This window comes from Streptococcus hyointestinalis, from assembly GCF_011039275.1.
Lineage (GTDB): Bacteria > Bacillota > Bacilli > Lactobacillales > Streptococcaceae > Streptococcus > Streptococcus hyointestinalis_A.
Genome location: NZ_JAAKGB010000001.1, coordinates 2,003,450 through 2,056,351, shown reverse-complemented (window position 1 = coordinate 2,056,351; position 52,902 = coordinate 2,003,450). Strand labels below are relative to the sequence as shown.

76 protein-coding genes, 1 other RNA gene and 1 pseudogene (1 of these 78 running past the window's edge) are annotated in these 52,902 nt (G+C 42.1%); 68 read left to right on the top strand and 10 right to left on the bottom strand.

Annotated elements, in window-relative coordinates:
* From G5B60_RS10395 to rplQ, 50 genes are all read left to right on the top strand, one after another.
* Window positions 1-848: the 3' portion of an ATP-binding protein gene (locus G5B60_RS10395; protein WP_164683905.1), read on the top strand. Its footprint begins 10 nt before the window's first position; 848 of the gene's 858 nt are visible here — the last part of the coding sequence; its start codon lies beyond the left edge, outside the window; the stop codon is at window positions 846-848.
* 400 nt (window positions 849-1,248) lie between these two features.
* Window positions 1,249-1,449, top strand: coding sequence for a hypothetical protein (locus G5B60_RS10390; RefSeq protein ID WP_164683904.1), 201 nt, complete (start codon window positions 1,249-1,251; stop codon window positions 1,447-1,449).
* Window position 1,450: 1 nt separating this feature from the next.
* Window positions 1,451-1,594, top strand: coding sequence for a hypothetical protein (locus G5B60_RS10385; protein WP_164683903.1), 144 nt, complete (start codon window positions 1,451-1,453; stop codon window positions 1,592-1,594).
* A gap of 124 nt (window positions 1,595-1,718) precedes the next feature.
* Entirely contained in the window at window positions 1,719-1,925 is a 207-nt protein-coding gene (locus tag G5B60_RS10380) for a hypothetical protein (RefSeq protein WP_164683902.1), read from the top strand.
* 1 nt (window position 1,926) lies between these two features.
* Window positions 1,927-2,391, top strand: a complete 465-nt coding sequence (locus G5B60_RS10375) for a hypothetical protein (protein ID WP_164683901.1) — start codon at window positions 1,927-1,929, stop codon at window positions 2,389-2,391.
* Window positions 2,388-3,005, top strand: a complete 618-nt coding sequence (locus tag G5B60_RS10370) for a hypothetical protein (RefSeq protein WP_164683900.1) — start codon at window positions 2,388-2,390, stop codon at window positions 3,003-3,005. Before G5B60_RS10375 ends, G5B60_RS10370 begins: the two co-directional genes overlap by 4 nt.
* 629 nt (window positions 3,006-3,634) lie before the next feature.
* Window positions 3,635-3,712: a putative holin-like toxin gene (locus G5B60_RS11805; protein ID WP_421038995.1), complete on the top strand. Its 78-nt coding sequence runs from the start codon at window positions 3,635-3,637 to the stop codon at window positions 3,710-3,712.
* Window positions 3,713-4,722: 1,010 nt separating this feature from the next.
* Window positions 4,723-5,082: a ribonuclease P protein component gene (gene rnpA / locus G5B60_RS10365; RefSeq protein WP_164683899.1), complete on the top strand. Its 360-nt coding sequence runs from the start codon at window positions 4,723-4,725 to the stop codon at window positions 5,080-5,082.
* The gene (locus tag G5B60_RS10360; RefSeq protein WP_164683898.1) at window positions 5,066-5,881 is read left to right on the top strand and encodes a YidC/Oxa1 family membrane protein insertase; all 816 of its coding nucleotides are present in this window, start codon (window positions 5,066-5,068) and stop codon (window positions 5,879-5,881) included. Before rnpA ends, G5B60_RS10360 begins: the two co-directional genes overlap by 17 nt.
* Window positions 5,882-5,890: 9 nt before the next feature.
* Window positions 5,891-6,820, top strand: a complete 930-nt coding sequence (gene jag / locus G5B60_RS10355) for an RNA-binding cell elongation regulator Jag/EloR (RefSeq protein ID WP_164683897.1) — start codon at window positions 5,891-5,893, stop codon at window positions 6,818-6,820.
* Window positions 6,821-6,945: 125 nt separating this feature from the next.
* Window positions 6,946-7,080: a 50S ribosomal protein L34 gene (rpmH, locus tag G5B60_RS10350; RefSeq protein ID WP_000831903.1), complete on the top strand. Its 135-nt coding sequence runs from the start codon at window positions 6,946-6,948 to the stop codon at window positions 7,078-7,080.
* A 239-nt stretch (window positions 7,081-7,319) separates the two neighbouring features.
* Entirely contained in the window at window positions 7,320-7,442 is a 123-nt protein-coding gene (locus G5B60_RS10345; protein WP_115271280.1) for a teichoic acid D-Ala incorporation-associated protein DltX, read from the top strand.
* Between the two features lie 9 nt (window positions 7,443-7,451).
* Entirely contained in the window at window positions 7,452-8,990 is a 1,539-nt protein-coding gene (gene dltA, locus G5B60_RS10340; RefSeq protein WP_164683896.1) for a D-alanine--poly(phosphoribitol) ligase subunit DltA, read from the top strand.
* Window positions 8,987-10,240, top strand: a complete 1,254-nt coding sequence (gene dltB, locus G5B60_RS10335) for a D-alanyl-lipoteichoic acid biosynthesis protein DltB (RefSeq protein WP_164683895.1) — start codon at window positions 8,987-8,989, stop codon at window positions 10,238-10,240. Before dltA ends, dltB begins: the two co-directional genes overlap by 4 nt.
* 17 nt (window positions 10,241-10,257) lie before the next feature.
* Complete coding sequence (gene dltC / locus G5B60_RS10330; protein ID WP_115271274.1) at window positions 10,258-10,497, top strand: D-alanine--poly(phosphoribitol) ligase subunit DltC; 240 nt, start codon at window positions 10,258-10,260, stop codon at window positions 10,495-10,497.
* A complete protein-coding gene (gene dltD / locus G5B60_RS10325) occupies window positions 10,490-11,758 on the top strand; it encodes a D-alanyl-lipoteichoic acid biosynthesis protein DltD (RefSeq protein ID WP_164683894.1) in 1,269 nt (422 codons plus the stop codon). The genes dltC and dltD overlap by 8 nt, the downstream gene beginning before the upstream one ends.
* 81 nt (window positions 11,759-11,839) lie before the next feature.
* Complete coding sequence (locus G5B60_RS10320) at window positions 11,840-12,610, top strand: TatD family hydrolase (protein ID WP_164683893.1); 771 nt, start codon at window positions 11,840-11,842, stop codon at window positions 12,608-12,610.
* Window positions 12,603-13,169: a ribonuclease M5 gene (gene rnmV, locus G5B60_RS10315; protein ID WP_164683892.1), complete on the top strand. Its 567-nt coding sequence runs from the start codon at window positions 12,603-12,605 to the stop codon at window positions 13,167-13,169. The genes G5B60_RS10320 and rnmV overlap by 8 nt, the downstream gene beginning before the upstream one ends.
* Before the next feature lie 46 nt (window positions 13,170-13,215).
* The gene (locus G5B60_RS10310; protein WP_164683891.1) at window positions 13,216-13,863 is read left to right on the top strand and encodes a DarT ssDNA thymidine ADP-ribosyltransferase family protein; all 648 of its coding nucleotides are present in this window, start codon (window positions 13,216-13,218) and stop codon (window positions 13,861-13,863) included.
* 3 nt (window positions 13,864-13,866) lie between these two features.
* Complete coding sequence (locus tag G5B60_RS10305) at window positions 13,867-14,583, top strand: DarT1-associated NADAR antitoxin family protein (RefSeq protein WP_164683890.1); 717 nt, start codon at window positions 13,867-13,869, stop codon at window positions 14,581-14,583.
* A gap of 17 nt (window positions 14,584-14,600) precedes the next feature.
* Window positions 14,601-15,473, top strand: a complete 873-nt coding sequence (gene rsmA / locus G5B60_RS10300) for a 16S rRNA (adenine(1518)-N(6)/adenine(1519)-N(6))-dimethyltransferase RsmA (RefSeq protein WP_164683889.1) — start codon at window positions 14,601-14,603, stop codon at window positions 15,471-15,473.
* Between the two features lie 223 nt (window positions 15,474-15,696).
* Window positions 15,697-16,005 carry a 30S ribosomal protein S10 gene (rpsJ, locus tag G5B60_RS10295; RefSeq protein WP_002885653.1) on the top strand — a complete coding sequence of 103 codons (309 nt, stop codon included), beginning with the start codon at window positions 15,697-15,699 and terminating at the stop codon, window positions 16,003-16,005.
* 74 nt (window positions 16,006-16,079) lie between these two features.
* The gene (rplC, locus tag G5B60_RS10290) at window positions 16,080-16,706 is read left to right on the top strand and encodes a 50S ribosomal protein L3 (protein ID WP_115271260.1); all 627 of its coding nucleotides are present in this window, start codon (window positions 16,080-16,082) and stop codon (window positions 16,704-16,706) included.
* A gap of 23 nt (window positions 16,707-16,729) precedes the next feature.
* Window positions 16,730-17,353, top strand: coding sequence for a 50S ribosomal protein L4 (gene rplD / locus G5B60_RS10285; protein WP_164683888.1), 624 nt, complete (start codon window positions 16,730-16,732; stop codon window positions 17,351-17,353).
* Window positions 17,353-17,649 carry a 50S ribosomal protein L23 gene (locus G5B60_RS10280; protein ID WP_115271256.1) on the top strand — a complete coding sequence of 99 codons (297 nt, stop codon included), beginning with the start codon at window positions 17,353-17,355 and terminating at the stop codon, window positions 17,647-17,649. The genes rplD and G5B60_RS10280 overlap by 1 nt, the downstream gene beginning before the upstream one ends.
* Before the next feature lie 17 nt (window positions 17,650-17,666).
* Entirely contained in the window at window positions 17,667-18,500 is an 834-nt protein-coding gene (gene rplB, locus G5B60_RS10275; protein ID WP_115271254.1) for a 50S ribosomal protein L2, read from the top strand.
* 98 nt (window positions 18,501-18,598) lie between these two features.
* On the top strand, window positions 18,599-18,877 hold the full coding sequence (gene rpsS / locus G5B60_RS10270) for a 30S ribosomal protein S19 (RefSeq protein ID WP_000533765.1): 279 nt from the start codon (window positions 18,599-18,601) through the stop codon (window positions 18,875-18,877).
* 15 nt (window positions 18,878-18,892) lie between these two features.
* Window positions 18,893-19,237 carry a 50S ribosomal protein L22 gene (rplV, locus tag G5B60_RS10265; RefSeq protein ID WP_115271252.1) on the top strand — a complete coding sequence of 115 codons (345 nt, stop codon included), beginning with the start codon at window positions 18,893-18,895 and terminating at the stop codon, window positions 19,235-19,237.
* 12 nt (window positions 19,238-19,249) lie between these two features.
* On the top strand, window positions 19,250-19,903 hold the full coding sequence (rpsC, locus tag G5B60_RS10260; RefSeq protein ID WP_115271251.1) for a 30S ribosomal protein S3: 654 nt from the start codon (window positions 19,250-19,252) through the stop codon (window positions 19,901-19,903).
* Between the two features lie 3 nt (window positions 19,904-19,906).
* Window positions 19,907-20,320, top strand: a complete 414-nt coding sequence (gene rplP / locus G5B60_RS10255; RefSeq protein WP_115271249.1) for a 50S ribosomal protein L16 — start codon at window positions 19,907-19,909, stop codon at window positions 20,318-20,320.
* Window positions 20,321-20,329: 9 nt separating this feature from the next.
* Window positions 20,330-20,536 carry a 50S ribosomal protein L29 gene (gene rpmC, locus G5B60_RS10250; protein WP_115271247.1) on the top strand — a complete coding sequence of 69 codons (207 nt, stop codon included), beginning with the start codon at window positions 20,330-20,332 and terminating at the stop codon, window positions 20,534-20,536.
* Between the two features lie 26 nt (window positions 20,537-20,562).
* Entirely contained in the window at window positions 20,563-20,823 is a 261-nt protein-coding gene (gene rpsQ / locus G5B60_RS10245; RefSeq protein ID WP_115271245.1) for a 30S ribosomal protein S17, read from the top strand.
* Window positions 20,824-20,846: 23 nt separating this feature from the next.
* Window positions 20,847-21,215 (top strand): 50S ribosomal protein L14, encoded by a 369-nt coding sequence (gene rplN, locus G5B60_RS10240; protein ID WP_115271243.1) that lies wholly within the window; start codon window positions 20,847-20,849, stop codon window positions 21,213-21,215.
* 76 nt (window positions 21,216-21,291) lie between these two features.
* Window positions 21,292-21,597 (top strand): 50S ribosomal protein L24, encoded by a 306-nt coding sequence (gene rplX / locus G5B60_RS10235; RefSeq protein WP_164683887.1) that lies wholly within the window; start codon window positions 21,292-21,294, stop codon window positions 21,595-21,597.
* 23 nt (window positions 21,598-21,620) lie between these two features.
* The gene (gene rplE, locus G5B60_RS10230) at window positions 21,621-22,163 is read left to right on the top strand and encodes a 50S ribosomal protein L5 (RefSeq protein WP_164683886.1); all 543 of its coding nucleotides are present in this window, start codon (window positions 21,621-21,623) and stop codon (window positions 22,161-22,163) included.
* A gap of 17 nt (window positions 22,164-22,180) precedes the next feature.
* The gene (locus G5B60_RS10225) at window positions 22,181-22,366 is read left to right on the top strand and encodes a type Z 30S ribosomal protein S14 (RefSeq protein WP_001085699.1); all 186 of its coding nucleotides are present in this window, start codon (window positions 22,181-22,183) and stop codon (window positions 22,364-22,366) included.
* Between the two features lie 166 nt (window positions 22,367-22,532).
* Window positions 22,533-22,931, top strand: coding sequence for a 30S ribosomal protein S8 (gene rpsH / locus G5B60_RS10220; RefSeq protein ID WP_115271236.1), 399 nt, complete (start codon window positions 22,533-22,535; stop codon window positions 22,929-22,931).
* 145 nt (window positions 22,932-23,076) lie between these two features.
* Entirely contained in the window at window positions 23,077-23,613 is a 537-nt protein-coding gene (gene rplF / locus G5B60_RS10215) for a 50S ribosomal protein L6 (RefSeq protein WP_115271234.1), read from the top strand.
* 90 nt (window positions 23,614-23,703) lie between these two features.
* Window positions 23,704-24,060 (top strand): 50S ribosomal protein L18, encoded by a 357-nt coding sequence (gene rplR, locus G5B60_RS10210; RefSeq protein ID WP_164683885.1) that lies wholly within the window; start codon window positions 23,704-23,706, stop codon window positions 24,058-24,060.
* Between the two features lie 18 nt (window positions 24,061-24,078).
* Window positions 24,079-24,573, top strand: coding sequence for a 30S ribosomal protein S5 (gene rpsE / locus G5B60_RS10205; protein WP_115271230.1), 495 nt, complete (start codon window positions 24,079-24,081; stop codon window positions 24,571-24,573).
* 14 nt (window positions 24,574-24,587) lie between these two features.
* Window positions 24,588-24,767: a 50S ribosomal protein L30 gene (gene rpmD, locus G5B60_RS10200; protein WP_115271229.1), complete on the top strand. Its 180-nt coding sequence runs from the start codon at window positions 24,588-24,590 to the stop codon at window positions 24,765-24,767.
* Window positions 24,768-24,893: 126 nt separating this feature from the next.
* Complete coding sequence (gene rplO, locus G5B60_RS10195; RefSeq protein ID WP_115271227.1) at window positions 24,894-25,334, top strand: 50S ribosomal protein L15; 441 nt, start codon at window positions 24,894-24,896, stop codon at window positions 25,332-25,334.
* A gap of 16 nt (window positions 25,335-25,350) precedes the next feature.
* Window positions 25,351-26,658 carry a preprotein translocase subunit SecY gene (secY, locus tag G5B60_RS10190; RefSeq protein ID WP_164683884.1) on the top strand — a complete coding sequence of 436 codons (1,308 nt, stop codon included), beginning with the start codon at window positions 25,351-25,353 and terminating at the stop codon, window positions 26,656-26,658.
* Window positions 26,659-26,789: 131 nt separating this feature from the next.
* On the top strand, window positions 26,790-27,431 hold the full coding sequence (locus G5B60_RS10185; RefSeq protein ID WP_164683883.1) for an adenylate kinase: 642 nt from the start codon (window positions 26,790-26,792) through the stop codon (window positions 27,429-27,431).
* 118 nt (window positions 27,432-27,549) lie between these two features.
* Window positions 27,550-27,768 (top strand): translation initiation factor IF-1, encoded by a 219-nt coding sequence (infA, locus tag G5B60_RS10180; RefSeq protein WP_001040189.1) that lies wholly within the window; start codon window positions 27,550-27,552, stop codon window positions 27,766-27,768.
* Window positions 27,769-27,793: 25 nt separating this feature from the next.
* Window positions 27,794-27,910, top strand: coding sequence for a 50S ribosomal protein L36 (gene rpmJ, locus G5B60_RS10175; protein ID WP_002959355.1), 117 nt, complete (start codon window positions 27,794-27,796; stop codon window positions 27,908-27,910).
* Window positions 27,911-27,927: 17 nt separating this feature from the next.
* Window positions 27,928-28,293, top strand: coding sequence for a 30S ribosomal protein S13 (gene rpsM, locus G5B60_RS10170; protein ID WP_115271221.1), 366 nt, complete (start codon window positions 27,928-27,930; stop codon window positions 28,291-28,293).
* 17 nt (window positions 28,294-28,310) lie between these two features.
* Complete coding sequence (gene rpsK, locus G5B60_RS10165) at window positions 28,311-28,694, top strand: 30S ribosomal protein S11 (protein ID WP_115271219.1); 384 nt, start codon at window positions 28,311-28,313, stop codon at window positions 28,692-28,694.
* A gap of 48 nt (window positions 28,695-28,742) precedes the next feature.
* Complete coding sequence (locus G5B60_RS10160; RefSeq protein ID WP_115271164.1) at window positions 28,743-29,681, top strand: DNA-directed RNA polymerase subunit alpha; 939 nt, start codon at window positions 28,743-28,745, stop codon at window positions 29,679-29,681.
* A gap of 21 nt (window positions 29,682-29,702) precedes the next feature.
* Entirely contained in the window at window positions 29,703-30,089 is a 387-nt protein-coding gene (rplQ, locus tag G5B60_RS10155) for a 50S ribosomal protein L17 (RefSeq protein WP_164683882.1), read from the top strand.
* Window positions 30,090-30,304: 215 nt separating this feature from the next.
* Here the strand turns inward: rplQ and G5B60_RS10150 are convergent, their stop codons facing one another.
* Window positions 30,305-31,174 carry an RluA family pseudouridine synthase gene (locus G5B60_RS10150; protein ID WP_164683881.1) on the bottom strand — a complete coding sequence of 290 codons (870 nt, stop codon included), beginning with the start codon at window positions 31,172-31,174 and terminating at the stop codon, window positions 30,305-30,307.
* 209 nt (window positions 31,175-31,383) lie between these two features.
* On the opposite strand from G5B60_RS10150, the pseudogene pbp2a reads away from it, so the two are divergent.
* From pbp2a to G5B60_RS10105, 9 genes and pseudogenes are all read left to right on the top strand, one after another.
* A pseudogene (gene pbp2a / locus G5B60_RS10145) lies at window positions 31,384-33,537 on the top strand (penicillin-binding protein PBP2A); the annotation flags it as partial.
* Between the two features lie 48 nt (window positions 33,538-33,585).
* Window positions 33,586-33,738, top strand: a complete 153-nt coding sequence (rpmG, locus tag G5B60_RS10140; RefSeq protein ID WP_115271158.1) for a 50S ribosomal protein L33 — start codon at window positions 33,586-33,588, stop codon at window positions 33,736-33,738.
* A gap of 14 nt (window positions 33,739-33,752) precedes the next feature.
* A complete protein-coding gene (gene secE / locus G5B60_RS10135) occupies window positions 33,753-33,932 on the top strand; it encodes a preprotein translocase subunit SecE (protein WP_115271156.1) in 180 nt (59 codons plus the stop codon).
* Window positions 33,933-34,056: 124 nt separating this feature from the next.
* Window positions 34,057-34,596: a transcription termination/antitermination protein NusG gene (nusG, locus tag G5B60_RS10130; RefSeq protein WP_115271154.1), complete on the top strand. Its 540-nt coding sequence runs from the start codon at window positions 34,057-34,059 to the stop codon at window positions 34,594-34,596.
* 64 nt (window positions 34,597-34,660) lie between these two features.
* Window positions 34,661-36,304: an alpha-glucosidase gene (locus G5B60_RS10125; RefSeq protein ID WP_164683879.1), complete on the top strand. Its 1,644-nt coding sequence runs from the start codon at window positions 34,661-34,663 to the stop codon at window positions 36,302-36,304.
* A gap of 5 nt (window positions 36,305-36,309) precedes the next feature.
* Complete coding sequence (locus G5B60_RS10120; RefSeq protein WP_164683878.1) at window positions 36,310-36,531, top strand: hypothetical protein; 222 nt, start codon at window positions 36,310-36,312, stop codon at window positions 36,529-36,531.
* A complete protein-coding gene (locus G5B60_RS10115) occupies window positions 36,528-36,785 on the top strand; it encodes an alpha/beta hydrolase (protein ID WP_164683877.1) in 258 nt (85 codons plus the stop codon). The genes G5B60_RS10120 and G5B60_RS10115 overlap by 4 nt, the downstream gene beginning before the upstream one ends.
* 98 nt (window positions 36,786-36,883) lie before the next feature.
* Complete coding sequence (gene leuS, locus G5B60_RS10110; RefSeq protein ID WP_164683876.1) at window positions 36,884-39,385, top strand: leucine--tRNA ligase; 2,502 nt, start codon at window positions 36,884-36,886, stop codon at window positions 39,383-39,385.
* A 55-nt stretch (window positions 39,386-39,440) separates the two neighbouring features.
* Complete coding sequence (locus G5B60_RS10105) at window positions 39,441-39,827, top strand: PaaI family thioesterase (protein ID WP_164683875.1); 387 nt, start codon at window positions 39,441-39,443, stop codon at window positions 39,825-39,827.
* 21 nt (window positions 39,828-39,848) lie between these two features.
* On the opposite strand, the gene G5B60_RS10100 is transcribed toward G5B60_RS10105, so the two are convergent.
* On the bottom strand, window positions 39,849-40,589 hold the full coding sequence (locus tag G5B60_RS10100; RefSeq protein ID WP_164683874.1) for a DUF975 family protein: 741 nt from the start codon (window positions 40,587-40,589) through the stop codon (window positions 39,849-39,851).
* Between the two features lie 181 nt (window positions 40,590-40,770).
* Here G5B60_RS10100 and tgt point away from each other — a divergent pair, with 181 nt between their 5' ends.
* The 6 genes from tgt to G5B60_RS10070 all read left to right on the top strand — a co-directional run bounded on the left by tgt (window position 40,771) and on the right by G5B60_RS10070 (window position 45,587).
* Window positions 40,771-41,913: a tRNA guanosine(34) transglycosylase Tgt gene (gene tgt, locus G5B60_RS10095; protein WP_164683873.1), complete on the top strand. Its 1,143-nt coding sequence runs from the start codon at window positions 40,771-40,773 to the stop codon at window positions 41,911-41,913.
* Between the two features lie 96 nt (window positions 41,914-42,009).
* On the top strand, window positions 42,010-42,786 hold the full coding sequence (locus G5B60_RS10090) for an MBL fold metallo-hydrolase (protein WP_164683872.1): 777 nt from the start codon (window positions 42,010-42,012) through the stop codon (window positions 42,784-42,786).
* Complete coding sequence (gene tadA, locus G5B60_RS10085) at window positions 42,786-43,286, top strand: tRNA adenosine(34) deaminase TadA (RefSeq protein ID WP_164683871.1); 501 nt, start codon at window positions 42,786-42,788, stop codon at window positions 43,284-43,286. The genes G5B60_RS10090 and tadA overlap by 1 nt, the downstream gene beginning before the upstream one ends.
* 32 nt (window positions 43,287-43,318) lie before the next feature.
* Window positions 43,319-43,404: signal recognition particle sRNA small type (gene ffs / locus G5B60_RS10080), an RNA gene on the top strand.
* Between the two features lie 88 nt (window positions 43,405-43,492).
* On the top strand, window positions 43,493-44,110 hold the full coding sequence (locus tag G5B60_RS10075; protein ID WP_164683870.1) for a hypothetical protein: 618 nt from the start codon (window positions 43,493-43,495) through the stop codon (window positions 44,108-44,110).
* A 127-nt stretch (window positions 44,111-44,237) separates the two neighbouring features.
* Window positions 44,238-45,587 (top strand): glucose-6-phosphate isomerase, encoded by a 1,350-nt coding sequence (locus G5B60_RS10070; RefSeq protein WP_164684284.1) that lies wholly within the window; start codon window positions 44,238-44,240, stop codon window positions 45,585-45,587.
* 38 nt (window positions 45,588-45,625) lie between these two features.
* Here G5B60_RS10070 and G5B60_RS10065 read toward each other — a convergent pair whose 3' ends face one another.
* The gene (locus G5B60_RS10065; protein WP_164683869.1) at window positions 45,626-46,354 is read right to left on the bottom strand and encodes a CPBP family intramembrane glutamic endopeptidase; all 729 of its coding nucleotides are present in this window, start codon (window positions 46,352-46,354) and stop codon (window positions 45,626-45,628) included.
* A gap of 218 nt (window positions 46,355-46,572) precedes the next feature.
* Here G5B60_RS10065 and G5B60_RS10060 point away from each other — a divergent pair, with 218 nt between their 5' ends.
* The 3 genes from G5B60_RS10060 (at window position 46,573) to G5B60_RS10050 (ending at window position 47,969) form a co-directional block, all read left to right on the top strand.
* Window positions 46,573-47,157 (top strand): hypothetical protein, encoded by a 585-nt coding sequence (locus G5B60_RS10060; RefSeq protein ID WP_241154533.1) that lies wholly within the window; start codon window positions 46,573-46,575, stop codon window positions 47,155-47,157.
* A 14-nt stretch (window positions 47,158-47,171) separates the two neighbouring features.
* Window positions 47,172-47,636, top strand: coding sequence for a transcriptional regulator (locus G5B60_RS10055; protein ID WP_164683868.1), 465 nt, complete (start codon window positions 47,172-47,174; stop codon window positions 47,634-47,636).
* Window positions 47,637-47,768: 132 nt separating this feature from the next.
* Window positions 47,769-47,969, top strand: coding sequence for a CsbD family protein (locus G5B60_RS10050; protein WP_164683867.1), 201 nt, complete (start codon window positions 47,769-47,771; stop codon window positions 47,967-47,969).
* 254 nt (window positions 47,970-48,223) lie between these two features.
* On the opposite strand, the gene G5B60_RS10045 is transcribed toward G5B60_RS10050, so the two are convergent.
* The 7 genes from G5B60_RS10045 to G5B60_RS10020 form a co-directional block, all read right to left on the bottom strand.
* The gene (locus G5B60_RS10045) at window positions 48,224-49,384 is read right to left on the bottom strand and encodes a tyrosine-type recombinase/integrase (protein WP_164683866.1); all 1,161 of its coding nucleotides are present in this window, start codon (window positions 49,382-49,384) and stop codon (window positions 48,224-48,226) included.
* Window positions 49,385-49,700: 316 nt separating this feature from the next.
* Complete coding sequence (locus G5B60_RS10040; RefSeq protein ID WP_164683865.1) at window positions 49,701-50,438, bottom strand: DUF3800 domain-containing protein; 738 nt, start codon at window positions 50,436-50,438, stop codon at window positions 49,701-49,703.
* On the bottom strand, window positions 50,438-50,674 hold the full coding sequence (locus G5B60_RS10035; protein ID WP_074627567.1) for a double zinc ribbon domain-containing protein: 237 nt from the start codon (window positions 50,672-50,674) through the stop codon (window positions 50,438-50,440). Before G5B60_RS10035 ends, G5B60_RS10040 begins: the two co-directional genes overlap by 1 nt.
* A 65-nt stretch (window positions 50,675-50,739) precedes the next feature.
* Window positions 50,740-50,859 (bottom strand): colicin immunity protein, encoded by a 120-nt coding sequence (locus tag G5B60_RS10030; RefSeq protein ID WP_164683864.1) that lies wholly within the window; start codon window positions 50,857-50,859, stop codon window positions 50,740-50,742.
* A gap of 11 nt (window positions 50,860-50,870) precedes the next feature.
* Entirely contained in the window at window positions 50,871-51,074 is a 204-nt protein-coding gene (locus G5B60_RS11690; RefSeq protein ID WP_346773330.1) for a hypothetical protein, read from the bottom strand.
* A gap of 87 nt (window positions 51,075-51,161) precedes the next feature.
* Window positions 51,162-51,764, bottom strand: coding sequence for a hypothetical protein (locus tag G5B60_RS10025; RefSeq protein WP_164683863.1), 603 nt, complete (start codon window positions 51,762-51,764; stop codon window positions 51,162-51,164).
* Between the two features lie 60 nt (window positions 51,765-51,824).
* Entirely contained in the window at window positions 51,825-52,568 is a 744-nt protein-coding gene (locus G5B60_RS10020) for a helix-turn-helix domain-containing protein (RefSeq protein WP_164683862.1), read from the bottom strand.
* Between the last annotated feature and the right edge of the window lie 334 nt (window positions 52,569-52,902).

Below are 52,902 nucleotides of genomic sequence, written 5' to 3'. Positions count from 1 at the left end.
CTTTTGAGAATTTAGAACACTTGAAACAGCTAGATGAGCTTTGTCCGATACATGGGGTTAATCTTATCCAGATTGACAGAGAGCTAAAGATGGCAGGTGAGGACAAGCCAAGGAAGCCAGCCCCTTACTGTCCTATATGCGCCAAAGAGTTGATTAAACAAAAGGAGCGCAGTGTTGTTGAAAAAGGTTTTAATGCTAGGGTCTATCAAAAGACTTACAACGTACTCATGCGAGACAGTGTTATCCCAGAAAACTTGAAAGAAGCAACCTTTGAAAACTTTACAACTGAAACGACAGAAGAAAAGCAGATGTTAGACTTTGCCAAGGGGCAGGTACAGAAATATCTTAACGGTATGAACGGCAACACGCTGCTAACAGGCGGTACAGGCATAGGAAAAAGCCACCTTAGCGTTGCAATGGCTAAAGCCTTAAACGAAGGCTTTAAGGAAAAAGGCGAACCTAAAAGGGTGCTGTTTGTGAATTTAACAGAGATTATCAAACGTATCAAGGAGGGTTGGAACTATGGCGGCGGTGCAAGTCTAACAGAGTTTGAAGCTGTGAAATTACTCCAGTCAGTTGATTTTCTGATCATTGATGATTTGGGAGCTAAGAACGCAACTATCAAGCCAAAAAGTGACTGGGAGCAAGATTTTCTATTTGACGTCTTGAATAATCGCAAGAACACCATTATCAACACGAACTTGACAGGGCAGGAATTAAAGCAGGTCTACAATGAGCGGAATTATAGCCGTATCTTAACAGGGCTGGAGGGTAATTCTTTTAAAGCATTTGGTATCAAGGATAAACGGTACTCAATCAATAAACTAAAAGGAGACGGACTTCTATAGGGTTCTGGAGCATGCTTTACTGGAATTTGCTGAAGTGTACAATTACGGTGAATTGCTAACTTTTGACTAGAAAGAGGTACATGATGGTCGAATTATTGAAAACTATACTGCTTTGGATATTTGCTATTAGCGGAGGTGTTATCATTTGCTCATCGGCAGTACTATGGTGTCTGTCGCTCTGGGGAAAACACTTAAGTAAAATTGCTGCTAAAATGCCTAATAAGTAATAATCCAGCAAGTGCTCAACGTGAGAGCTCTAGCAGGTTTGACTCCTGCCTTGCTGTTTGGAGGGCGTGGAAAACTCTCTATAGCAAAAAAACGATGATAATAAACACAAATCGCTTGCTTATATACCTAAAAAAAGGTATAATGTCATTGTAAGGTTGATAAGGAAGACTAAATGATTAAAGAAGTTGAAAAAACCATACAGCAGTTATTTGAGAGCGATGTAACGACTTATCGTATCTCAAAGGAAACAGGGATTAGGATTTCTGTTATTGATGGCTATCGCAACAATACGAGCAAGTTAGAAAACATGACGTTGAAGATTGCTGGTAAGCTATGTGATTATGCTGAAAGATTAAATGACAAGGAGAAATGATATGGAAAATTTTATTTTTTGGGTAGTTATATTTCTTTTATTTGGTTTACCTTGGCTATTCGGTTCAAGTGATGAGCAGGTCAAGGCTAAACGTAATCGTATCATTGCGGATGAGTACAAAAAACGCTATAAAGATAAAAAATGAAGCAAAGTCCTAGTTTAAGCTAGGGCTTTTGTTTTGGGAGAAATATCAGAGGTCACAACAAGCATACAGCGCTATAATAAAGTTATACTTTGAAAGAAATAACACAGCTAAACAGGAGGTCAATATGGAACGATACAGCGGTCAACTTAGCCAACCGGCTACAGTGATTTACAAAGACCACAAGGGCAATGATGAAGCCCTAACCTTTGATAGTTTTGCCGATATTATCGCAGTTGTGAAGTCCTTGAGCGAACAGGGGCGCCCCTGCGAGATACACCAAGGCAACAATATCTACACAAACAGCGATTGGCTGACAGTCAAGGAGGATTAGCATGGCACAAGATAACGTTACGCTTGCTAATGACCCTAAACTAACAGGGAAGAAAGTTTTATTTGATTTCAGTGTTGATTTTTGGGGTGAAGTTGATGAACGCAAAACGATCGCCAAGGTTAGGGAGTTAGTAAAACGTGTACTGGTTTTGGAGTCTATCGCTAGGGGACGGCTTGACGATAAACGGCAGTCGATGAAGGTATTTTATGCTAGGCAGCTACTGAACGAAATCAAAGAAACGATTGAGCTAGCAGACGCCAAAGACGGCAGGTACAAGACAGTGCTGACCTACAATTTTTTTGAAAAGCACAAAGATGTGACCCTAAAAGACTTAAGTTTCAGCATGAAGCACAACATCAGCGAAAGCGACTATTACAGGGTCAGAGACCGTGCTTACTTACGTTTTGCCTATTGGTTTAACGCAGGAGAGTTATTAGTATTTAAGCAAGGAGAAACAGCAAAATGACAGAAGGTATCTTAAAAGAGATTGACAACCTACAGAAAGAACAGACCGCAGTAGCAAAACCTAAAGGAACGCTGCTGGACTTTTTCAAGGGTGAGTTTGACAATATCGAAGCCGTCGGAGCGATTGACGGTAAGAAGGTCTATACCGCAGATAACTATGTAGAGCTCACAAAAATGGAAGCAGAGCGCAAAAAGCAAGGGCTAGAGAAATCACAAGTTGGCTTGAATGCTGTCGTTGTCCCAGAGTTTGGGCGTGATGGTATGTTATTACGCACCCCGAGGGAACGCTACCAAGTTAACGAAGCTATCGCTTTTGCTAACGCCGTTGAGGTCAATAGTGACAATCACACTATCACGCTTGTCCGGGACTATCGAGCTATCCAAGAAAAGCCGTCTGGGCTACTTTATGCGACTGGAGTTGTTGGTTACGTTATCGGTAAAAAAGGCAAAAACTATGCTGTCTTAGATAAAATCATTGTCCCAGAAAAGGACTTTATCAGTGGTTATCACGCACAGCTGAAAGGTGATGACATTAAAATGATGTTTGAAGTTATCGACCAATATGAACAGAGTGGATCAGATACAGGATTAGACCTAGAAGCTCTCTTTGGCTAGTTGGTTTAGAGCAGATTTCTATGATGAGGAGTGGCAGTTAATCACTTCTTTTATTTCTATCCGTCCTTTTCGACCTCCATATCTGCCTATTTTTGTTATCCATAACATCCCTATCCGAACTTTCCGAACTCCGTAGTAACCTTATGCTGAATCCTTACTCTTCAGACTCCATAAGTGATATATACCCGAGATTTCCGACTCCATAAAAAGAAAAAAATAAGTAGCTTTCAAGGTAGATATATGGTATAGTAATAGATGTAACCAACATAGACTTAACTAGTTCTTGTTAGTTATCTTGTATTCATTTCGGACATGTTTTTCGGACATTTCACAAAAGGCTAGGAATTATCCTAGCCTTTTTGTTTTAGAATGCTGTCAGATTGATTTTAAGGGGGTGTTTTGAGCGTTTAATGTTTTTGGTGGGTAAATGTACCCCAAAATAAAAACAGCCCTTAAAACGCAAATATGAGCGCTCTAGGACGTGGGCAAAAAATCTATTGGCAGAGCTAGCAAGCTATGCTATACTAGACCAAGGTAACAAAGTAAAAGGCGGTTCGCCGTGTCTCTAGTTTGGAGGTGGTGCTTATGTATGTAAGACCAAAAATCCAACAGAAAGGAGATAACAGGCGGTGTCTGTTTATGAAACGTTGTCGCTGATGATCGCCTTTGGCGTATTAGTCGCAACAATCATGAGCAATAAAAAATGACATTAAAAAGACCGTCCTAACTTTTAGCAGAGCCAAGGACGGTTATTTTAATAACTAAAATTTTTGGCACGGCTAGCCGTCTTAGACGGCGTTACCGTAGGGGACTGTTAGCAGCAGTTCCCTTTTTCTATCTCCATTGTATCGCTATTTAGGTGTAGTGTCAATTACTTTCAATCAAAATTAAAGGACAGGACAGCATGCAATCTGACGGCTCACAGAGAGCCACAGGAACACGCACAGCGAGCTAAAAAGATAATCATGGGTATTTATACCACCGATACCGTTAAGCGCTGAAAACGGCGAATATAAGCATATTCTGACGGCTGAAAACAAGTGTAGTCAGGGCTACGGTTGTAACGGGTGTACTTATGGGTACGTCCGTTAGGTTTGTAGTTACAGCTACGCCCTCAAGGGGTCTTTGATTTGACGGTACCTTTTAAGGCAGTCGCAAAACACGACATCCCTTTGAATCAAATTTGGCGAGTTGATGAAGTCCTAGAATGGGATGACGGGATAAAACGTCCCAGCATGAGATGACGCCCCAAAATAGGGTGGCATGGGGTCACGTTTCATTACCCCATGCACTGATTTAGTGCGTGAGGTACCAAAACGGTACTCCAGCTTTTTTCCAAAATTGGGAGAAAGTCTAAGGTAACAAAACGCTACCTTAGAAGACAGCTGCAGGTATATTGTACTTGAACAGCCAATAACGTTTTGTTATTGAGTTTTTACTTCACAAAATAGTTAAGCAAAATATGGGATATATGGTATAATGGACATATTGGGAAGTTATCAGGTAATCAAAAAGCACCCCAGAGGGTGCTAGTTGCTTGCCTGCTGAACTCATAAAATTTAATTACCTTTTTGACTACCCTTTTAAATCACCGTACTTATGTTTACTTTGTCTAATTAGGGTGGTTTAAAAGGAAATGTATCCCTTAGTTAGTGGTGGTTTTGGATAGTGTTTATTAAGGAAACAATGAAAAGAAATAGAATATTTGGAGTGAACTGTGAAGAAAACTTATCGTGTAAAGAGTGATAAAGATTTTCAGAAGATATTTCACGAAGGCAAGAGTATTGCCAATCGAAAATTTGTCATTTATCATCTAAAGGTAGAGCAGAAGCACTTTCGTGTGGGATTGTCGGTGAGTAAAAAGTTAGGCAATGCGGTCGTACGCAATCGCATTAAGCGCTCTATTCGCCATATTTTGCAGGAGGTGAAGCCGCAGCTTACAACAGATGACTTTGTGGTGATTGCAAGGTCTGGTGTTGAGCAGTTGGATTATCATGAGATGAAGAAAAATCTCCTGCATGTCTTGAAGTTAGCAGCGATTTATCAGGAAGGTAGAGAAGGTGAAAAAAAACGTTAAACTATTAGGATTAGGAAGCTTAGCACTGTTAGTGCTTTCTGCTTGTGGACGTGGTGATGTTAGCAGTCACTCAAAAGGTGCTTGGGATCAGATTGTCTACGCCTTTGCTAAAGCAATCGAGTGGTTGTCTTTTGGTGGAAGCGTCGCTATTGGGATTATCTTATTTACCATTATTTTGCGGACTGCTTTGATGCCGCTCTTTAGCAAGCAAATGAAGTCCAGCCAAAAGATGCAAGAGTTGCAGCCAAAGCTAAGAGAGTTGCAACGTCAATACTCTGGACGTGACAGCGAGAGCCGTCTCAAGTTGGCAGAAGCGCAGCAGGCGCTTTACAAAGAAAATGGTGTCAGCCTTTACGCTAGCTTCATTCCTTTGCTGATTCAATTGCCGATTTTGTGGGCATTGTACCAAGCGCTGACACGTGTTGCCTTTTTGCGTGAGGGGACTTTTTTGTGGCTTGACCTTGCAAAGCCAGACCCTTACTTTATCCTACCTCTTTTAGCGGCTTTGTTTACATTCTTGTCCACTTGGCTAACCAATAAAGCAGCGCCAGAGAAAAATCCAATGATGAGCGTCATGACCTATGGCTTTCCAATTATGATTTTTATTTTTGGGGTGAACTTTGCCAGCGGTGTGGCTCTCTACTGGACAGTATCCAATGCCTTTCAAGTCTTTCAAATCATGTTGCTCAATAACCCTTTTAAAATTATTGAAGCACGTGAAGCAGCAGCTAGAGAGGAAAAAGAGCGTAAGGCACGTATCCGTCGTGCCCAGAAAAAAGCACATAAAAAGCGGAAATAAGGAGTTATTATGGTAGTATTTACAGGGCGAACGGTAGAAGAGGCTATCTCAAAAGGTCTTGATGAGCTGGGACTGACTCGCCTAAAAGTGCATATCCGTGTGATTTCACGTGAGAAAAAGGGATTTTTAGGTTTTGGAAAAAGACCTGCTCAAGTTGATATCGAAAGTTTAGAGCTTGAAAAGACTGCTAAAACGTCCTCAGTGACACGTCACAAGGTGACAAGTATTACAGAGCGTCTAAACCGTGACATGATGCAACAAAGTGAGTCTGTGACAATTGTAGACACCAGTAACGAACCCGCCTCTGCTAAAAGCGAGGCGGCTGCCAAAGAAGAGCTAGAACCTGAAGTTAAAGAGGTAAAAGAGGAGCTAACGGCTTCTAGCAAACCTCTGGAGGACGAGCCAGCTCCTTTGGCAGATGATAGTTTTGAGGCTTTTGTAGCGACAGCTTTTGACAATAACAAAGACGAAGCGCAAACTATAGACATCACAGAAGCAGCAACTCAGGTCAAAAACTATGTGGAGCGCATTATCTACGAGATGGACTTGGAAGCTAGCATTGAGACAACTACCAAGCGCCGTCAAATCAATTTGCAGATTGAAACACCAGAGCCTGGTCGTATTATCGGCTATCATGGCAAGGTTTTAAAATCGCTCCAGTTGTTAGCGCAGAATTATCTGTATGACCATTATTCAAAGGCTTTTTCGGTGTCGGTCAATGTCCATGATTATGTGGAACATCGCACAGAAACCCTGATTGACTTTAGTCAAAAGATTGCCAGCCGTGTGCTAGCCAGTGGTCAAGATTTTAGGATGGATCCGATGAGTAACAGCGAGCGCAAGATTGTCCACAAAGCCATTTCGCATATTGATGGCGTGGATAGCTACTCTGAAGGTAGCGATCCAAATCGCTACGTTGTGGTCACTGTGAAAAACTAATGAGCTTATCCTCAAAAAGCACTTGACAAGTAAACAACAGATGATGTAAAATAATATGGTATGTTTAGTAACTGATCAAATATAGCCGGCTAAACGAATACGAAATCTATGAGGAGGTACTAAAAGTGAAACGTACTTATCAACCAAGTAAGATCCGTCGTCAACGTAAACACGGATTCCGTCACCGTATGTCAACTAAGAACGGACGTCGTGTGCTTGCAAGCCGTCGTCGTAAAGGACGTAAAGTATTGTCAGCTTAATCAGACGATTTATAAGAGGAAAGCCAACAGGAACTCGAGACTGTTGGCTTTTTTTGCATTCCAAGTGATTATTTATGGAAGCTGTCGGTTTTTTCTTGTATTCTTGGTGTAATCATAGTACAATAATATGAGAAAATGTAGAGGTTTCCCTCTTGTTTTATTAGCGTTAAGAAAGAAAGCCCTTTAGTTTTCTATTTTTAAAATGTAAGGGCTTAATACAATTTGAGAGAAGGTACAGGATGAATAAGCATCTTCAATTTTTACTAAAAACGCTGTTTTTCTTTGTTATCTTTGTAATGTTACTCTACTTTTTTAGCTACCTTGGTCGTGGTCAGGGAAGTTTTATCTACAATGAATTCTAGGAGTTGTCTATGATACGAGATATGATTGAAACGATTGATGGGTTTGCCCTCAAGCAGCCTGATTTCCCTGTCTATGACATTTTGGGAAAGACTTATAGTTATGCGCAGCTAAAAAGTGACTCTGACAGTTTGGCTTCTTATATCGATAGTCTAGCTTTAGCAGCAAAGTCGCCGATTCTTGTCTTTGGTGGGCAGGAGTATGAGATGTTAGCAACTTTCGTTGGAGCGACAAAGTCTGGTCATGCTTACATCCCTGTTGACCAGCATTCGGCGCTTGACCGTGTTGAGGCGATTGTTGCCATTGCACAGCCTAGTCTTGTGATTAGTGTCGGGGACTTTCCGCTGGAGCTGTCAGATGTCGAGGTGATTGACCTAGCGCAATTGCACTCTATCTTTGAGAAGAAGAGCTCTTACAGCTTGACACACCCTGTCAAGGGAGATGATAATTACTATATTATCTTTACCTCTGGGACAACTGGTCAGCCTAAGGGCGTGCAAATCTCGCATGACAATCTTTTGAGCTTTACCAACTGGATGATTGGTCAGGAGACTTTCTCAGTTCCAGAACGTCCTCAAATGCTAGCGCAGCCGCCTTATTCCTTTGACTTGTCTGTCATGTACTGGGCGCCCACGCTTGCCATGGGTGGTACACTCTACGCTCTGCCAAAGGAAATCATCGGTGATTTCAAAAAGCTCTTTACAACCATTGCGAGCTTGCCTATCCAAGTCTGGACATCAACACCGTCATTTGCTGATATGGCATTGCTCTCAGATACTTTCTCTGAGGAGCATTTACCAAAACTCACGCATTTTTACTTTGATGGTGAGGAGTTGACGGTTAAGACCGCTAAGAAATTGCGTCAGCGTTTCCCACATGCCCGCATTGTCAATGCCTACGGTCCAACAGAAGCGACAGTTGCCTTGTCAGCAGTTGCTATCACAGACGATATGCTAGAAGACTACAAGCGTCTGCCGATTGGTTATCCGAAACCAGACTCGCCAACCTTTATCGTGGATGATGGGGGTGAGGTTGTCGCAAACGGACAGCAAGGTGAAATTATCGTCACAGGTCCAGCTGTATCAAAGGGCTATCTCAACAATCCCGAAAAGACAGCAGAAGCCTTCTTTACTTTCAAGGGGCAACCTGCTTACCATACGGGTGACTTGGGGCAAATGACCGACGAGGGGCTTTTGCTTTATGGTGGTCGCAAGGACTTTCAGATTAAGTTTAACGGCTACCGTATCGAGCTAGAAGACGTAGCACAAAACTTGCTAAAATCTTGCTATGTTGAGTCAGCCGTTGCCGTTCCTCGCTACAATAAAGATCACAAAGTGCAAAATCTTTTGGCTTACATCGTCTTAAAAGCAGGTGTCCGTGAGCAGTTTGAGCGTGACTTGGATGTTACCAAGGCGATAAAAGAGGAACTCAAAGAAATCATGATGGACTACATGATGCCATCCAAATTCCTCTATAAAGACGAGTTGCCGATGACACCAAATGGTAAGATTGACATTAAACGCTTGATAAGTGAGGTCAATCGTTCATGATGCAATTTTGGAATGCTCTTCCTCACATGGAGGTTTATGGTAATCCGCAGTATTTCTTTTATCTTCTACTAGCGGTGTTGCCGATTTTCATAGGACTCTTTTTTAAAAAGCGTTTTCCTATCTACGAGGCGCTATTTAGCTTTTCCTTTATCATCTTGATGTTGACAGGCAAGGGGCAGTTGCAACTCAAATCACTACTAGCCTATGTCATTTGGGAGACGATTCTGGTCTTTTCTTACAAGATTTACAGACGTAACCACAATAATAAATGGCTCTTTTACCTGTGGTGTCTCTTGTCTGTCTTGCCTCTTGCTTTTGTCAAGGTGGCGCCGATTATAGCAGCCAATCAGAGCTTGTTTGGTTTCCTGGGAATTTCCTATCTGACTTTCCGTGCGGTGGGGATGATTATTGAGATGCGTGACGGGGTGCTAACGGAGTTTACGCTTTGGCAGTTTTTACGCTTTTTGATGTTTCTGCCGACTTTCTCCAGTGGTCCGATTGATCGCTTTAAGCGTTTCAACGATGATTATGAGAATATCCCAGAGCGTGATGAGTTGCTTGATATGCTGGAGAAGTCTATCTGGTATCTCATGCTAGGTTTTCTCTATAAGTTTATCATTGCTTATTTCTTTGGGCAGGTGCTTTTACCACCACTCAAAGAGCTTGCTCTAGCGCACGGTGGGATTATCAACCTCCCGACCATAGGTGTCATGTATGCTTTTGGGCTTGACCTCTTCTTTGACTTTGCAGGCTATACCCTTTTTGCGCTAGCCGTGTCCAATCTCATGGGAATCAAGAGTCCGATAAACTTTAACAAACCCTTTATCTCACATGACCTCAAGGAATTTTGGAACCGTTGGCACATGAGTTTGTCTTTTTGGTTCCGTGACTTTGTGTTCATGCGCTTGGTAAAGGTCTTGGTCAAAAATAAAGTCTTTAAAAACCGTAATACCACATCCAGTGTCGCTTATTTGGTTAATATGCTTCTTATGGGCTTTTGGCACGGTGTGACTTGGTATTACATTGCTTACGGGCTGTTTCACGGTATCGGTCTTATTATCAACGATGCTTGGCTACGTAAGAAGAAAAAAATCAATAAAGAACGAAAAGCCGCAGGCAAGCCTAATCTTCCTGAAAATCGATTCACAAGAGCCTTGAGTATTGTCATCACGTTTAACGTCGTGATGGTGTCATTCTTACTATTTTCAGGCTTTTTAGACCAACTGTGGTTTCCAAAACATCCACAATAACATAAAGGAGTAAACAAATGGATATTAAATCAGAAGTTATTGACATTATTGACGAGCTTTTCATGGAAGATGTTTCTGACATGATGGATGAGGATTTGTTTGACGCTGGCGTGCTTGATAGCATGGGAACAGTTGAGTTGATTGTTGAGATTGAGAGTCGCTTTGACATCACCGTTCCAGTGTCTGAATTTGGACGTGACGACTGGAACACCGCCAACAAGATTGTCGCTGGGATAGCGGAGTTGCGCAATGCTTAGGCGTCTTTGGCAGATTTTAGGACCTGTCATTTGCGCTGCCCTTTTACTTGTAGCGCTACTTGCCATCTATCCTAATAAGCTAAAGCACTCTGCCGAGGAAGAAAAAAATGACGCTGTGGCGCTGACTCACATCAGCTTCAAGAGTCGAGCAAAAAAAATCCGAGCGCTGAGCGATAAAAGCCAGAACTTTGTGCCTTTTTTTGGCTCTAGTGAGTGGAATCGTATGGACAGTTTTCACCCGTCCATGCTGGCAGAAGCCTATAATCGCAGCTACACGCCATATTTGCTAGGGCAAAAAGGTGCGGCGTCTCTGACGCAATATTTTGGCATGCAACAGATTACCAGCCAAATGACTAATAAAAAAGCGGTCTACTTTATCTCACCTCAATGGTTTGTCAAAAACGGCGCTAATGCGTCCGCTTTTCAGAATTATTTTTCAAGCGACCAGATGATTAGTTTCTTGGAAAATCAAACGGGAACAGTCTACGACCAATACGCCGCTAAGCGCTTTTTGAAGCTCTATCCAAAAGGAACACTTCACCAGCTGGCTGAAAAGGTAGCAAAGGGTGAGTCTCTGTCGAGCTTTGATGAGGGAATTTTGAGCTTCAAGCGTTTTCTAGCGCTTAAAGAGGACGCTCTCTTTAGCCAGTTGTCGTTTTCAAATTCTTATGAGGACAAGATTGTCAAAAAAGCTAGCAAACTGCCACAGCCTTTCTCTTATCAAACCTTAGGGGAGCTTGCGACTAGCACAGCTAAAAAGGCAACAACCAACAATCCTTTTAACATTGATAACAACTTTTACACACAGCGTGTGAGTTTTCAGATTAAGCACCTCAAGGGAGCACAGAAAAAGATTTCTTATCTTAAATCTCCTGAGTACAACGACTTACAGCTGGTTTTGAGCCAGTTTGCTAAAAGCAAGACGCAGGTTATCTTTGTCATTCCACCGGTCAATAGCAAGTGGATTGCCTACACGGGGCTTAGTGAGGACATGTACCAAAAGGCTGTTGCCAAGATTAAGTATCAGCTAGAGAGTCAAGGTTTTACCAATATCGCTGACTTTTCAAAAGACGGTGATAAAGCCTACTTCATGCAGGATACTATTCACATGGGTTGGAACGGTTGGCTCGCTTTTGACAAAGCAGTTGCGCCATTTCTCGAAGAAAAGCAAGCCACACCACACTATCACCTAAACAACACCTTTTTATCAAAATCTTGGGCAAACTACACCGGTCAACCGCAAGATTTTACAAGTAAATAACTTAAAAACAGAAATCTTAGGATTTCTGTTTTTGCATATCGTCTTATGGTATAATAAAAGAGACAAACCGGAGGATAAATAATGCAGATTTTTGATACGCATACTCACCTCAACGTAGAAAACTTTGAGGGCAAAGAAAAAGAAGAAATAGATCTGGCACGTGAGCTTGGCGTGACCAAGATGAATATCGTGGGCTTTGATAAGCCGACCATTGAGCGTGCCTTGGAGTTGATAGAGACTTATGACAACCTCTATGCGACCATTGGCTGGCACCCGACTGAGGCTGGCACTTACACGGATGAGGTGGAGGCTTGGCTACTTGAAAAGCTCAAACACCCCAAGGTCGTTGCACTTGGTGAGATTGGGCTAGACTATCACTGGATGACAGCACCAAAGGAAGTGCAGGCAGATGTTTTTCGCCGTCAGATGAAGCTGGCGAAAAAACTTGACCTTCCCTTTGTTGTCCACACCAGAGACGCTTTAGAGGACACTTATGACCTCATCGAGGCAGAAGGCGTCGGACCTCGTGGGGGCATTATGCACTCTTACTCAGGCTCTTTGGAAATGGCAGAGCGTTTCATCGACCTTGGCATGGCTATTTCCTTTTCAGGCGTGGTGACTTTCAAAAAAGCCTTGGATGTACAGGAAGCTGCGACTCACCTGCCTTTGGATAAGATATTAGTAGAGACAGACGCACCCTACCTTGCCCCAGTGCCTAAGCGTGGTCGTGAAAATAAACCAGCCTACACCCGCTATGTCGTGGAGAAAATCGCAGAACTCCGTGGACTTCCAGTTGAAGAAGTCGCCCAAGCAACCTATGACAATGCAGTGAGGGTGTTTGGTCTTGACTAAGAAAAAAATCTACGAAGTTGTGGTCGTTGAGGGCAAGGACGACACGGCAAATCTCAAACGTTTTTATGAAGTTGACACCTATGAGACCAGGGGGTCTGCCATCTCAGATGAGGACTTAGCAAGGATTGATAGACTAAATAACCTTCGAGGTGTCATCGTCTTTACCGACCCAGACTACAATGGAGAGCGCATTCGTAAGCTCATCATGCAGGCAGTGCCCACCGCAAAGCATGCCTTTCTCAACCGTGGCGAGGCAGTGCCCAAGTCCAAGACCAAGGGGCGCTCGCTCGGTGTGGAGCACGCTAGCTACGAGGACTTGGAGAAAGCTCTGTCAAGCGTTATGGGCTACTATGATGGCGAGGAAACCTTTGACATTACGGCAAGTGACCTCATGCGCCTAGGATTGACCATGGGGACTGACAGCAGACAGCGCCGTGAGTATCTAGGCGAAGAACTTCGTATCGGCTACACCAACGGCAAGCAACTCCTCAAGCGTCTACGCCTATTTGGTGTGACCTTAGCGGAGGTGGAGGAAGTTATGAAAAAGTATGATCTGTAGCAATTTGCATAATTTATTGAATAGAAAAAAGGAAGTTGGGTTGTAAATGAATACATATAGTGAGATAATAAGGGAAAAGGGAATTGACCGTTTATGTCATTTTACTCATTGTAATAATTTAGGGAAAATTTTATCAGAGGGGATACTTTCTAGCAAATATCCTAATATTAATAGGAATGATTTAGATAGAGCGGATGGGTATTTGGATTATGTATGTACGTCAATTCAGTATCCGAATGTGTATTGTTTACGTGATATTATTAAAAGACAAAATTTGAAGATGGAAGATTTTGTTATATTGGAGGTAGACCCTAATATAATAAATGATACTACGAACTTTTGTTATGTTAACGCTGCTCAAGACAGTGGGCGGTATGTCAGTAAAGGTGTAGAGAGTTTTAAAATGATTTTTTCAGAGTATCTTGAATTTGGAAAAATAAAAAAACGTAATTCCAAGTGGGTAAAAAATGCTCCAACTAATCTGCAAGCAGAAGTGTTAATATTTGATAAAATTACAGTAGAAAAAATTAAAGGAATAATTTTTCATGAAAATTGTATCATAGAGAATATATTAAAAGATATTATTGTTCCGAGTCATATAAGGTTAAGAAAGTCAAAAGATCTCTTTGAAAAATGTGATTATTGGCTGAATCGTGGATGTTATCCTTATGATTTCTCATTGGATTGGAGCTAAAGTATGGCAAAGAGACCCGTTTTTTTTAGTAATAATGAAGGTTATAGGTCTGAGATGATAGAATTTGAATTTTTTTCAGGGTTCTCAGCTTCACAAAAACAAAAGTCAATAAGTTCTTTGCACGAGTGTACATTAGAAAAGTATCCAAAACTGAAAATTTTGGAAATTTCGTCTAGATCACCATCTAAAGTTGGTATAAAAGCTAGTGCTTTTAATTTAATGGTGCAGATGATATCAGGTAAAAAATATTCTGTAGAGCAGATTTTTCAAGGAAGTAAGGTATTCAATGAAAATGGATGTCAGATTGGTCTTTTAGAACGATATGATTCCAAAACGATGAAAAAAATTGTAAAAACCATTCATAGAAGTGATAAATTAATTGGGTTTAATAGTTTTGGGCAAAAATTTCCATTAGAACCTAAAACGTACTTCTATAACTGGTTGTATGTGAATGCTTTACACAAAAATTACGTGTTATCTAAAAAGATTATGAAGTATAATGCCTTTTCTGATATTGAGTTTAACCCTAAAAAATCAGTAAACTGTCAAGCTGAGGCATGTGCTATATATGTTTTTTTGAAAAGTAGCAACCATTTAGAGGAAGCTTTGTCAAATAAAGAAAAGTTTTTAAAAATAGTGTATCCCAATTTTTTATCTAAAATCAACGAAGAAGTATTTAGTAGCGATAATAATTTACAATTATCTCTTTTTGACTCCTAATATAGAAAGAACAAAACATGAAAATAGCAGACTACAGCGTGACCCGTGCGATTTTGGAGCGTCATGGGTTCACGTTTAAGAAATCTTTTGGTCAGAATTTCCTGACTGATACCAATATTTTGCAGAAAATTGTAGATACGGCAGAGCTTGACAAGAAGGTCAACGTCATCGAGATTGGACCGGGGATTGGCGCTCTGACGGAGTTTTTGGCAGAAAATGCTGCTGAGGTTATGGCTTTTGAGATTGACGATCGCTTGGTGCCCATCTTAGCCGATACCTTGCGTGACTTTGACAATGTCACCGTGGTCAATGAAGACATTTTAAAGGCAGACTTGCAGGCGCATATCCAGAACTTCAAAAATCCAGAGCTGCCAATTAAGGTTGTGGCTAACCTGCCTTACTATATCACGACGCCTATTCTCATGCACTTGATTGAGAGCAAGATTCCTTTTAGCGAGTTTGTCGTCATGATGCAAAAGGAAGTAGCAGACCGCATCTCCGCCCAGCCAAACACCAAGGCTTATGGCAGTCTATCCATCGCTGTTCAGTACTACATGACAGCCAAGGTCGCTTTCGTCGTGCCTCGTACGGTCTTTGTCCCTGCGCCAAATGTGGACTCAGCCATCCTCAAAATGGTGCGTAGAAGCGAGCCACTAGTCACTGCTAAGGATGAGGACTTTTTCTTCAAGGTGGCACGCCTTAGTTTTGTGCACCGCAGAAAAACTCTCTGGAACAACCTCACAGGCGCTTTTGGCAAATCTGAAGAGGTCAAGGAACGACTGACACGAGCTTTAGAGCAGGCTGACATCAAGCCTAGCGTGCGTGGTGAAGCCCTGTCTATTGCTGATTTTGCCAGACTGTCAGATGCTCTGCAGGATGAAGGTTTTTAATAATAGAGAGAGCGAAAGCTCTTTCTATTATTTTTTTGAGAAAAAAAGGCAAAAAGCCTTGCATTCCCTAGGGAAATTTGGTATTATTTTATGGTGCTGTAAAAATGAACAGCTTTAGCTATGATACAAGAGGTTGCGACACGCTCGGCTGCATTGCCACGCGGCACGTGTTGGTTTTCTTGAGGAGCTAGCCTATTATCGTAAATAGACGAGAGGAGAAAAGATGGCAAACAAAAAAATCCGTATCCGTTTGAAAGCGTACGAACACCGTACACTTGATACAGCGGCAGAAAAAATCGTTGAAACTGCAACACGCACAGGCGCTACAGTTGCTGGACCAGTTCCACTTCCAACTGAACGTAGCCTCTACACAATTATTCGTGCGACTCACAAATACAAAGATTCTCGCGAACAATTTGAAATGCGTACACACAAACGTCTTATCGACATCATCAACCCAACTCAAAAAACAGTTGATGCATTGATGAAACTTGATTTGCCAAGTGGTGTCAACGTTGAAATCAAACTTTAATTGATTTCAGAGCACAAAAAACGCTCGTTAAAAACTTTTTAAACAAAAAAATAAAGTAAAGGAATTATTTTCTCATGACAAAAGGAATCTTAGGGAAAAAAGTGGGAATGACTCAAATCTTCACTGAATCTGGTGAATTCATCCCTGTTACTGTCATTGAAGCAACTCCAAACGTTGTTCTTCAAGTGAAAACTGTTGAAACAGACGGTTACGAAGCTGTTCAAGTTGGTTTTGATGACAAACGTGAAGTATTGAGTAACAAACCTGCCAAAGGCCATGTTGCTAAAGCCAACACTGCTCCTAAGCGCTTCATTCGTGAATTCAAAAACATCGAAGGCGTAGAAGTAGGTGGCGAACTTACTGTTGAACAATTTGAAGCTGGAGATGTTGTTGACGTCACAGGAACAACTAAAGGTAAAGGTTTCCAAGGTGTTATCAAACGCCACGGTCAATCACGTGGTCCTATGGCTCACGGTTCTCGTTACCACCGTCGTCCAGGTTCTATGGGACCTGTTGCGCCAAACCGTGTGTTTAAAAACAAACACTTGGCAGGACGTATGGGTGGCAACCGTGTGACTATCCAAAATCTTGAAGTCGTACAAGTTGTTCCAGAAAAGAACGTTATCCTTATCAAAGGTAACGTACCAGGTGCTAAGAAATCTCTTATCACCATCAAATCTGCAGTTAAAGCTGCTAAATAAGAAGGAAGGAGAAAATAGTTAAAATGGCAAATGTAAAACTATTTGACCAAACTGGGAAAGAAGTTAGCACAGTTGAACTTAACGACGCTGTCTTCGGTATCGAACCAAACGAATCAGTAGTATTTGAAGTCGTTATCAGCCAACGCGCTAGCCTTCGCCAAGGTACTCATGCGGTTAAAAACCGTTCAGCAGTATCAGGTGGTGGTCGTAAACCATGGCGCCAAAAAGGAACTGGACGTGCTCGTCAAGGTTCTATCCGTGCACCTCAATGGCGTGGTGGTGGTGTTGTCTTTGGACCAACTCCACGTTCATATGCTTACAAACTTCCACAAAAAGTGCGTCGCTTAGCATTGAAATCTGTTTACTCAGCAAAAGTTGCTGAAGAAAAATTGGTTGCTGTAGAAGGACTTTCATTTGCAGCACCAAAAACAGCTGAATTTGCTTCTGTTCTTTCAGCATTGAACATTGATTCAAAAGTGCTTGTTATTCTTGAAGAAGGAAACAAATTTGCTGAATTGTCAGCACGTAACCTTCCAAACGTTAAAGTTGCAACTGCAGCAACAGCAAGTGTTCTTGATATCGTAAACGCAGACAAACTTCTTGTAACAAAAGAAGCAATCTCTACAATCGAGGAGGTTCTTGCATAATGAATTTGTACGACGTAATCAAAAAACCTGTTATCACTGAAGATTCAATGGCGAAGCTTGAAGCAGGAAAATACGTATTTGAAGTTGACACTCGTGCACACAAACTTTTGATCAAACAAGCTGTTGAAGCTGCGTTTGAAGGTGTTAAAGTTGCTAATGTCAACACAATCACAGTGAAACCTAAACAAAAACGTGTTGGACGTTACGTAGGTTACACAAGTAAAGTGAAAAAAGCTATCATCACATTGACAGCTGATTCACCAGCAATCGAAATCTTTGCTGCTGAAGCTGAATAATCAAAGGAGGAAATCACGTGGGTATTAAAGTTTATAAACCAACGACAAATGGCCGTCGTAATATGACTTCTTTGGACTTTGCTGAAATCACAACATCTACTCCTGAGAAATCATTGCTTGTTTCATTAAAGAAAACAGCAGGACGTAACAACAACGGTCGTATCACTGTTCGCCACCATGGTGGTGGACACAAACGCCACTACCGTTTGATTGACTTCAAACGTAACAAAGACGGCGTTGAAGCAGTTGTTAAAACAATCGAGTACGATCCAAACCGTACAGCTAACATCGCTCTTGTACACTACACTGACGGTGTGAAAGCTTACATCATCGCACCTAAAGGTCTTGAAGTTGGTCAACGTATCGTTTCGGGTCCAGACGCCGACATCAAAGTTGGTAACGCACTTCCACTTGCAAACATTCCAGTCGGTACTGTTATCCACAATATCGAATTGCAACCTGGTAAAGGTGCTGAGCTTATCCGTGCGGCTGGTGCTTCTGCACAAGTACTTGGTCAAGAAGGTAAATACGTTCTTGTTCGTCTTCAATCAGGTGAAGTTCGTATGATTCTTGGAACTTGCCGTGCTACTATCGGTACAGTTGGTAACGAACAACAATCACTTGTTAACATTGGTAAAGCAGGACGTAGCCGTTGGAAAGGTATCCGCCCAACAGTTCGTGGTTCTGTAATGAACCCTAACGATCACCCACACGGTGGTGGTGAAGGTAAAGCACCAGTTGGTCGTAAAGCACCATCTACACCATGGGGCAAACCAGCACTTGGTCTTAAAACACGTAACAAAAAAGCGAAATCAGACAAACTTATCGTTCGTCGTCGTAACGAAAAATAAGCTAAAAGTCGCTTAAGATAACATTTCATTCCGCCAGCTCGGTAGCGCCCTATGGGCGCAAGCCGTTGTGGTAACAATTTTAAAGGAGAACACACTAAATGGGACGCAGTCTTAAAAAAGGACCTTTCGTCGATGAGCATTTGATGAAAAAAGTTGAAGCTCAAGCTAATGACGAAAAGAAAAAAGTAATCAAAACTTGGTCACGTCGTTCTACGATCTTCCCAAGTTTCATCGGATATACAATCGCAGTTTATGATGGACGTAAACACGTTCCTGTTTACATCCAAGAAGACATGGTAGGTCACAAACTTGGTGAATTTGCACCAACACGTACTTACAAAGGTCACGCTGCAGACGATAAGAAAACACGTCGTTAATAGGAGGAGGACACAATGGCAGAAATTACTTCAGCTAAAGCAATGGCTCGTACAGTCCGTGTTTCACCTCGTAAAACACGTCTTGTACTTGATCTTATCCGTGGTAAAAACGTTGCGGACGCAATCGCAATCTTGAAATTCACTCCAAACAAAGCTGCACGCGTTGTTGAGCAAACTCTTAACTCTGCTATCGCTAACGCAGAAAACAACTTTGGTTTGGAAAAAGCTAATTTGGTGGTATCTGAAACATTTGCAAACGAAGGACCAACAATGAAACGTTTCCGTCCACGTGCGAAAGGTTCAGCTTCACCAATTAACAAACGCACAACTCACGTGACAGTAGTTGTCGCAGAAAAATAAGGAGGTAAAATCGTGGGTCAAAAAGTACATCCAATTGGAATGCGTGTCGGCATCATCCGTGATTGGGATGCAAAATGGTATGCTGAAAAAGAATACGCGGATTACCTTCATGAAGATTTAGCAATCCGCAACTTCATCAATAAAGAATTGGCAGACGCTTCTGTTTCAACTATCGAAATCGAACGTGCTGTTAACAAAGTTATCGTTTCTCTCCACACTGCTAAACCAGGTATGGTTATCGGTAAAGGTGGAAGTAACGTTGATGCACTTCGTGCAAAACTTAACAAATTGACTGGTAAACAAGTTCACATCAACATCATCGAAATCAAACAACCTGATCTTGATGCTCACCTTGTTGGTGAAAACATTGCTCGTCAATTGGAACAACGTGTTGCTTTCCGTCGTGCACAAAAACAAGCTATCCAACGTACAATGCGTGCTGGAGCAAAAGGAATCAAAACTCAAGTTTCTGGTCGTTTGAACGGTGCTGATATTGCCCGTAGCGAAGGTTACTCAGAAGGAACTGTTCCACTTCACACACTTCGTGCAGATATTGATTACGCTTGGGAAGAAGCTGACACAACTTACGGTAAACTTGGTGTTAAAGTTTGGATCTACCGTGGAGAAGTGCTTCCAGCTCGTAAAAACACTAAAGGAGGCAAATAACAGATGTTAGTACCTAAACGTGTTAAACACCGTCGCGAATTCCGTGGAAAAATGCGCGGTGAAGCTAAAGGTGGTAAAGAAGTAACATTTGGAGAATACGGTCTTCAAGCAACAACTAGCCACTGGATTACAAACCGCCAAATCGAAGCTGCCCGTATCGCTATGACGCGTTACATGAAACGTGGTGGTAAAGTTTGGATTAAAATCTTCCCACACAAATCATACACTGCTAAAGCTATCGGTGTACGTATGGGTTCTGGTAAAGGGGCACCTGAAGGTTGGGTAGCACCAGTTAAACGTGGTAAAGTGATGTTTGAAATCGCTGGTGTATCAGAAGAAGTTGCTCGCGAAGCTCTTCGTCTTGCAAGCCACAAATTGCCAGTTAAGACTAAATTCGTAAAACGTGAAGCAGAATAAGGAGAAGACATGAAACTTCAAGAAATTAAAGATTTTGTTAAAGAGCTTCGTGGCTTGTCTCAAGAAGAGCTTGCTCAAAAAGAAAACGAACTCAAAAAAGAATTGTTTGAACTTCGTTTCCAAGCTGCAGCAGGACAATTAGAACAAACTGCTCGCCTTGACGAAGTGAAAAAACAAATTGCTCGTGTTAAAACCGTGCAATCTGAAACTAAATAATAGATTGGGAAAGGAGAATTCTAATAATGGAACGTAATCAACGTAAAACCCTTGTTGGACGTGTTGTGTCTGATAAAATGGACAAAACTATCACAGTTATAGTTGAAACAAAACGTAACCACCCAGTCTATGGTAAACGTATCAACTATTCTAAAAAATACAAAGCACATGATGAAAACAACATCGCTAAAGAAGGCGATATCGTTCGTATCATGGAAACTCGTCCACTTTCAGCTACAAAACGTTTCCGTCTTGTAGAAGTTGTCGAAGAAGCTGTTATTATCTAATAAACTAAAAGGAGAAAATTCTAATGATTCAACAAGAAACTCGCTTAAAAGTTGCTGATAATAGCGGTGCTCGCGAAATCTTGACTATCAAAGTTCTTGGTGGTTCAGGACGTAAATTCGCTAACATCGGTGACGTTATCGTTGCTTCTGTTAAGCAAGCTATCCCTGGTGGAGCTGTTAAAAAAGGTGATGTTGTCAAAGCCGTTGTTGTTCGTACAAAATCAGGTGCACGCCGTCCAGACGGTTCATACATCAAATTTGACGACAACGCTGCTGTTATCATCCGTGATGACAAAACACCTCGTGGAACACGTATCTTTGGCCCTGTAGCACGTGAATTACGTGAAGGTGGCTACATGCGTATCGTTTCATTGGCACCAGAAGTACTTTAATCAAAAACAAACGTAGTCCCCTAGGTTTTCCTAGGGTGCCCATTAGGGCGTAAGAAATATAGAGGAGAAATACCAAATGTTTGTAAAAAAAGGCGACAAGGTTCGCGTAATTGCTGGTAAGGACAAAGGCGTTGAAGCAGTTGTTCTTAAAGCTCTTCCAAAAGTAAATAAAGTTGTTGTTGAAGGCGTAGCTATCGTCAAAAAACACCAAAAACCAAATAGCGAAAACCCTCAAGGTGCTATCGTGGAAAAAGAAGCACCAATCCATGTGTCAAACGTACAAGTGCTTGACAAAAATGGTGTAGCAGGTCGTGTTGGTTACAAAGTTGTTGACGGCAAAAAAGTTCGTTACAACAAAAAATCAGGCGAAGTGCTTGATTAATCACGAAGGAAAGGAGAAGCATAATGGCAAATCGCTTAAAAGAAAAATACACTAATGAAGTTGTTCCTGCATTGACAGAAAAATTCAACTACTCATCTGTAATGGCTGTGCCAAAAGTTGAGAAAATCGTTCTTAACATGGGTGTTGGTGACGCTGTAAACAATGCTAAAAACCTTGAAAAAGCTGCTGCTGAATTGGCACTTATTTCAGGTCAAAAACCACTTATCACTAAAGCTAAGAAATCAATCGCTGGCTTCCGTCTTCGTGAAGGTGTTGCGATCGGTGCAAAAGTCACTCTTCGTGGTGAACGTATGTACGAATTTTTGGATAAATTAGTGACTGTTTCACTTCCACGTGTTCGTGACTTCCACGGTGTTCCAACAAAATCATTTGATGGACGTGGTAACTACACACTTGGTGTGAAAGAGCAATTGATTTTCCCAGAAATCAACTTTGATGATGTTGACAAAGTACGCGGTCTTGACATCGTTATCGTAACAACAGCAAATACTGACGAAGAATCACGTGAATTGCTTAAAGGTCTTGGAATGCCTTTTGCAAAATAATCTAGGAGGTAAATAGATTGGCTAAAAAATCAATGATTGCTAAGAACAAACGCCCTGCGAAGTTCTCTACGCAAGCTTATACTCGTTGCGAACGTTGTGGTCGTCCACACTCAGTTTACCGCAAGTTTAAACTTTGCCGTGTTTGCTTCCGTGAATTAGCTTACAAAGGTCAAATTCCAGGCGTTACCAAAGCTTCTTGGTAAAATAAGCTGTGAGGATGGGCAGATAAAGCAAAGGTGAATTTGTCTTTTTGTCTGTGCTCAAACTCAATTTGAATAAATAATACTTCGTTAGAGACATCTAGTGAAGCATTGATGCATTAACTAGCAAGTGAGTTATCAAACTACTAGTAAGAGGAGAAAATAAAAAATGGTTATGACAGACCCAATTGCAGACTTTTTAACACGTATTCGTAATGCTAACCAAGCAAAACACGAAGTGCTTGAAGTGCCTGCATCAAACATCAAAAAAGGAATTGCAGAAATCCTTAAACGTGAAGGTTTTGTAAAAAACGTTGAAGTGATCGAAGATAACAAACAAGGTATCATCCGTGTCTTCCTTAAATATGGACAAAACGGTGAACGCGTTATCACAAACCTTAAACGTGTTTCAAAACCAGGTCTTCGTGTTTACACAAAACGTGAAGACATGCCAAAAGTTCTTAACGGACTTGGTATTGCGATCGTATCTACTTCAGAAGGTCTTTTGACAGATAAAGAAGCTCGTCAAAAGAACGTTGGTGGAGAAGTTATCGCTTACGTTTGGTAAAATCATAAAAAGGGGCAAAGCAAGTCGGAAATTTCTTTTTTGGCACTGTTTAGCCCATCTACCAACTGGTAGAAAATGATTTGAACAACCCCGTGAAAACTCGTCGCACAAGCGGCTTGATAATCTAACAGGAGAAAATAAAACTATGTCACGTATTGGTAATAAAGTAATCACATTGCCTGCTGGTGTTGAAATCACTAACAATGACAATGTTGTTACTGTAAAAGGTCCTAAAGGTGAACTTACTCGTGAGTTCAACAAAAACATTGAAATCAAAGTTGAAGGTAATGAAGTTTCTCTTCACCGTCCAAACGACTCTAAAGAAATGAAAACAATCCATGGTACAACTCGTGCAAACTTGAACAACATGGTTGTTGGTGTTTCTGAAGGGTTCAAAAAAGAACTTGAAATGCGCGGTGTCGGATATCGTGCTCAACTTCAAGGTAGCAAATTAGTTCTTTCAGTTGGTAAATCTCACCAAGACGAAGTTGTTGCTCCAGAAGGCATCACTTTTGAAGTTCCAACACCTACAACAATCAATGTATTAGGTATCAACAAAGAAGTTGTTGGACAAACAGCAGCTTACATCCGTAGCCTTCGTGCTCCAGAACCTTACAAAGGTAAAGGTATCCGCTACGTTGGTGAATACGTACGCCGCAAAGAAGGTAAAACTGGTAAATAATCTTGTTGATTGGTTAGTTTTTCTAGCCAATGACAGGTTTACTTATAAGCTGTCCTTGTGATAGTATCAATAAATTAAGAGGTGAAAATTGTGATTTCGAAACCAGATAAAAATAAAATCCGCCAAAAACGCCACAAACGCGTTCGCGGTAAACTCTCTGGAACTGCTGATCGCCCACGTTTGAACGTATTCCGTTCTAATACAGGCATCTACGCTCAAGTAATTGATGACGTAGCGGGTGTAACGCTCGCAAGTGCATCAACTCTTGACAAGAAAGTTTCAAAAGGAACTAAAACAGAACAAGCCGTTGTAGTCGGTAAACTTGTTGCTGAACGTGCAGTAGCTAAAGGTATTTCTGAAGTGGTGTTTGACCGCGGTGGATATCTCTATCACGGACGTGTAAAAGCTTTGGCTGACTCAGCTCGTGAAAACGGATTGAAATTCTAATAGGGAGGACACTAGATAATGGCATTTAAAGACAATGCAGTAGAAATTGAAGAACGCGTTGTTGCGATTAACCGTGTTACAAAAGTTGTTAAAGGTGGACGTCGTCTTCGTTTTGCAGCGCTTGTAGTTGTTGGTGATCGTAATGGTCGTGTTGGTTTCGGTACTGGTAAAGCTCAAGAAGTACCTGAAGCTATTCGTAAAGCAGTTGACGCTGCTAAGAAAAATATGATTGAAGTGCCAATGGTTGGGACAACAATTCCTCACGAAGTACGCTCTGAGTTTGGTGGCGCTCGTGTATTGTTGAAACCAGCTGCTGAAGGTTCTGGGGTAGCTGCTGGTGGTGCGGTTCGTGCCGTCATCGAATTGGCAGGTGTTGCAGACATTACTTCAAAATCATTAGGTTCAAACACTCCAATCAACATTGTTCGTGCAACTGTTGAAGGATTGAAACAATTGAAACGTGCTGAAGAAGTTGCTGCTCTTCGTGGCATCTCAGTTTCTGACTTGGCTTAAGAAAGGAGATTATCATGGCTCAAATTAAAATTACTTTGACTAAGTCTCCAATCGGACGCAAACCAGAACAACGTAAAACAGTTGTTGCCCTTGGACTTGGTAAATTGAACTCTTCAGTTGTTAAAGAAGATACTCCAGCTATCCGTGGTATGGTTAATGCAGTATCACACTTGGTAACTGTTGAAGAAGCATAATTAAAGATGTCTAATCGCACTAATGAAGTTGGTGCGATTTAAGACAATATAAAAAGCGAGTCATATGGATGGCTTAATCCTTTAACCATCCATAAGGCGTTAGCATGTATAATAAGGAGAAAAATAATGAAACTTCATGAATTGAAACCTGCTCAAGGTTCACGCAAAGTTCGTAATCGTGTTGGTCGCGGAACATCATCAGGTAACGGTAAAACATCTGGTCGCGGTCAAAAAGGTCAAAAAGCACGTAGCGGTGGTGGCGTACGCCCAGGATTTGAAGGTGGACAAACTCCTCTTTTCCGTCGTTTGCCAAAACGTGGATTTACTAACGTAAACGCTAAAGAATACGCACTTGTAAATCTTGATCAACTTAACGTCTTTGAAGATGGTACTGAAGTAACACCAGCTCTTCTTAAAGAAGCAGGTATCGTTCGTAACTTCAAATCAGGTGTTAAAGTTCTTGGGAATGGTGAATTAACTAAAAAATTAACTGTTAAAGCAGCTAAATTCTCAAAATCTGCGGAAGCAGCGATTACTGCTAAGGGTGGTTCAATCGAAGTCATTTAATGAGAGGTAACTCATTATGTTCTTTAAACTGCTTAAAGATGCATTTAAGGTTAAAAATGTTCGCAAGAAGATTTTGTTTACAATCTTTATCATCTTTGTTTTTAGACTTGGAACGACAATCACGGTTCCTAGTATCAATGCTAGAAACTTAGACCAACTGCGAGATTTACCATTTCTAAATATGCTTAATCTGGTCAGTGGTAATGCTTTGAAAAACTTCTCAGTTTTCTCAATGGGGGTTAGCCCTTACATTACCGCATCCATTATCGTTCAGCTCTTGCAAATGGATATCTATCCTAAGTTTGTCGAATGGGGCAAGCAAGGTGAAGTTGGTCGAAGAAAGCTAAACCAAGCGACACGCTATATTTCGGTGGTATTTGCATTTATCCAATCTATCGGAATTACCTATAGTTTTGATCGTTTGTCCTCAGTTGGGATTGTCAAATCACCAAGTCCAAGCACCTTTCTTTTGATTGGTGCGATAATGACAGCAGGTAGTGTCATTGTGACATGGCTGGGAGATCAAATTACTGATAAAGGTTTTGGGAATGGTGTTTCCATGATCATCTTTGCAGGGATCATCTCATCAATACCTGATTCACTCACATCTATCTACGAAGACTTCTTTGTCAATGTACGAAGTAGTCAGTTGACACAGTCTTACATCATCGTAGGTTTATTGGTTCTTGCAGTGTTGGCAATTATCTTCTTTACGACTTTTGTCCAACAGGCAGAATACAAAATTCCAATCCAATATACCAAATTGGCACAAGGTGCTCCGACAAGTTCTTACTTGCCACTGAAAGTTAATCCAGCCGGCGTTATTCCCGTTATCTTTGCTAGCTCGATTACAACAATCCCAAGTACCATTATTCCATTCTTTGAAAATGGTCGAGATATTCCTTGGTTAGTAAAACTTCAAGAAATCCTTAATTTCCAATCACCAACAGGTATGCTTATCTATGCCGTGCTGATTGTTCTGTTCTCATTCTTCTACACGTTTGTCCAAGTCAATCCTGAAAAGACAGCGGAAAACTTACAGAAAAATGGTTCCTATATTCCAAGTGTTCGTCCAGGACGTGAAACAGAGCAGTATATGTCATCACTTCTGAAGAAGCTAGCAACAGTTGGGTCAGTCTTTCTCGCTTTCATTTCTTTGACCCCAATTGCAGCACAGCAAATCTTTGAGCTATCGTCTGGTATCGCTCTTGGAGGAACAAGTCTTCTTATCTTGATTTCTACTGGTATTGAAAGTATGAAACAATTGGAAGGTTATCTTCTTAAGAGAAAGTATGCTGGCTTTATGAATACTGATGTTAACTAGCATTTCGCAAAGGATGTTAGCAAAATGAAATAGAGAGGTTAGGCAACTAACCCTTTCTATTTTGTTTTTAAATAAATTTAGCACTGCCTTAGAGTGTTGGATTTATTTAAAAACAAAATAAGGAGAAAGTCATGAATCTTTTAATCATGGGGCTACCAGGTGCTGGTAAAGGGACTCAGGCAGCAAAAATTGTTGAGGAATTTGGTGTGGCGCATATTTCGACAGGGGATATGTTCCGTGCAGCAATGGCAAACAAGACTGAAATGGGTGTGCTTGCAAAAAGCTATATCGACAAGGGCGAGCTTGTTCCTGATGAAGTGACAAATGGTATTGTCAAAGAGCGTCTTGCTGAGTCTGACATCGCTGAAAAAGGCTTCTTGCTGGATGGTTACCCACGTACTATTGAGCAAGCTTATGCGCTTGATGAAACACTTAAAGCGCTAGGTCTTAAACTGGATGGTGTCATCAATATCGAAGTGAATCCAGACAGCTTGGTTGAGCGTTTGAGTGGACGTATTATTCACAAGAAAACAGGCGAAACTTTCCACAAAGTCTTCAATCCACCAGTAGGGGACTACAATGAAGACGATTACTACCAACGTGAGGATGACAAACCTGAGACTGTAAAACGTCGCTTGGATGTTAATATTGCTCAAGGAGCACCGATTATTGAACACTATCGCAAAGCTGGTATCGTCTCAGACATTCAAGGTAATCAAGAAATCGATGCTGTTTTTGCAGATATTGAAAAAGCTATCGCAGCGATGAAATAATTTTATCTATAATACTTGATAAGTTAGGCAAGTCGTGATATACTAGACTAGTCTGACTTATAATTGTTACCTCTGTTTTCAGAGGCTATCTAATCGAAATTTTAGGGGGTACTTTTGCGTGGCAAAAGAAGATGTGATTGAAATTGAAGGCAAAGTCGTTGAAACGATGCCTAATGCTATGTTTACTGTCGAGTTGGAAAATGGACATCAGATTTTAGCAACCGTATCAGGAAAAATCCGTAAAAACTATATTCGTATTTTAGTAGGTGACCGAGTTACAGTTGAGATGAGTCCTTATGATCTTACTCGTGGTCGTATCACATACCGCTTTAAATAATCGAAATACTTGGAGGGATTAAAAAATGAAGGTAAGACCATCGGTTAAACCAATTTGCGAATACTGCAAAGTTATTCGTCGTAACGGTCGTGTTATGGTAATTTGTCCATCAAATCCAAAACACAAACAACGTCAAGGATAAAATAGAAAGGAGAAAAAATGGCTCGTATTGCTGGAGTTGATATTCCAAATGACAAACGTGTAGTAATTTCATTAACTTATGTTTATGGTATCGGACTTGCAACATCTAAAAAAATCTTGGCAGCAGCTGGTGTATCTGAAGACATCCGTGTGAAAGATTTGACATCTGACCAAGAAGACGCAATCCGTCGTGAAGTGGATGCCATCAAAGTTGAAGGTGACCTTCGTCGTGAAGTGAACTTGAACATCAAACGTTTGATGGAAATCGGTTCATATCGTGGAATTCGTCACCGTCGTGGGCTTCCTGTCCGTGGACAAAACACTAAAAACAATGCTCGCACTCGTAAAGGTAAAGCTGTTGCGATTGCAGGTAAGAAAAAATAAAATAGGAGGTAAAAAAATTGGCTAAACCAACACGTAAACGTCGTGTGAAAAAGAACATCGAATCTGGTGTTGCACATATTCACGCTACATTCAATAACACAATTGTTATGATTACAGATGTGCATGGTAACGCTCTTGCATGGTCATCAGCTGGTGCACTTGGTTTTAAAGGATCACGTAAATCTACACCATTTGCTGCCCAAATGGCTGCTGAAGCTGCCGCTAAATCAGCACAAGAACATGGTGTAAAAACAGTTGAAGTTACTGTAAAAGGTCCTGGTTCAGGTCGTGAATCTGCTATTCGTGCTCTTGCAGCAGCTGGTCTTGAAGTAACATCAATCCGTGATGTAACACCTGTACCACACAATGGTGCTCGTCCTCCAAAACGTCGTCGTGTATAATCGTAACAATAGTCGTACACAACTTTTCGTTTAAGAGGGAGCAACCAAATGATTGAGTTTGAAAAACCATTGATAACAAAAATTGATGAAAATAAAGATTACGGCAAATTTGTTATCGAACCACTTGAACGTGGTTACGGAACAACTTTGGGAAATTCTCTTCGTCGTGTTCTCTTGTCCTCACTTCCAGGTGCGGCAGTAACATCTATCAAAATTGATGGTGTTTTACACGAGTTTGATACTATCCCAGGTGTCCGTGAAGATGTCATGCAAATTATCCTTAATGTAAAAGGACTTGCTGTAAAGTCTTACGTCGAAGACGAAAAGATGATTGAACTTGATGTCGAAGGTCCAGCAGAAGTAACTGCAGGTGACATTTTGACAGATAGTGATATTGAAATTGTTAACCCTGATCATTATCTTTTTACAATTGCTGAGGGACATTCTCTTAAAGCGACAATGACTGTGGCTAAAAACCGTGGTTATGTGCCAGCTGAAGGCAATAAAAAAGACGATGCACCAGTGGGAACTTTGGCTGTTGATTCTATCTACACTCCAGTCAAAAAAGTTAATTATCAAGTTGAACCGGCTCGTGTCGGAAGCAATGATGGCTTTGATAAATTAACTGTTGAAATCATGACAAATGGCACAATCATTCCTGAAGATGCTCTCGGTCTTTCAGCACGTATCCTTATCGAACACTTGAATCTCTTTACTGACTTGACAGAAGTGGCTAAAACAACTGAAGTCATGAAAGAAGCAGAGCAAGTCAATGATGAAAAAGTGCTTGACCGTACAATCGAAGAGCTTGATTTGTCAGTTCGTTCTTACAACTGTCTCAAACGTGCTGGTATCAATACCGTGCTTGATTTGACAGAAAAGACTGAACCTGAGATGATGAAAGTCCGTAACCTTGGACGTAAGAGTCTTGAAGAAGTCAAAGTGAAATTGGCTGAACTAGGTCTCGGACTCAAAAACGATAAATAAAAATTAAAAGAGGAGGAACTCATGGCTTACCGTAAACTAGGACGTACTAGCTCACAACGTAAAGCAATGCTTCGTGATTTGACAACTGATCTTCTTATCAATGAATCAATCGTTACAACTGAAGCTCGTGCTAAAGAAATCCGTAAAACAGTTGAAAAGATGATTACTCTTGGTAAACGTGGTGATTTGCACGCTCGTCGTCAAGCTGCTGCTTTTGTTCGTAACGAAATCGCAAGCGAAAACTATGATGAAGCAACTGATAAGTACACTGCTACTACAGCACTTCAAAAATTGTTCGATGATATTGCACCTCGTTATGCTGAACGCAACGGTGGATACACTCGTATCCTTAAGACAGAACCACGTCGTGGTGATGCAGCACCAATGGCTATCATTGAATTAGTTTAAATCATCAATTTTGTTGAGTGTTATGATGATGGGTGTCACGTGTGATACCTTAGTCTAGCTCTGGTCTACCGCTAAAGGAGAACTCCTTTAGCGGGAACACTCATCATAATGATAGTAACAAGCAAGGCTTGTTTACGATAGGTCTTTAGCCTTAAAAACTTATCGTAAGCAAGTTTTTCTTGTTTTTATGTGGATATAAAAACACCCAGCTTTTACTAAGCTTGGGTGTTTAGTTTTTGCTCAAAACTATCTGATTTTGCTTGAAAAGAAAGTTGCTGTCCTGTCAGAGGGTGTGTCAGTGTGAGCTTATAGGCGTGTAGCATGAGACGTCCTTTGGGGTGAGGATGGTAAAGGGGATCTCCGATAATAGGATGCCCATGATAGGAGAGGTGTACACGTATCTGATGGGTGCGTCCTGTATCTAGTTGGCATTCTACAAGCTGGTTTTTGGGGTAGGTTTTGAGGCGCTTTAGGTGTGTGATGGCAGTTTGTCCGTGTTTGTTGTCAACAACGCGTTTTCTACGGTCGTGGCGGTGTCGTCCGATTTTATCCCTGTAGGTGATGGTTTTAGGCAGTGTTTTTCCATCCACAAGCGCCCAATAATAGCGCTTAATCGCCTTTTTTTCTAGCATACGATTGAGAATCGGGAGGATAAAAGGATTTTTGGCAAAGAGGACAAGTCCGCTGGTTTCCTTGTCAAGTCTATGGACGACATAGCAGGTCTGTCCGACATAAGCAGAGACGTGATTGAGAAGTGCTAGCTCGTTTGGCTGATTGGCATGGGTTTTCATGCCTTCGGGTTTATTGACAATGATGAGGTGCTCGTCCTCATATACAGGCTGGACCAGCTGTTTGTTACCAAATAAAATAGTCTTAGCGGGATAATCCTCGTCATCAAATATTAGGGTGACATCATCTCCATGTTCAACGCTGCTTTGCCAATTGATAGGCTGGTTATTGATGAGCACATGCTTTTTAATGCGCAGGAAATGGCGGATTTTTCTGGGTATAAGTAGCCTGTCCTCAAGCAATTCTTTGACAGAGAGTTTTGGGTAAGGGTTTTGAAAATGTACTTGAAATGTCATAGGCTTATTATACCATGTTGGCTGTGGAAATGAGGTTTTTCCGCTGGATTTTAAGTTTTTTTTGGTACAATGACTGTATGAAATTACTTGAATCTTTGAAGAAGACCTTGGATAAGGTCAAGCAATTATCGTTTCACAAAAAGGCTGACGAGGTAAAAGACGTCGAGCCTGAGGTGGAGGAGGCTCCAGTTGAGCGTCAGTCGGTCTACCAGCGCAGTCGTGCTCGCAAAGAGAGTGAAAAAAATCGCCCCAAGTGGGTTAAGACGCTCTCAAAGTTTGTGCCTTCTCCGGAAAATCCCATCCGGCGCTTTTGGCGGCGCTACAATATCGGAAAGATTTTGCTGATTACCTTGTCCATCGTAGTTTTAGCGACTGGCTCTTATCTCTTTTACCTGTCAAAGACAGCTAAGGTGTCGGATTTGCAAAATGCGCTCAAGGCGACCACGCAAATCTACGATAAAAATAGCGAGTACGCAGGCAGTCTTTCGGGGCAAAAGGGAACTTATGTGGAGCTAGATGCCATCTCTGATGATTTGGAAAATGCTGTTATCGCAACAGAGGACCGCACCTTTTACCAAAATAACGGGATAAATCTCTCACGTTTTCTACTTGCGGTTGTGACCCTGGGGAGGTTTGGTGGTGGCTCTACCATTACCCAGCAGCTGGCGAAAAATGCCTATCTGACCCAAGACCAGACCATTAAGCGTAAGGCTCGGGAGTTCTTTTTAGCGCTGGAGCTGACCAAAAAGTACAGCAAGAAAGAAATCTTGACCATGTATCTCAACAACTCCTACTTTGGTAATGGGGTGTGGGGCGTTGAGGACGCTAGTCAAAAGTATTTTGGGACAAGCGCAGCCAATCTGACGCTGGATGAAGCAGCGACGCTGGCTGGTATGCTTAAAGGACCTGAGGTTTACAATCCATACTATTCCATCAAAAATGCGACCAATCGGAGAAACACAGTCCTCTACGCCATGGTGGACGCTGGTAAAATCAGCGAAAGTCAGGCAAAAGAAGCGGTAGCAGTTGGCATGGGCAATCGCCTAAGTGATACCTATGTCAGCAAGTCAGATGACTACAAATACCCATCCTACTTTGATGCGGTTATCAACGAGGCTATCAGCACTTATGGACTGTCTGAGAAGGACATCGTCAACAACGGCTATAAAATCTATACCGAGCTTGACCAAAACTATCAGACTGGTATGCAGACGACCTATGCGGATACGAGCCTCTTTCCAGTGTCTTATTATGACAATACTTATGCAGAGTCTGCTAGTGTCGCTCTTGACCCTAAGACGGGTGGTGTGCGTGGTTTAGTGGGGCGTGTCAATAGTACCGAAAACGTCACCTTTAGAAGTTTCAACTATGCGACACAATCTGCTAGAAGCCCAGGCTCTACCATCAAGCCTTTGGTTGTTTATGCGCCTGCTGTGGCTGCTGGCTGGTCTATTGAGACAGAACTGCCTAACCAGTCGACAAACTTTAACGGCTATCAGCCGCACAACTATGGCAACTATGAGAGTGAGGATGTGCCGATGTATCAGGCGCTGGCAAACTCCTACAACATCCCAGCTGTCTACACGCTTAATAAGCTCGGTATCAATAAAGCTTTTACCTACGGTGAAAAGTTTGGCTTGAACATGGACAACACCAAAAAAGAATTGGGCGTTGCCCTTGGTGGGGGTGTCACGACCAATCCGCTTGAGATGGCGCAAGCCTACTCTGCCTTTGCTAATGGCGGTGTCATGCATAAGGCGCATTTGATTACACGTATCGAGACGGCAAGTGGAGAGGTTGTCAAGAAATTTACGGACAATGCTAAGCGTGTCATCAGCCAGTCTGTCGCCAATAAAATGACCAGCATGATGCTTGGGACATTTTCAAACGGAACGGCAGTCAATGCCAATGTCTACGGTTATACCTTGGCAGGTAAGACAGGGACAACAGAGACGGACTTTAACGCTGACCTTGCTAGTGACCAGTGGGTTATCGGCTACACGCCAGACGTTGTCATCAGTCAGTGGCTCGGCTTTAACAAAACCGATGAAAACCACTACCTGTCCGACTCTAGCTCAGGCACTGCCTCGACCATCTTTAGCACGCAGGCGTCTTATATCCTGCCTTACACCGAAGGGACTAAGTTTGATGTGAAAAATGCTTACGCTGAAAATGGTATTGCTGCGACTTATAGCAGTAGCGATACCAGCTCTGACAACAACAGCCAGTCTCAGTCTATCATCGACAGTATCAAAGAATCAGCTAGCAACGCTGCTGAATCTATCACAAAAGCCGTCGAAGACGCTAATCTAGGCGAGAAAGCTAAGAATCTCTGGGATAGTGTCGTTGATTTCTTCAGATAACTTGCAAGCTCTAGCATTTCATGATAAAATAGCACATACGGAGGCACTATGGTACAGAAAAAAGCAAGTCTAGCGTGTGTTGATTGCGGTAGCCGCAATTACTCTATTGCTGTCAGCAGCAATCCAAAACCCACACGACTAGAGGTTAATAAATTTTGTAAACATTGTAAACAGTACACCCTACACAAGGAAACACGCTAGTTAGGAGGAGAATTGTGAAGTTTATTACAGGGACATTTAGAGTCTTGCGTGATACGACTTGGCCAAATCGTAAGCAACGTTGGACAGACTTCATCGCCATCTTAGAATACACTGCCTTTTTCGCAGTTATCATCTATATCTTTGACAAGCTTTTACAGCTAGGCTTGATGAAGTTACTCGAGTTTTTCAGATAATGGATAGGAACTACAGTTTATCAGCTGTAGTTCTTTTTGTCATTGACAAGACGAGGGACTTTTACTATAATGAAAGAAAAGAACTGGAGCCGTCTAGGCTTTTTTATTAAGGAAAGGACACAGTATGCTAGATAGTTTTGATAAGGGCTGGTTTGTTTTGCAAACTTACTCAGGATATGAAAATAAAGTCAAAGAAAACCTCCTCCAACGTGCACAAACCTACAACATGATGGACAACATCTTGCGTGTGGAAATCCCAACGCAAACGGTCAATGTGGAAAAAAATGGTAAAGTCAAAGAAGTTGAGGAAAACCGTTTTCCAGGTTATGTCTTGGTTGAGATGGTCATGACCGATGAAGCTTGGTTTGTTGTGCGTAACACACCAAACGTTACAGGATTTGTCGGCTCACACGGGAACCGTTCCAAACCAACACCACTCTTGGAAGAAGAAATCCGCTCTATCCTCATCTCAATGGGTCAAACCGTTGATGTCTTTGACACCAATATCAAAGAGGGGGATGTGGTGCAAATCGTCGATGGAGCTTTCACTGGTCAAGAAGGACGTGTTGTTGAGATTGATGGCAACAAGGTCAAATTGATGATTAGTATGTTCGGCTCAGAAACACAAGCTGAAGTGGAACTCTACCAAATTGCAGAACTTTAATAAAAAGCCTGTTTAGGCTTTTTTGTCAAAGGGACGGTGTAAGCGCTTTAAGAAGGAGGAAAAGATGACAGCTGACTGGTACAAATACGCAACGGGTTATCAGATTTACCCACGCAGTTTCCTAGATACCAATGGGGATGGTATCGGGGATATTCAAGGAGTGATTGCAAAACTGCCTTATCTCAGAAAACTAGGGGTGGACTTTATCTGGCTCAATCCTGTCTTTAAATCGCCCAATAAGGACAACGGCTACGACATCTCAGACTATCAGGACATCAATCCAGAGTACGGGACGCTTGCGGATGTGCGTGAGTTAGTGGATAAGGCGCATGCGCTTGGCCTTAAGGTTCTCTTTGACCTTGTGGTCAATCACACGTCTGACAAGCACCCTTGGTTTTGTGCGTCACGCTCGTCTAAGGACAATCCCTACCGTGACTTTTACCATTGGGTGGAGGGCAAAAAGGACTGTCCGCCCAATAACTGGAAGTCCTTTAAGGGCGAGTCAGCTTGGACTTATGATGAAGCGACGCAGAGCTATTACCTGCATATCTTTGATAAGAGTCAGCCAGACCTCAACTGGAAAAATCCCAAGCTCAGACAGGCAATTTATGACATGATTCAGTTTTGGTTTGACCTTGGCATTGACGGTTTTCGCTTGGATGCCATTAGTCATCTGCAAAAGGCAGCCTATGACACACAAGTGACTGACTGGGAGGGAGATGGTCCTTGGGCACCTTTTATGAATGTCGAGGGAATCAAGACTTACATGACAGAGCTTAAGGCAATTTTTGATGCAAATGGTGCTCTGACGGTCGGTGAGGCAAGTGGTGTGCGCAGTCCAGAAGCTAGCAGCTGGACAGGCGATGGCGGTTATATGACCATGATTTTTGAGTGGGAGCATAATGCCAGAGACGCTGACAATCGTGGTAGTGTCCCTGACTTTATGGCTGTTCTCAATCGCTGGCAAAAGGACATGGATCCTGACGGTTGGTGCGGGCTTTATCTAGAAAATCATGACATTCCTCGTATCGTCCAGTCCTTTGGGGATGGGTCTGTGGCAGCTAGCAAAGCCTTTGCTGTGGCTTATTTTCTCCTGCGAGGGACACCCTTTATCTACCAAGGGCAGGAGATTGCCATGTCTGGGCTTCATTTCACGGAGCTTAGCCAGATGGATAGTGTAACGGTGCGTGATGTCAAGGCTTATGAGGACTATATAGAAAAGGGACTTACGCCACAGGAGGCGCTTGATAAGGTCAGCGCTTGGTCACGAGACCATGCTAGAAGCCCCATGCAGTGGGATGATAGCCCTCAAGCGGGCTTTAGCAAAGCTCAGCCTTGGCTGATACTAAGTAGTAACTACGCTGAGCGTAATGTTAAGAAAGCTCTGTCTGATAAAAACTCGACCTTCTATCTCTACCAGAAACTCATCGCGCTACGGCATGAGAGCAAGCTGATAGCAGAGGGGCATTATTATCCTGTTGATGAGGGAAATGCAGCCGTTTTTGCCTACCAGCGTGTACTAGGTAACGAGGAGCTGTTGGTACTGGTCAATCTAACCAAGCACACAGCCTCTGTGACATTGCCAGACAGCATTTTAGAAAATAACTGGCAAGAACTCGACCTTGGGCAAGACGTTTCTTGTGAAACATTGAAAAAAGAAATGGACTTGCCAGCTTATGCTTATCATGTCTTTGAAAAGAGACAGTAAAAAGGTTGCTTGATAGCGTGGCTGAGCGTTTGCAAGCAGCTAGTCAAGCACGAGCACACTATGCTAAAACCGGTCAGGTGGATTATATCGGTGAACTCCTCACTCATCAGACGCACTACACGCAGGAGGAGCTAGAAAAGATTCCTGCGGGCTTTATCGTGATGGAACTCAGTATTATAGCGATACGCACTATCATCCTAACTCCCAAAGCCGCTATACGGCTATGAGTTTGCTTGATTTGATGGCTTGGGACGCTGAAAATCAAGTGGACTTGATAGATCAGCCGCTCTTGATGGTGGCTGGGGATATTTCTGATACACGCTACATGACAGACGCTGTCTTTGAGAAAGCTACAGGCACGCTAGACAAAGAGCTGGTATTGATAAAAGGCGCTAATCATATCGAAACCTACTGGAAACCAGACTATGTCGCTCAAGAAAGCGCAGCTGTGAGTCAGTTTTTCTTGAAAAAGCTGTCTTAGTTTTCTAAAAACTTTCTCTATCTTATCCCTTACTCAGCTATTTCAAAAATCCCTAAAAAAGGGTATAATAGAGAGAACTACAAGATTTGGAGAAAGATATGACCTACTACAATCACAAAGATATCGAGCCCAAATGGCAGGCTTTTTGGGCGGACAATCACACCTTCAAAACGGGGACAGACAGCACAAAACCCAACTTCTATGCGCTAGATATGTTCCCTTATCCATCAGGTGCAGGGCTTCACGTAGGGCACCCAGAGGGCTACACAGCGACAGACATTCTCAGTCGTTACAAGCGTGCCCAGGGCTACAATGTCCTCCATCCTATGGGCTGGGACGCTTTTGGTCTACCTGCAGAGCAGTATGCTATGGATACGGGCAATGACCCAGCTGAATTTACTGCAGAAAATATCGCTAACTTCAAGCGCCAAATCAATGCTCTAGGCTTCTCCTACGATTGGGACCGTGAAATCAACACCACAGACCCAGACTACTACAAGTGGACACAGTGGATTTTCACCAAGCTCTACGAAAAAGGGCTTGCCTACGAGGCAGAAGTACCGGTCAACTGGGTTGAGGAGCTGGGAACAGCCATCGCCAACGAAGAAGTGCTGCCTGACGGTACCTCTGAGCGTGGTGGCTATCCAGTCGTGCGCAAGCCCATGCACCAATGGATGCTGAAAATCACAGCCTACGCTGAGCGTCTCCTCAATGACCTTGACGAGCTTGACTGGCCAGAGTCTATCAAGGATATGCAGCGCAACTGGATTGGCAAGTCAACAGGTGCGCATGTGGACTTCAAAGTCGCTGGCACCGACAAGACCTTCACCGTCTACACCACTCGCCCTGACACGCTCTTTGGTGCTACCTATGCCGTGCTTGCGCCTGAGCATGAGCTGGTAGACGCGATTACTAGTCCTGAGCAGGCTGAGGCAGTTGCGGACTACAAGCACCAAGCCAGCCTCAAGTCTGACCTTGCTCGTACAGATCTTGCTAAGGAAAAGACTGGCGTCTGGACTGGCGCTTATGCCATCAACCCTGTCAACGGTCGTGAAATTCCAATCTGGATTGCTGACTACGTGCTTTCTAGCTACGGCACAGGTGCCATTATGGCGGTACCTGCCCACGATACCCGTGACTGGGAGTTTGCTAAGACCTTTGGGCTTGAGATTATCCCAGTCTTGGCTGGTGGCGATGTGGAAAAAGAAGCCTACACCGAGGACGGACCACACATCAACTCAGAGTTTCTCGATGGTCTTGATAAGGAAGCAGCCATTGACAAGATGGTTGCCTTCCTTGAGGACAAGGGGTTTGGTCAAAAGCAGGTCAACTATCGCCTGCGTGACTGGCTCTTTAGCCGTCAACGCTACTGGGGTGAGCCAATTCCGATTATCCATTGGGAGGATGGCACATCAACAGCTGTGCCAGAGAGTGAATTGCCTTTGGTTCTGCCAAAGACAGACAACATCAAGCCGTCTGGTACAGGTGAAAGTCCCCTCGCCAACTTGACAGACTGGTTGACAGTTACTCGTGAGGACGGGGTCAAGGGACGCCGTGAGACCAACACCATGCCACAGTGGGCTGGCTCTAGCTGGTATTACCTGCGCTATATCGATCCGAAAAACAAGGAAAAGCTGGCTGATGAGGATCTGCTCAAGGCTTGGTTGCCAGTGGACATCTATATCGGTGGAGCGGAGCACGCCGTGCTTCACCTGCTCTACGCTCGCTTCTGGCATAAGTTCCTCTATGATATTGGTGTCGTGCCAACCAAGGAGCCTTTCCAAAAACTCTTTAACCAAGGGATGATTTTGGGCACTAGCTACCGTGATAGCCGTGGGGCGCTGGTTGCGACCGATAAGGTTGAGAAGCGTGATGGCAAGTATTTCCATATCGAGACTGGCGAAGAGCTGGAGCAAGCACCAGCTAAGATGTCTAAGTCGCTTAAAAATGTGGTCAATCCAGACGATGTGGTTGAGCAGTACGGGGCAGATACTTTGCGTGTTTACGAGATGTTTATGGGGCCGCTTGACGCTTCTATCGCTTGGAGCGAAGAAGGTCTAGAAGGTAGCCGCAAGTTCCTTGACCGTGTCTACCGCCTTATCACGACTAAGCCTATCACTACTGAAAATAAGGGCAATCTTGACAAGGTTTACAATGAAACCGTTAAGTCTGTCACTGAGCAAATCGAGCAGCTCAAGTTCAACACGGCAATTGCTCAGCTTATGGTCTTTGTCAATAGTGCCAATAAAGAAGATGCCCTCTACGCTGACTACGCTAAAGGCTTCGTGCAGCTGCTTGCACCATTTGCACCGCACTTGTCTGAAGAGCTCTGGCAAGTCTTGACCGAATCAGGCGAGTCTATCTCTTATGTGGCTTGGCCAACTTGGGATGAAAGCAAGCTCATCGAAGACGAGATTGAAATCGTCGTCCAAATCAAGGGCAAAGTCCGTGCCAAACTCATGGTCGCAAAAGACCTTTCGCGTGAAGACCTGCAAAAAGTGGCGCTTGAAAACGACAAAATCCAAGCCGAAATCGCTGGGAAAGAGATTATCAAGGTCATTGCTGTACCAAATAAACTAGTTAATATCGTGGTGAAATAATAAAAAGTTGGCTTTGCCAACTTTTTTACATTAAGAAAATTAAGGAGGTCTTGTGATGACAGATTATTTACATGAGATACGTGTTTTTGAAAATTATGAGTTGCTTGCGTTTGAAGCGGGGCATGTTGTAGTGATGACCAAGGTGGTGCCGCATTCGCTCAATTACTACGGGCATGCTCACGGTGGCTATCTCTTTACCCTGTGTGACCAAGTCAGTGGTCTAGTAGCAAGGTCGCTAGGTTACAATGCTGTCACTATGCAATCCAGTATCAACTACCTAAAAGCAGGTCAGCTGGAGGATTGTTTGACCATTGAAGGACGTTGTCTGCACGATGGCAAGTCTACTAAGATTGTTGAGACGACCATCACCAATCAAGCTGGCGAACTCATCGTCAAAGCGACTTTTACCATGTTTGTCACAGGTGAGGATAAGAACACATAAAAACCACTGCGAGCAGTGGTTTTAAGCTTTTTTCAATTGTTGATAAAAGATAACTTCGCTTGCGTTGGTGTAGGGGAGGACGTAGATGTAGGCGAGACCAAAGGTCATCAAAATCAGCAGATACCAAAGGATAAAGCTCAGATCCAGCAGAAATAATCGCCACTTGTATCCTTTCATAAGAGCAATGCTGTCCTTGATAATGGCAAGCGTGCCAGGGTAGTTGTCAGGGTCACGGTTAATCCTATCAAAAGCGATGTAAGCTGTCATGCGATAGGCAAAGTAGTAGCGAACGACAGCGATAACACCATACACGCTAAAAATCCAACCTAAGCAAGTGAAAGCCAGAGGATAGTAGCTGGTCGTATCAATCGTGACCAAGTAGTTCCCAAGAATAATGAGACTAATCCCTAAAAGCGCCACCCCTAAGAGAAGCATTAAAAAGATACCTTGCACGATGTAAAGCAGTAGCAAACGCCAGACGTAATGCTTTGAAAAAGCGAGCTGATTGTCTGAAAACTGCACGGACTGTTTTTGATTTCTTGCGACTAACAGCATGGTAAAGTTCGCTGATAAAGTGAAAAACAAGGTCAAAAGGCTAATCAACAGGCTAGTAAGATTAAAGCCAACGCCTGTCTCACTTGGTGTAAAGCCTAGCAGTAGCGAAGCATAGACCAGCATGATAGCGATAGCATACAGAGCGTAGCTGCCCTTGGTGCCTGCAATCAGGCGTCTTGCGGTAGTTTTGATGTCAGAAATGCGCATAATTCTCCTTTACACTATGTCGTCGTTAGCTCTATTATACCATATTCTATGGTTAGGCGAATGCCTCATGACAAGCTTCTCTTTTTTTGGTACAATCAATAAGGTTATCCTAGCTTAGGCGTGTCTTGCCTTACGCTAGAGTCATCGGCACCAGCCGAAATGAAGAATACGGAGAATAACAGTGACAGAACATCCAATCAAATACCGCTTAATCAAGAAGGAAAAACATACAGGAGCTCGTCTGGGAGAGATTATCACGCCGCACGGCACATTTCCAACGCCTATGTTTATGCCAGTCGGCACACAAGCCACCGTCAAGACCCAATCGCCTGAAGAACTCAAGGAAATGGGTAGCGGTATTATTTTATCCAATACCTACCACCTCTGGTTGCGCCCTGGGGATGAGTTGATTGCCCGTGCAGGGGGGCTTCATAAGTTTATGAACTGGGACCAAGCTATTCTCACCGACAGCGGTGGTTTTCAAGTCTATTCCTTGGCTGAAAACCGCAATATCACCGAAGAAGGGGTGACCTTTAAAAACCACCTCAACGGTGCCAAGATGTTTTTATCTCCTGAGAAAGCTATCTCTATCCAAAACAACCTCGGCTCTGACATCATGATGAGTTTTGATGAGTGTCCGCAGTTCTACCAGCCTTATGACTATGTCAAAAAATCTATTGAGCGCACCAGCCGTTGGGCAGAGCGTGGGCTTAAAGCGCACCGTCGTCCGCATGACCAAGGGCTCTTTGGTATCGTGCAAGGCGCTGGCTTTGAAGATCTACGTCGCCAGTCAGCGCAAGACCTTGTCTCTATGGATTTTCCTGGCTACTCTATCGGAGGGCTCGCTGTTGGGGAGTCTCACGAGGAGATGAATGCTGTGCTTGACTTTACCGTGCCGATGTTGCCACAAGATAAGCCTCGCTATCTCATGGGCGTTGGAGCGCCAGATAGTCTGATTGACGGTGTCATTCGTGGGATTGACATGTTTGACTGTGTGCTACCGACTCGTATCGCACGAAACGGAACTTGTATGACCAGCATGGGGCGTCTCGTGGTTAAAAATGCTCAGTACGCTGAGGACTTTACCCCACTTGACCCTAACTGTGATTGCTACACCTGTACCAACTACACCAGAGCCTACATTCGCCATCTCATCAAGGCAGATGAGACCTTTGGCCTTCGCCTAACCAGCTACCACAATCTCTACTTCCTTGTCAATCTCATGAAACAAGTCCGACAAGCTATCATGGACGACAATCTCTTAGAGTTTCGTGAGGACTTTGTGGAGCGCTACGGCTACAATCACTCTAAACGCAATTTCTAATAGAGCTAACATTTTTAGTCTAGGAGCAGCTCTATCCAAGGCAGTTTTGCTGTAATTTGATATAATTGAAGTATCTAAACAAAAGAAGGTGTTCGTATGAAATTAACAACAATCGGCTGCTGGGGAGGCTATCCTTATAAAGACGCTGGCACAACCAGCTACCTCATCACCGCTGACAATGGTTTTCAACTGCTTATGGACGTGGGGAGCCGTGCGGTCAATGAGTTAGAAAAAGAAATCAGCCCGCTGGATGTGGATGCTGTCATTATCAGCCACTACCATCCAGACCACATCGCAGACTTGGGCGTGCTCTTTCACTACCGCCAGCTCTACCCAAAACATCTCTGGAGTCCAAAGGTGCTTCCAGTCTATGGACATGACGAGGACAGCTATGAGTTTTCAAAATTGACTTTGCCTGATGTGGCAAAGGGGATTGCTTACCATACGGCGGGTGTTGAGCAGATTGGTCCTTTTGATGTTACCTTTATCAAAACGGTGCACCCTGTTGTCTGCTATGCTATGCGTATCGTAGAGCGTGAGACAGGACAAACCCTTGTCTTTACAGGCGATACAGGCTATTTTGACAAGTTAGCGCCTTTTACAAAGGGAGCGGACTTGTTCTTAGCAGATGTCTATCTCTTTGAGGGAAATGAAAATCACCCTGCTCACCTAACCTCAAAAGAAGCAGGTGAGATTGCCAGCAAAGCCAAGGTCAAAAAACTGGTGCTTACGCACGTCCCACAATTTCCAGGAAAAGGTATCCCAGAGGAGAACTATCTAGAAGTGCTACGTGAGCAGGCTGAACACTACAGTAAGGGTATTCCAGTTGACCTTGCTAGCCCACATAAATCATGGGATCTAGGAGCGCTCTAATGGCGACATTTTCAGAGCAAGAAAAATCCTACTACATGGAGCAGGCGCTACTTGAAGCGCAAAAGTCGCTGGCTAAAAACGAGATTCCCATTGGCTGTGTTATCGTCAAGGATGGCGAGATTATCGGACGAGGGCACAATGCACGTGAGGAAAAGCAGCAGGCTATCCTCCATGCAGAGGTCATGGCAATCAATCAAGCCAACAGCTTTGAGGGTAATTGGCGCTTGCTGGATACGACGCTTTTTGTGACCATTGAGCCTTGTGTCATGTGTAGCGGAGCGATTGGGCTTGCTCGCATTCCACAGGTCATCTATGGCGCTAAAAATGCTAAGTTTGGTGGCGCTGAGAGTCTTTATCAGATTTTGACAGATGAGCGGCTCAACCACCGTGTAGAGGTCGAAAGTGGTGTCTTAGAAAAAGAGTGCGCAGAGTTGTTGCAGACCTTTTTCAAGCATAAAAGAGCCCTGCAAAAAGCAGCAAAAGCAGAAAATAAGATCTAGATTTGCACTATTTTTCATTTCATGCTATAATATTTATGGAGCAACGGTCTTGCGTGAAGTGGGTCAGGGGAGGAATCCAGCAGCCCTAAGCGATGTAGAGCGTGTGCTCTTTTTTTGTGCGCCAAATAAAGCGTTTTAGTAAACACCTCTAGCCAAATTGTCTAAAATAGGCTATAATAGTAAAAACGCTTTCTAAAGGAGATGGGATGCGCAAATTCTTACAAACACTGCTCTATGAGCTCTCCTTTTATGTGGAGATTTTGGTTTCGATTATTTTAGTTTTGGTCTTGCTGCTCCTTACAGGGCGCTTGGTGCTGGAGGTATCCAGTATCTACACCAGCAGCGCTAGCATTGAGGACTATCTGCAAAGTTTTATCAATCAAGCCATGAGTATCGCTATCGGTGTTGAGTTGATTAAAATGCTCAGTAAGCACACATCAGGCACTATTATTGAGGTACTGCTTTTTGCGGTGGCTCGTCAGATTGTGGTGTCGCACAGCTCCACACTTGACATGCTGCTTGGTGTGATTGCCATAGCAGCGCTCTTTGCCACACGCAAGTACCTCTTTTCAGACTTTGACGACTCCAACAACATTATTGTGCGAGGTAGTCAAAAGGTCAAGATTGCCAATATCATCGCTCGTGTCAATCTCAAGGGACGTGATGGCGAGTTGCTGCGTGACTTTGTTGCACGGCACTTAAAAGCAGAGGACAAGACTATATCTATTGGCGCTTCGGTTTATTTTAACGATGTCGCCCTGCGTGTGGATAGTGTCAAAAATGGTGTGATTACCCGTGTGGAAATCATCAAATCCCTCCACTAAAAAGTGTTTTATCTAAGCTTTATGGTAGCGGTTTATTTTCTTTTGAAAAAGCACAGCAAAACCATTGAAAAAAAAGCTGAAAAAGAGTAAGATAAAAGGTGAATTGTTTTTTAATAAGGAGAATATGATGTCACATATTTCATTTGATTATTCTAAAGTATTGGACAAGTTTGTCGCACCTCACGAGGTCGAGTATTTCCAACCACAAGTTAGCATTGCAGACAGCATGCTTCGTAACGGTACTGGACCTGGTGCAGATTTCCTAGGCTGGCTTGACCTTCCTGAAAACTACGATAAAGAAGAATTTGACCGTATCCTAAAAGCTGCTGAAAAGATTAAATCAGACAGCGAAGTCTTGGTGGTTATCGGTATTGGTGGTTCTTACCTTGGAGCAAAAGCAGCCATTGATTTCTTGAACAATCACTTTGCTAACCTTCAAACTGCCGAAGAACGCAAAGCACCACAAATCCTTTATGCTGGAAACTCTATCTCTTCAACTTACCTAGCAGACCTTGTTGAGTACGTACAGGACAAAGAGTTCTCTGTTAACGTTATCTCAAAATCAGGGACAACAACAGAACCAGCCATCGCCTTTCGTGTTTTCAAAGAGCTTTTGGTGAACAAATACGGTCAAGAAGAAGCAAACAAACGTATCTACGCTACAACTGACCGTGTCAAAGGTGCTGTCAAGGTTGAAGCTGACGCTAACAACTGGGAAACATTTGTCGTTCCAGATAACGTTGGTGGACGTTTCTCAGTGCTTACAGCTGTAGGACTTCTTCCAATCGCAGCCTCAGGTGCTGACTTGAACCAATTGATGGCTGGAGCAAACGCTGCTCGTAAAGATTTGTCATCAGACAAGATTTCAGAAAACATCGCTTACCAATACGCTGCTGTTCGTAACGCTCTTTACCGCAAAGGCTACACAACTGAAATCTTTGCTAACTATGAGCCATCTCTTCAATACTTTGCAGAATGGTGGAAACAACTAGCTGGTGAGTCAGAAGGTAAAGACCAAAAAGGGATTTACCCAACATCAGCAAACTTCTCAACTGACCTTCACTCACTTGGTCAATTCATCCAAGAAGGGACACGCAACCTCTTTGAAACAGTTGTTCGTGTTGACAAACCACGCAAAAACGTGATTATCCCTGAACTTGACGAGGATCTTGACGGACTTGGTTACCTTCAAGGAAAAGACGTTGACTTTGTTAACAAAAAAGCAACAGACGGTGTGCTTCTTGCCCATACTGACGGTGGTGTGCCAAACACATTCATCACTATCCCAGAACAAGATGAGTTTACTCTAGGTTACCTTATCTACTTCTTTGAGCTTGCCATTGCTGTTTCAGGTTACCTTAACAGCGTCAACCCATTTGACCAACCAGGTGTTGAAGCTTACAAGAGAAATATGTTTGCCCTTCTTGGTAAACCAGGATTTGAAGACCTTAGCGCTGAACTTAACGCTCGTCTCTAATCATAAAAAAGCTCTCCTTCGAGAGCTTTTTTTGTGTCTTACCCCCAATTGACCAGAAGGTAAATCAAGCTGGAGCCAAACATGTCGGCAAGAGCATGTACCAAGAAGAATGGCAGGAGATTTTTGACCAGATATTTGTAGACGAAGTAGTAGAAAAGTCCGACCACTACACCAATGATGAGAGCTGAGGTCATGCCTTGGTAGGTGTGAAATGAGATACGGATGATAGTGGAGTAGACGAGAACCAGCCACTTATGCTCGTCCTTGACGCTCGTTAGTAGCCCAAGGAAGAAGAACTCTTCGTAAAAGCCGTTTAAGAGGCTATAGAGGATGAGCATGGGTGAGAGGGCCAAGATCTTAGTGACAACAGCCCCAAAGCTCCAATCAATAGCGCCTAAAATTTTAGGGTCAAAGTAGTTGTAGTAGCCTGTGACGCTGTAAAACACGTCTGAAATCAAGCCCATAGCTGCAAAGACAAGGGGCACCCACAAGAGCACAGACCAAGACAGACGGATAGGCAGACTCTTGAAGTCAAAATGACGAAACTTGAGGTAGACAAAGGTCAAGACGAGCATACAGCTTTGAAAGATAAAGTTTGGTAGATAATCAACCGCCGCTCCGACAGAGCCCGAGTCGCCAGTCTTGATAAAACCGAGTAAGATAGCGTTGGATTTGAAAATAAACCAACCAAATAAAATAAGAGTGACCACTAAAATATCATACCATTTGAGGTATCTGTGTGTGTCAGCTGTTTGCGTGTTTGCCATAGGATAATCTCCTTTCCTTTCAGTCGATAAACAGGCTGATATTATATACCGTTAAGCGCTTACAAATTCATTCTACCACTTTCTGCTAGCCATGACAATATGAAATCCATTAAAAAAGTTTCCTAGGTGTCATTTTTTTGAAAAAACTTTTTGAAACCGCTTGACAATATATATATATATAATTATTTTAAGGAAAATTTAAGGTTTGGAGAATCTTTATGGCAAAAAATGGAAAATCATCGAAAAACCCAATCTACAAACGCATTTGGTTTTGGCTCTTGGTCATTGCACTACTTGCCTATGTAGGCAAATTAGGAGGTAATTCGTCTAAGACGCAAGAAGAAACAAAAGTGACAGCCACTTCTTCGAGTTCTTCAAGTAGTACGGAGGAGTCATCTACGTCTAGCAGTACATCCAGCACTTCTAGTAGTGCCTCAACTGCTGAAAGTACGACAGCAGAGAGTAGTGCTACTGTGGTGAGTAGTTTTAATCCAGTGGATACTTCGGATGCTACAATCGAGAGTATCGCAACCTATGATGACTATCTCACAATGTATCAGTTAATCGTCAATGAGTATTTGAGCAATTACGAAGCAGCTATGGCACAATATGGTCTCACAGATGCTACGACATTCCAGTCAATGAGAGATGGCGTTGAAGAAGGCATTGCGCAACAAAAACAAGCCTACGGTGCTATGAGAAAATCGCCTATCGTTGGGAAGTCGGATTTAGTTCAATTTTTAAAAGATTATAGAGATGAGTTAAGTGCGTACGTAGCACAAATGAGTTCAGCATTGCAATAAGGAAGTGGTGAAAAATGACATCGAGAACAAAAGGCTGTTTAGGAACGATAATCCTTGGCTTACTCGCTATAGTGGTTTTACGATTTGTTTTTGGAAAGATGTTTGACCTCGTATTTCTACCACTTTTAATGATAAGTCCACTCTTTATACTTATCATACTTATCATGGCATCCGATGCAATTAGTGAAAGCATCAAAGCAGGCAAGTGGCTTGGTTTGGGTGCGATTGCAGGAAATGTCCTAAATAATAAGATTAATGCAGACGCCGCTGTTAAATCAGGTAAAACGTTTAAAAAACGTCAGGTAAAAACTAAGAGTTCACTAGTTAATGGTATCGCTGAGTTTATATCCCCATCAACTGAAAACAGTGATGATAGTGAAGTAAGCGAAGCTGACCATCAGGAATTGAGTGAAGAGGATTATAAGGAATTTCAAGAGTTCCAAGAATATTTGAAATGGAAAAAATCAAATAACAAATAATATACAAGTCTCTATGAACGCATGCTAAAAGTTAGTGTTCATAGAGACTCTTTTTTGCTCCAAAACACATAACATTTGACAACGCTTTCAAAAAGTGAGATGATAGAGCATATCACAAAAGGAGGCATTCCTATGTCAGAAGAAAAATTAAAAGCCAAACTGGACCAAGCCGCTGGTAGCTTAAAAGAAAAAGTGGGCAAGGTCACAGGTGACAAGAAGTTAGAAGCCGAAGGCTTTGTTGACAAGACAGTTGCTAAAGGTAAAGAGCTGGCAGGTGACGCCAAAGAAACAGTAGAAGGTGTTGTTGACAGCATTAAGGACAAGCTGAAATAAAAAGAGGACTCTAGTTACACAACTAGAGTTCTTTTATTGAGGTTGCTATTTTGCCTAGAATACGCTTTTATGAGAATTAAGACTACAATATTTGGAAAATTCTGTTATAAACGCTAATATAAATTTTCAAGGGATTTGAAAGGTATAAAAAGGCTTTAAATCAAGGTTTTTAGGGTTTTGCTTTTTAGAGCGAACTTGTGAATAGGTGTGGATTTTGGGAACTAGTCGGGGAAATTAGTGGGGATTTTTTGCTGTTAATTGATGGCTTGCATGATAGTTTGTGTAACGCTGCTAGCCACCTCATCTTTGATGTGAGTGTACTTTTCAGTCATGTAATGAGTAGAGTGCCCCAGAGCGGCAGCCATGTGTGCAATTGGTACACCAGCAATAACCCCTTGTGTAGCAAAGAAGTGTCTCATCATGTGCGGCGATACTTTGCTGCCTAGCTGCTCGTTAACTTTATCAAAGAGATATTGCAAGTGTCCCACTGGAACAGGCTCACCGAAACGTTTGTGTGTTTCATAAGCGACACGGAAAAGAAAATCCTCTTTTGATAAAATCTGGTTGCACTGTTTGCCAATCTGATAAGATTGCTTGATAGCGTAGTCAATAAAAGATGATGTTTGGTCATCTGCTATTAGAGTACGTCTTGATGACTGTGTTTTGAGGGCTTTGCCGTTTTTACGTCTTAGTGTACGGCTTTCTGTGATCGTGATGGTGTATAGCCCATCGGTGCGCTTAATGAAATCAGAAAACTTAAGCCCAGCAACCTCGCTACGGCGTAAACCTAAATAAGTCATTCTGATCATGGCATATTGATAATTAGATAATATATAGCGTGCTTTTTCATCCCATGCTTTAAACTCGTCTAAAGACAAGCGCTTATTTTTAGCGGGTTTACTACTTTTACCAATGTAGATGCCATCGATAGGATTGTCATCAAGGTATTTATTTGTGACAGCATCGTTAAACATGGCGTTGAAAATACCATGAGCTTGCTTAACGGTATGGAAAGTAAAACGTTTTAAAAGATCGTTAATGTACATTTCATACTCATGACGTGAGACATCTTTCATTTTGACTTTACCATATCGCTCTTTAAAGCGGTGAGTATAAGTCTTGTCTTTATTAGAGATGGTGTCTGGTGCCCATCTACCTGTCTTGATGCGACTTTCACTGTACATCTTCCAGTAAGTATCTACTGTTAGGTTTTTGTCAATCACATATTCATTGTTTTTAGCTTTTTGCTCAATATCAGAGAGTACAGAGCGTGCTTGAGAAAGTGTCTTTAGTCCGCTTTTGGTAATCTCTTTTTTCTTGCCCTGAATAATAATAGTCTTTCTAATATAGTAGAATTTGCCTTTTGTGTTAGTGTAAGTGAAAATATTTGGGTATTTTGTTTTGATGTATTTCATTGTCTTTCTCCTTTTAAAAGTGACTTCTGGACAAGGTCTTTTAAGGGAGAATGGTTTACATCACCTCCTTTCATGGTAAAATAGAGTATAGAAAAACAGAGGTACAGGAGTACCTTGGTTTCTATTTAGTGGATAAGTCTCACACTCAAACTTGGCGACGGGGAGTGTAAGGGTTTTTATTGACATAGCAACAGTTAATATTGTATAATTAGCCTAACGGAAGAACAGTGGTCTAGGTCCGAATAGCCTGGGTGATAAGAGTGAAATGTCTTATCAACTTGCAGTTGAAATTACTGCTACCCTGTTCGTTTTTTTTTTATTCTTTCCAGTCTGTGCAAATTTGATAACTATAGTCAACGTACTTTTGATTGCTATCTCTCGGAAATCGAGGGATAAGCATTCTAGAGTATGTTTTTTTATTTTTTTCTACGCCACGCCATAAAGCTCCTGCGACTGTATCAGCAATTTGGACACCAATAGTAAATTCGGAGTCAACAAAATTGATAGAAGGAGAAAAGTGACGTGAGTCAAAGCCTATAAAATCGATTGACTTACTTTCTAAAGCTGATTTATATGCAACGTAAACTTTTTTGTTGTTAGCTGCATCAACTCTATCAATGAAAACTGTTACCGATTCATTGATATTTTCATATTTTAAAAAACTATTAACAGATGATAGAATATGCAAAAAACAAATTTTATAGATTTGATCTTTATTTTCTAAAATTCCTCTTTGTTGCAAAGATGGTTTATGCACTTGAGCACCAAAACAATAACAATTTGATTCAACTATAGTTTTATGAACTTCATCTAAAAAATCATTTCTATTTTTAGATTCTTTGAGTGACCTTGCTTTGATAGTAGATTTTAATTCTAAATATGGGTCTTTTAAGTAATCTGATTTTATATTTTGAATTTTATCTTCAATATCACTTAAATCTTCAGCCTTTATTAGAACAGCTCCCATAACAAAAAATTCTGAGTTTCCCTCTTTGTTCTTTTCGCCACGATGTAAATCCTTTGTCCCGGATTCATCAATGTATAGAAGATACATCAGAATGGTAAGTCCTCATCTTTAATATCTAGTGATGAGGATGCTAAACCATATGTTTTAAAAAGGGTTTCGGAGCCACAAAGAGGGCAAAATGCAGCTTCGTCAGGTAATTGGTTGTTATTTTCCCAATTGGGACAACGTACATTAGTACAAACATTTTTTAATGGTGCACCGCATTTTATGCAATAATTATTTTCATCATTATTATTATGTTTGCATCTCAAACATTTTTTCATGTATTCTCTCCTTTTATTCATTTATTTAGTAAGTTTTCTAATTTAGTGATGAAAAATATAAGTTTTTATCTTGTTTTATTCTCCTCAACCCACTTTTCGATTTTTTCTAACTGTTCATCAGTCAATGGATTGTTATCGATATGTTCAAGTAGTTCTTGGATAAGCTCTTTTAAATCCCTTTTCATAACTTTACCCTTTATTTACTTTTAAAGGTTCTACCGCAGTTATTACAGTGCCAATTGTTTTTTCCATCCTTGCCGACAAGTCCAAGCAGCACAAGTGGCCAAGCAATTAAAAAGCCAATGCATCCTACGCAACCGTTGAAATTTTTTCTGTCCTGATTCATAAACTGAATATTAGTGCTTCTGCAATATGGACAGCGCTTAGCAAACATTCCCATTTTCTTTTTCCTCCTGTATATCAGCTTTTACTGTGTTTCAGTGATTGCACATATTGTTATTTAGTTAATAGTATCCTAAAAGTAGAACTATTTGAGCCCTGAACTAACCTTGTAGTTTGCTATATAAGTTCCATGCTTTTTTATAAACTGGATAGATACACTTGCTTTGTGTGAGCTGTCCTTTAAATACCAGTCACAATATTCTGTGGAGACATCTTTTTTACTTTGAGAATCGTACTCTCTTCCATCAGAAGTTTTATCTGGGTCACCCACATTGGTTACAATTTCATCGTAAGTTGTAACGCCATCAACAATGCTATCAAAATAAGTAGCAGTCCATTTGAAATTTGTACCTGCTGTATTTGCTTTGGTAGGTTTTTTCGAGGATGATTTACTATGAGATTGTTTGACAGTATGATTAATCTTTTGTGTGTGGTTGATTGTTTTAGCACGAACAAAATCTGTATATAAGCCGACAATAACAATCTCGAGTGAGAGTAGCATGCCAATAAGGGCAAAAAATTTAGTATTTTTTCGGTTAACAAATACACCAATAGCCCCTAAAATCAGCCCTACAATTGCAAGGAGGAACGTCCAATGACTTAAAAAGGGTATCCATAACTCCAGTAAGGCAACTCCACCTAAGATAATAGCGAAAATACCCCAACCTTTTTTTTCATTATCTTTCATAATAAGGTAAGCTCCATTTTCAATTTTTATTGTGTTTCAGTGGTTGCACATATTGGTTTTCTAAGTTTCCATTGGCATAAAATTGCCAACAATTTTGCCGATGATACGGGGGTCTTCGTCGTAGGGGGCAAATTTGTCAGCATACTTTTTATTGAGAGAAACGAGGCGTAAGCCGTCTTTTTCCTTGTAAACTTTTTTGATGTAACTTTGTCCGTCCCAGTCAACGGCGTAGATGGCGCCGTCATAGTCAAATCCTGTGCCTTTGATGAGGGCGACAGAGCCGTTAAGATAGTCGGGTTCCATAGAGTCACCGTAGACCCAAGAGGCTAGGTCGTGGTCTATCTCTTCGTCAAAGTAGACGGTATCGTAGTTTCTATCCTCAAAGTAAGCTGTTCCGATACCAGCAGATAGCTTTTCATAGACGTGATACTCAAAGAGTTCTTCCTCAACGCTTGCGGTCATCTCCTCCACAAGCTCCCTAGAAGTGTCTACGAGCTTGTTTTTGCGTATATCGTCTAGCTGGATATAATTATCTGTTAACTGTTCCAAAAGCTCGTCACGGTCATTCTGTGCGGTTTCTGGAGCTTCTTTAGTAGAAATTGGTGGGAAGAAGTCATCAATAGAGACGTTAAAGACGTCACATAGAGTAAATAAGATGTCTTGATTAGCTTTTCTCTCTCCTTTTTCATAACGGCTAATGGTTTGCTTTGTAGTTCCTAAAATTTTAGCTAAATCATTTTGGGTCATTTTCGCTGATTTGCGAAGATACTTTATCTTTTCACCAATATAGTTTTTTAGTTCCATGATGATTTTGCCTTTCATTAGTTATCTAACTTTATATATATTATAAAATAAAAATCAAAAAAAGTCACCAAAAAAGCAACTTTTTTGGTATTTCTCAAAAAAAGTGTTGACTAGTCACCAAAATGGTGATATAATATACTCGTAAGGTTGAGAAAGGCAATCTTAGACAAGGAAACTAGTAGAAAGGAACTCACATAATGGGAAAACATCCTAAAAAACGAAAAAAGCTCAGCAGTGAGAAAAAGGTGACATTGATGATTGCACTCATCAATCTAGTCATCGCACTACTAAGCTTGCTCGAAAAAATCTTAGAGAAGTTCTAAGGTTTACACGT

Bases quoted from the DNA above. Each gene is read 5' to 3' on its own strand.
- G5B60_RS10125 (WP_164683879.1), top strand. From the start codon at position 34,661: ATGACAGCTGACTGGTACAAATACGCAACGGGTTATCAGATTTACCCA.
- G5B60_RS10055 (WP_164683868.1), top strand. From the start codon at position 47,172: ATGACATCGAGAACAAAAGGCTGTTTAGGAACGATAATCCTTGGCTTA.
- dltB (WP_164683895.1), top strand. From the start codon at position 8,987: ATGATGCAATTTTGGAATGCTCTTCCTCACATGGAGGTTTATGGTAAT.
- secY (WP_164683884.1), top strand. From the start codon at position 25,351: ATGTTCTTTAAACTGCTTAAAGATGCATTTAAGGTTAAAAATGTTCGC.
- G5B60_RS10090 (WP_164683872.1), top strand. From the start codon at position 42,010: ATGAAATTAACAACAATCGGCTGCTGGGGAGGCTATCCTTATAAAGAC.
- G5B60_RS10045 (WP_164683866.1), bottom strand. From the start codon at position 49,384: ATGAAATACATCAAAACAAAATACCCAAATATTTTCACTTACACTAAC.
- leuS (WP_164683876.1), top strand. From the start codon at position 36,884: ATGACCTACTACAATCACAAAGATATCGAGCCCAAATGGCAGGCTTTT.
- G5B60_RS10305 (WP_164683890.1), top strand. From the start codon at position 13,867: ATGGCAAAGAGACCCGTTTTTTTTAGTAATAATGAAGGTTATAGGTCT.
- G5B60_RS10060 (WP_241154533.1), top strand. From the start codon at position 46,573: ATGGCAAAAAATGGAAAATCATCGAAAAACCCAATCTACAAACGCATT.
- G5B60_RS10310 (WP_164683891.1), top strand. From the start codon at position 13,216: ATGAATACATATAGTGAGATAATAAGGGAAAAGGGAATTGACCGTTTA.
- rplF (WP_115271234.1), top strand. From the start codon at position 23,077: ATGTCACGTATTGGTAATAAAGTAATCACATTGCCTGCTGGTGTTGAA.
- rpmD (WP_115271229.1), top strand. From the start codon at position 24,588: ATGGCTCAAATTAAAATTACTTTGACTAAGTCTCCAATCGGACGCAAA.
- G5B60_RS10280 (WP_115271256.1), top strand. From the start codon at position 17,353: ATGAATTTGTACGACGTAATCAAAAAACCTGTTATCACTGAAGATTCA.
- G5B60_RS10160 (WP_115271164.1), top strand. From the start codon at position 28,743: ATGATTGAGTTTGAAAAACCATTGATAACAAAAATTGATGAAAATAAA.
- G5B60_RS10030 (WP_164683864.1), bottom strand. From the start codon at position 50,859: ATGAAAAGGGATTTAAAAGAGCTTATCCAAGAACTACTTGAACATATC.
- G5B60_RS10390 (WP_164683904.1), top strand. From the start codon at position 1,249: ATGATTAAAGAAGTTGAAAAAACCATACAGCAGTTATTTGAGAGCGAT.
- rpmJ (WP_002959355.1), top strand. From the start codon at position 27,794: ATGAAGGTAAGACCATCGGTTAAACCAATTTGCGAATACTGCAAAGTT.
- rplX (WP_164683887.1), top strand. From the start codon at position 21,292: ATGTTTGTAAAAAAAGGCGACAAGGTTCGCGTAATTGCTGGTAAGGAC.
- G5B60_RS10035 (WP_074627567.1), bottom strand. From the start codon at position 50,674: ATGAAAAAATGTTTGAGATGCAAACATAATAATAATGATGAAAATAAT.
- G5B60_RS10025 (WP_164683863.1), bottom strand. From the start codon at position 51,764: ATGAAAGATAATGAAAAAAAAGGTTGGGGTATTTTCGCTATTATCTTA.
- G5B60_RS10020 (WP_164683862.1), bottom strand. From the start codon at position 52,568: ATGGAACTAAAAAACTATATTGGTGAAAAGATAAAGTATCTTCGCAAA.
- rplD (WP_164683888.1), top strand. From the start codon at position 16,730: ATGGCAAATGTAAAACTATTTGACCAAACTGGGAAAGAAGTTAGCACA.
- rplC (WP_115271260.1), top strand. From the start codon at position 16,080: ATGACAAAAGGAATCTTAGGGAAAAAAGTGGGAATGACTCAAATCTTC.
- G5B60_RS10075 (WP_164683870.1), top strand. From the start codon at position 43,493: ATGCGCAAATTCTTACAAACACTGCTCTATGAGCTCTCCTTTTATGTG.
- G5B60_RS10105 (WP_164683875.1), top strand. From the start codon at position 39,441: ATGACAGATTATTTACATGAGATACGTGTTTTTGAAAATTATGAGTTG.
- G5B60_RS10370 (WP_164683900.1), top strand. From the start codon at position 2,388: ATGACAGAAGGTATCTTAAAAGAGATTGACAACCTACAGAAAGAACAG.
- G5B60_RS10185 (WP_164683883.1), top strand. From the start codon at position 26,790: ATGAATCTTTTAATCATGGGGCTACCAGGTGCTGGTAAAGGGACTCAG.
- G5B60_RS10070 (WP_164684284.1), top strand. From the start codon at position 44,238: ATGTCACATATTTCATTTGATTATTCTAAAGTATTGGACAAGTTTGTC.
- rplO (WP_115271227.1), top strand. From the start codon at position 24,894: ATGAAACTTCATGAATTGAAACCTGCTCAAGGTTCACGCAAAGTTCGT.
- rpsQ (WP_115271245.1), top strand. From the start codon at position 20,563: ATGGAACGTAATCAACGTAAAACCCTTGTTGGACGTGTTGTGTCTGAT.
- rplP (WP_115271249.1), top strand. From the start codon at position 19,907: ATGTTAGTACCTAAACGTGTTAAACACCGTCGCGAATTCCGTGGAAAA.
- G5B60_RS10320 (WP_164683893.1), top strand. From the start codon at position 11,840: ATGCAGATTTTTGATACGCATACTCACCTCAACGTAGAAAACTTTGAG.
- rplV (WP_115271252.1), top strand. From the start codon at position 18,893: ATGGCAGAAATTACTTCAGCTAAAGCAATGGCTCGTACAGTCCGTGTT.
- rpmC (WP_115271247.1), top strand. From the start codon at position 20,330: ATGAAACTTCAAGAAATTAAAGATTTTGTTAAAGAGCTTCGTGGCTTG.
- rpsS (WP_000533765.1), top strand. From the start codon at position 18,599: ATGGGACGCAGTCTTAAAAAAGGACCTTTCGTCGATGAGCATTTGATG.
- G5B60_RS10115 (WP_164683877.1), top strand. From the start codon at position 36,528: ATGAGTTTGCTTGATTTGATGGCTTGGGACGCTGAAAATCAAGTGGAC.
- rplE (WP_164683886.1), top strand. From the start codon at position 21,621: ATGGCAAATCGCTTAAAAGAAAAATACACTAATGAAGTTGTTCCTGCA.
- G5B60_RS10040 (WP_164683865.1), bottom strand. From the start codon at position 50,438: ATGTATCTTCTATACATTGATGAATCCGGGACAAAGGATTTACATCGT.
- rplQ (WP_164683882.1), top strand. From the start codon at position 29,703: ATGGCTTACCGTAAACTAGGACGTACTAGCTCACAACGTAAAGCAATG.
- rsmA (WP_164683889.1), top strand. From the start codon at position 14,601: ATGAAAATAGCAGACTACAGCGTGACCCGTGCGATTTTGGAGCGTCAT.
- G5B60_RS10380 (WP_164683902.1), top strand. From the start codon at position 1,719: ATGGAACGATACAGCGGTCAACTTAGCCAACCGGCTACAGTGATTTAC.
- dltD (WP_164683894.1), top strand. From the start codon at position 10,490: ATGCTTAGGCGTCTTTGGCAGATTTTAGGACCTGTCATTTGCGCTGCC.
- G5B60_RS10065 (WP_164683869.1), bottom strand. From the start codon at position 46,354: ATGGCAAACACGCAAACAGCTGACACACACAGATACCTCAAATGGTAT.
- G5B60_RS10375 (WP_164683901.1), top strand. From the start codon at position 1,927: ATGGCACAAGATAACGTTACGCTTGCTAATGACCCTAAACTAACAGGG.
- nusG (WP_115271154.1), top strand. From the start codon at position 34,057: ATGCTAGATAGTTTTGATAAGGGCTGGTTTGTTTTGCAAACTTACTCA.
- dltA (WP_164683896.1), top strand. From the start codon at position 7,452: ATGATACGAGATATGATTGAAACGATTGATGGGTTTGCCCTCAAGCAG.
- G5B60_RS10385 (WP_164683903.1), top strand. From the start codon at position 1,451: ATGGAAAATTTTATTTTTTGGGTAGTTATATTTCTTTTATTTGGTTTA.
- rplN (WP_115271243.1), top strand. From the start codon at position 20,847: ATGATTCAACAAGAAACTCGCTTAAAAGTTGCTGATAATAGCGGTGCT.
- G5B60_RS10345 (WP_115271280.1), top strand. From the start codon at position 7,320: ATGAATAAGCATCTTCAATTTTTACTAAAAACGCTGTTTTTCTTTGTT.
- rpsE (WP_115271230.1), top strand. From the start codon at position 24,079: ATGGCATTTAAAGACAATGCAGTAGAAATTGAAGAACGCGTTGTTGCG.
- G5B60_RS11690 (WP_346773330.1), bottom strand. From the start codon at position 51,074: ATGGGAATGTTTGCTAAGCGCTGTCCATATTGCAGAAGCACTAATATT.
- tadA (WP_164683871.1), top strand. From the start codon at position 42,786: ATGGCGACATTTTCAGAGCAAGAAAAATCCTACTACATGGAGCAGGCG.
- rpsH (WP_115271236.1), top strand. From the start codon at position 22,533: ATGGTTATGACAGACCCAATTGCAGACTTTTTAACACGTATTCGTAAT.
- G5B60_RS10100 (WP_164683874.1), bottom strand. From the start codon at position 40,589: ATGCGCATTTCTGACATCAAAACTACCGCAAGACGCCTGATTGCAGGC.
- G5B60_RS10150 (WP_164683881.1), bottom strand. From the start codon at position 31,174: ATGACATTTCAAGTACATTTTCAAAACCCTTACCCAAAACTCTCTGTC.
- G5B60_RS10050 (WP_164683867.1), top strand. From the start codon at position 47,769: ATGTCAGAAGAAAAATTAAAAGCCAAACTGGACCAAGCCGCTGGTAGC.
- rpmG (WP_115271158.1), top strand. From the start codon at position 33,586: ATGGTACAGAAAAAAGCAAGTCTAGCGTGTGTTGATTGCGGTAGCCGC.
- rpsJ (WP_002885653.1), top strand. From the start codon at position 15,697: ATGGCAAACAAAAAAATCCGTATCCGTTTGAAAGCGTACGAACACCGT.
- dltC (WP_115271274.1), top strand. From the start codon at position 10,258: ATGGATATTAAATCAGAAGTTATTGACATTATTGACGAGCTTTTCATG.
- jag (WP_164683897.1), top strand. From the start codon at position 5,891: ATGGTAGTATTTACAGGGCGAACGGTAGAAGAGGCTATCTCAAAAGGT.
- rpsM (WP_115271221.1), top strand. From the start codon at position 27,928: ATGGCTCGTATTGCTGGAGTTGATATTCCAAATGACAAACGTGTAGTA.